The following is a 57,671-nucleotide window of genomic DNA, read 5'->3' as shown; positions in this document are numbered from 1 at the left end:
CCAATGGTTCGAGAGCGAGCCGGTCAAGGCCGCCTTTGGCTTCGATGCGGTGGTCGGCAACTACGCCAGCCCCGATACGCCGGGCAGCGCCTATGTCCTGCTCCACCACGTCTTCGGCGAGGCCAACGGGACCAAGGGCGGCTGGGGCCATGTCGTTGGCGGCATGGGGGCAATCACGCAGGCGATGGCACGCGCATGTGAAGACGCAGGCGTCGAGATCGTCACCGATGCGCCGGTCGCGCGCGTCCTGGTCGAAAACGGCCGCGCGGTCGGGGTGCGCCTGGCCGATGGCAGCGAACAGCGCGCGGCGCGGATCATCGCCAATGTCGGGCCGAAGCTGCTCTACGAACGATTGTTCGACCCTGCCGACCTGCCCGCCGATTTCCGTCGCCGCATCGCCGGTTTCGCGGTCGGATCGGGCACCTTCCGGATGAACGTCGCGCTCGATGCGCTGCCCAGCTTCAGCGCGCTGCCCGGTGATGGCGAGCATCTGCGCGCGGGCATCGTCATGGCGCCGAGTCTCGATTACATGGACCGCGCCTATTGCGATGCGAAGCTCAACGGCTGGTCTAAAGACCCGATCGTCGAAATGCTGATCCCGTCGATCATCGACGACAGCCTCGCCCCGGCTGGCCAACACGTCGCCAGCCTGTTCTGCCAGCATTTTGCACCAACCTTGCCCGACGGTCGGTCATGGGACGACGAGCGCGAGGCCGCTGCCGATGCGATTGTCGCGACGGTCGAGCGCCATGCCCCCGGCTTTACCGCCTCGATCATCGCGCGCCAGATCCACTCGCCGCTCGATCTCGAGCGCAAGTTCGGATTGATCGGCGGAGATATCTTCCATGGCCGGATGACGCTCGACCAATTGTGGTCGGCGCGCCCCGTGCTCGGCCATGCCGATTATCGCGGGCCAGTCGCCGGTCTCTACATGTGCGGTTCGGGATCCCATCCCGGCGGCGGTGTGACCGGTGCCCCGGGTCATAACGCCGCGCGGGTTATCGTCGCCGATGCGCGCTAAGCGGCCTGGAAATCAGCGCTAGATCGAAACCATATCGCTGAGGCTGCGGCGAAATTCGCGGCTGCTCGCCCAGTCGGCGAGACGCTCGACCGGAATCGGATGCTCGAGTTCGAGCCCGACGAGATCGCTCGCCTTCCACTTCACCACGGCGTTCGACCTGACCAGGCCTTCGATGTCGATCGTGACGTCCTCACCGCGGATCAGGGCGTCGCCGCCCAAGAGCTTGATACCCGATGTCGAAATGTCGAGGATCGTCATCGGCAGCTTCGCCCGGCCGAACGTCACCGTCGCCGTGGCATCGATTTCGAGCCGCGGTGCGCGATAGCTGTATTCGGGCTGTGCGGTATCGAAAATCTTCTGCAGATCGATCGGCGTTTCGAACGCCAGTCCGGCGAATCGGTCTTCGATCCATTTGACGCTCGCAAAAACCGTCCGGCCGCCCTTGAATTCGACGCAGACGCGATCATCGACCGCGACGGTACCGAACAACCGCACCTTCATGCCGGTTTCCGAAACGTCACGAACGATGCACAATGACTGGCTTTTTTCGCCGATCAGCCGGGCCGATTGCAAAAGAGTCCGGAAACGGGGCGCCGCACGATCTTCCCCGACGCCGTCATTACCCGGTGGGGGCTGGCCATAGGATTCATGCCGGATCGCAGACAAAAGCCGTCCTTTCGCTTGATAGATCGCATGATTGGTAGTCGCGAGGCGTTAACAAGGCATGATTTTTGTGCCTGCCGTGCCGACCGATTGACCTTTCGACGAACCGGGCGGAAGCGCCGCCGAAATGTCATATGTGATGTTGTAACATTCGTTATTTCCGCCTAGTGCGCGTTCGTCCAATATCTTTTCCGAAAGACATCCATGTACGCCAAGCCTCTGAGTTCGACTCTCGCCCTCGCCATTGCCCTGTCGCTTCCCACCGCTGTCTTGGCGCAAACTGAGGGTGCCGCTGCACAGGCACCCGGCGACGCACCTGCTGTCAAAGGCGACTTTCATGACAACGGTCCGGCCATCGTCGTCGTCGGCAAGGCCGGCGCGCGACCCGATTTTCTGTCGGGCGTCGATCAGCTCGACAAGGCCGAGTTGACGCAGGCGATCCGCCCGTCGCTTGGCGAGACGCTCGCCCATTCGCCCGGCGTCTCGGCAACCTCGTTCGGCCCCAGCGCCTCGCGCCCGATCCTGCGCGGCCTGCAGGGTGAGCGCGTCCGCGTCCTGACCGACGGAATCGGCGCGATCGACGTGTCGAATACTTCGGTCGACCATGCCGTCGTCGTCGACCCGCTGCTCGCCGAGCGAGTCGAGATCCTGCGCGGTCCGCAATCCTTGCTTTACGGTTCGGCCGCTATCGGCGGGATCGTCAACGTCGTGTCGAAACGCATTCCCCGGCGCGTCCCCGACGAGCCGATCCATGTCGATGCGCTGGCATCCTATGGCAGCGCGGCCGACGAGCGCTCGATCGCGGCTGCCGCGGACGTCCCCGTCAGCGACCGCATCGTCGTTCATGCCGATGGCAGCTATCTCAAGACCGGCGACATCCGCATTGGCGGCTATGCACTCTCGCCCGAAGCCCGGCGCGAGGCGCTCGCCACCGCTGCGCTGCTCGGCCCGCCCGATCCCGCCAATCCCGATGCGATCGATTTCGCCGCCAACGCCGCTATCAAGGGTCGCCTGCCCAATACCGCGAGCGAGACCTGGACCGCGGCAGTAAGCGCCGCCTATATCGGCGACGGCGGCAATTTCGGCCTCGCCTACAGCCATTACGACAGCCTTTATGGCGTCCCGGTGCGCTATGCGACGCGCCCGGGCCAGGACCAGGAGGCGCCGCGCCTCGCGCTCGCCCAGGACCGGATCGACGCGCGCGCCGAAATCGACGCGGGCGGCGCGCTGATCGACCGGATCGCGATGCGCTATGCCTATGCCGATTATCGCCACAGCGAGCTGGCCCGCGACGGTGCGGTCGGCACGACCTTCTACAACAAGGGCATGGAAGGGCGGATCGAACTCGTCCAGGCGCTGCGCGGCGGCTGGACCGGGACCAGCGGCGCGGCCTTCAACCTGCGCGATTTCAACGTCGTCGGCGACGAGGCCTTCCTGCCCGCCAATACCACCGCCAATGTCAGCCTGTTCAGCGTCCAGCAGCTCGACCTCGATCCGGTCAAGCTCGAAGCCGGCGCGCGCTTCGAACATGTCACCCTCGCTTCGCAGCCGACCGCGACGCAACTGCAGTTCTTCGACGGCACGAAGCGTTTCGAGACGCTGTCGGCCTCGCTCGGCGCGTCATACGCCGTCACACCCGACTGGCGGATCGGCCTCAACCTGTCGCGCGACGAACGCGCGCCGGCAGCCGAAGAGCTGTTCGCCAACGGCCCGCACGCCGGCACCCAGACATATGAAATCGGCAATCCCGGCCTGAAGGTCGAAAAAAGCTGGGGGATCGAGGCGCTGCTGCGCGGCGGCACCGACGATTACCATTTCGAACTGTCGGCCTATCACACCTGGTTTTCGAACTTCGTCTACGACGCGCAAACCGGCGCGGTGATCGACGGCCTGCCGGTCTTTAAGAACACGCAAGGCAACGCCCGGCTTTACGGCTTCGAGGCGCAGGCGTCGGCGGTCGTGGCGCGCTTCGGCGACAGCCGCGTATCGCTCGACGGGCTTGCCGACCTCGTTCGCAATCCGATCGACGGCGTCGGCACCGCGCCGCGCATCCCGCCGCTGCGTTTGCTCGGCGGCATTGCCTTCAACGCGCCCAGATTCGACCTGCGCGGCGAGGTCGAATGGGTCGACAAGCAGACCCGCATCGCCGATTTCGAGACCCCGACCGCAGGCTATACGCTGACCAATATAGAGGCCAACTGGCGTCCATGGGGAAGCGATCGGCCGGTCACGCTCGCACTGTCGGCGAACAACATCTTCGACGTCGATGCGCGCCGCCATTCGTCATACCTCAAGGACTTCGCCCCGCTGTCCGGCCGCGATATCCGCATCAGCGCGCGAATCAGCCTGTAGCGAATGCGCGGCACGGCGCTGGCCGAAAACCACGGCTGTCCTGGCGTGCGGGGATTGAGCCAAGCGGCGCTTCGGCGCGGCTGTGTGTCGGGACATGAGCCATGGCGGACGGAGCGCCTGGGAATTTCACCAGAACCGTCCGCCGGACGGTTCTGGTGAAATGGTGCGCGACGCAGTCCGGAGTGAACCGGTCTCACCGCGGTTTTCCCTGCTTAATAGGGAATCTACAGGGAAATCACCTTTTTCAGGACCCAATCGCGCTCCTAGCGACCGGCCAGATCCGCAGAAAATCGATGTTAACGGGTCTAATTTCCCTACGCGCGGAACAGGGAATTTTCATGTGCGCTGCAGTGAATTCATATTCTGGAACAGCGAACTCGCGCCGGGTGAAACAGGCAACCGTCGTCAAGGGTCAGGGCGATCAGTTATTGGTGATCGGGTCGCCAAAGCGTCTCTGGTTTAACTAGACGCACCTCCAAACCGTGGTGTCGCAATGCAGCGTTGTCATCGATCACTTTGCGATTGACCGTGCATTTTGTACGATGTATGTTCCGGATAAGGACTATATTTGTTCCTCTGGTTCAGCTATAAGCTGCTGGCGCACTTTGGTCTGTGCGCTCTATGCAGGGGGCAGGACACGTGGCAGCAACAGGCATTATCGAGCGAGCAATAACTTCGCTCCAGCCTTATCCGCGCAACGCGCGAACCCATTCAAAAAAACAGATCAAGCAGATCGCATCTTCCATTGAGCGGTTCGGGTTCACCAACCCGGTGCTGATCTCGGATGATGGCGAAATCATCGCAGGGCATGGTCGGGTCGAAGCAGCAAAGCTGCTAAAGTGGAAGTCTGTTCCAACGCTCGCGCTGTCGCATCTCTCCGCGACCGAACGGCGCGCTTATGTGCTCGCGGACAACAAGCTCGCGCTTAATGCAGGATGGGACACGGAGATCCTTGCCATCGAACTGCAGGCGTTGGTTGACCTGGAGTTCGATGTCGAGTTGACCGGCTTCAGTTTGGCCGAGGTCGACTTTGTGATCGAGGAGGCAGGTGATGCCGATCCTGATGCCACCGACGCGCCGGAAGATGCCGTTGAATTTGCTTCGGGCACACCTGTCACGCGCCGCGGCGACATCTGGCAACTTGGTCGTCACCGCTTGATCTGCGGTGATGCCAGAAGCGCGATAGACTTCGGGATGCTCATGGAAGGAGCCAAGGCCGATCTCGTTTTCACCGATCCGCCGTACAACGTGAAGATTGACGGCAATGTATGCGGCCTGGGCTCAGTACGTCACCGCGAGTTTGCCTTCGCCAGTGGAGAAATGAGTCGCGCGAAGTTTACAGAGTTTCTCGGCGAGACCCTAGGCAACGTAGCTGCCGTAATGCGCGACGGGGCGATCGCCTATGTTTGCATGGACTGGCGGCACATGGGCGAGTTGCTTAGCGCAGGCTACGAAGCGTTCACCGAACTCAAGAACCTGGTAGTTTGGAACAAGACCAACGGCGGGATGGGGGCGTTTTACCGCTCGAAGCATGAGCTCATCTTCGTGTTCAAGCAGGGAACTGCCGAACACACCAACAGCTTTGGACTGGGTCAGACAGGCCGGTACCGTACCAACGTTTGGGATTATGCCGGCATCAGCTCGATCGGCGCTGGACGATCTGATGAGCTCGCCATGCACCCCACGGTCAAGCCAGTCGCAATGATCGCCGATGCCTTGCGCGATTGCTCGCGACGCGGCGAAGTGGTACTCGATGCGTTCGGTGGTTCCGGCTCGACTCTGATTGCAGCCGAGAAGACCGGACGCTTGGCGCGCCTCATCGAATATGATCCGCTCTACTGCGATACGATCGTTCGGCGCTGGGAAAACTACACCGGCAAACGCGCCACGCTGTCTGGAACGAAAGATACTTTCGAAGGACTCACCGAGACGCGACTTGGCATCGATCTCGCCAGCGAGGCCGCCTGATGGCCCGGCATTCTCCGCGTGAGGACGGACAGTACGTGGTCGGCTACGGCAAGCCACCTACCCAGCACCGGTTCCAGAAGGGTCGCTCAGGCAATCCAAAGGGCCGGCCGAAGGGCTCAAAAAACATTGTTCCTCCGGGGCAAGGCCTCGACTTCGGCAGCCAGCCGGCCAACCGCATGCTCCTCGAGGAAGCCTACCGCACGATTACCGTGCGCGAGGGCGAAAAGACCATCGAGCTTCCCGTCATCAAGGCGGTGTTTAGGTCGCTCGGTGTCTCGGCAATGAAAGGCAATCGTCTCGCGCAATCGACGATGGCTGAGCTCGTTCGAGGAATTGAGGACGAGGATCGCAAGCTTCGCGTGGATCACTTCGCGACCGCTGTCGAATACAAGTGGAACTGGGAGCAAGCGATCGAGCGTGCGCGCGAACGAGGACTACCTGAACCTCAACCGCTCCCCCACCCAGACGATGTCATCATTAATACTCGCACCGCAGAAGTGCACTACGAGGGGCCGATCACGCCCGAAGAGAAGAAGCGCTGGGATCGCCTTCTGGAATTTCGCGATGAACAACAGGAAGAGGTCACGAACTTCGCCACTGGCTACCGTCAAGCAAGGCAGAGCCGGGGACCGGATACAAAGTCTCTGAGCTCGCTGGCGGGCGACTGGAAGCGGGCTGTCGAGCTCTACGACAAAATAAACGGCCCGCTACCCGAACGCTATCAGAAGCGTCTCACCGACAGGTTCCATCCAACCATTACGGATGATCATGGTGACAAACCATGACTCCTCGCCCCGTCAAATTATCTCAGGCAATTCGCCGCGAACTGGACCTGACGAAAGGAGACCAGATCGTGGTAGCCGCAGTCGTCCAAATCGGGCTGGAGGACGTCGACCGCTACGCCCACCTTGGCATCCGCATGGAGCAAGGCAGTATCATTGCTGGTAAGGCTGCGCCTCCTCCGCGAAGTTGCGGCGCGCAGGCGCGCCGGAATCTCGACGGGTGGGAGGACAAACGTAGAGATCTTCAAAAAGAATCCCGCGAGATATCCAACTGGGCGCCGAGCTGGAATGGAAGCGGTTATCACCTCGTCAGCCGAACGGTTGAAGCCTGGCCGGTCGAATATCATTCCGCCAAGCTGCTAACCCTATCAGCGGTCGTGTTGAGGTCGCCGATCGAAGAAAAATTCTCCGTTCGGTTCCGAGTTGATCAGCCCCTCGCTCGTGACAATGCCAACTTTGAGCGTGATCTTGCTTTCAACCTGCGCCTCCTTCGTGAAGCGGTAGGTGATGCGCACGTCTACAGCGCCGACTTCACCGAGGATGACTTTGCCAACATACAAGCGGTCGGTTGGGAATTTTTGCCGCGCGGTTCGTGTGAGGAGGTATTGAAGCGACTAGCCACCGGCAGGAGCTCCAACGATGCCAGGATGCAGGTCGCTGCAGACAGAATACGCGTGCTCGATCGCCTTGAACATGACGGCTACATTGTTGGTTCAGGAATGTTCGCGCAGTATTTCGGCGCAAAATTTGGTGCCCGCCTAGTGGCACTCGAGAACCTTGAATATGGAAATGCGCTTTATCTGTTCGAAGAGAACTGGGAGGCTTTGACTAAGCTCAGCCGCACCGAGCTCATCAAACGCCGCGACCCAAGCGTTCACCGCATTCCCCATGTCCGGGGATGGCAATCAATGCTCCGCAAGTTGTTGGAGAAAATGTGACCGCTTTGCGCCCTTATCCGGTCATTGCCGACGACGTTGCACGTCCCCGAAAGCGGATCGTCCGCCATTCTTGACGCTGGCTAGACCGTAATGTCGGGAATTCGGTGGGCAGCGGACATTCGTAAAAGTCGGCGAGCCCTATGTGTGGATTAGCCGAGGCTAAACGCGCCGATTAGCCTCCTCGCCGATCGCAATTGGTACTAATTCCTGAGAGGTCGATTGTGCTAGCGTATCATCGCGAGCGGCTATGGGAGGGCAGGAGTGTGTTAGCTGAAAAGTCAAAGCTATACCCCCCCTTCCCCTGCAAACCGAACCTTCAAATAATATGATTCTGGGCGCACCTGATGTAAGATGAGGCATGAAATTAGATCCGAACGTTTCGCTCTGGCAAAGCAGTTGTGTGGAGCGTCTGTCCTCACGCCCGCTGGCAAGCCATATCAGCACCGATTTGGTCATCATTGGGGGCGGGTTTACGGGGGTATCTGCCGCTCTTGAGGCGGCACAAGCAGGTACGTCTGTCTGCCTTCTCGATGCACGGGAGGTCGGATTTGGTGGCTCCGGGCGTAACGTTGGGCTTGTGAATGCCGGGCTGTGGTTGCCTCCCGAGCGCGTATGTGACCAATTGGGTAAGCGTGCAGGTGCGAAATTGGTCGATGTCTTAAGTCGCGCACCTGATGACGTGTTCGGCCTCATCGACCGTCACGCGATCGACTGCGAAGGCACTCGTGGCGGTACATTACATTGCGCCCACTCACCGTCAGGGCTCAAGGATCTTAGAGACCGGTTCAATCAAGGGCTAAGCCATGGCGCACCGTACCAACTTCTGAACGAAGAGGAGACGAGCGAGCGAACCGGTTCTTATCGTTTCTTCGGCGCAATGTTCGATCCGCGCGCTGGAACGATACAACCCTTGTCGTACTGCAGGGGACTTGCTCGGGCGGCGCAAACACACGGCGCGGGAATCTACGAACACTCGCCGGTAATATCGATCACACACAAAAATGGGACTTGGCACGTCGGGTGCGCGGACGGGTCCGTAGTTGGAAATTCATTGCTGATTGCGACCAATGCCTATCAGGTCGGAATGGAAGATATACTCCGTCCCAACTTCACCAAAGTCAGCTATTTCCAATGTGCAACGCCGCCCCTGCCCGCAGCCCAGTTAGCAAAAATACTGCCAGGTGGTGAAGGATGCTGGGATACTGCGTTGGTTATGTCGTCATTCCGAAAGGACGAAGCAGGGCGACTCATTATCGGTGGCGTCGGTCGTTTGGATAGCCCTGCCCACCAGATTCATCTGAATTGGGCTCGCAAAAAAATAACCGAGCTGTTTCCGGAATTAGTCATTGATCAGTTCGACTATCACTGGGCCGGCAATATCGCGATGACATCGGACCATATTCCGAAGATCTTCGAAGTAGGTCCAAATGCGCTAGCCTGTTTCGGTTACTCAGGTCGAGGCATCGGGCCCGGAACGGTCTTTGGGGCTGCAGCATCTCGCGCCTTACGGGAGAATGACTTTGCCCATCTCCCGATTGAACCCATTACAAAATATGCCGAGCGGTTTTCGTCGTTAAAGCGCCATTATTATGAAGCCGGCGCATTGGTTTCGCATGCGTCTGGCATCAATATTTAGCGAGGCAATCTGCAAACCATCGATAGCGTCTGAACCGGTAGCGGCTCGCTCACAACGATTGGTATGTCCGTATTCGTATCTTAGAACGGAGATCTATCCGATATACGCAAACGCGAGGATGAGGATGATGGTCACCGGCGCCACGAACCTGACCGCAAACAGCCAGAGCGATTGTACCAGCCGGGAGGACGACGAAAGTTCGTTCCGCCAGATATCCTTGTGCGTTATCCAGCCCATGAAGATCGCGGTGAGCAATGCGCCGACGGGCAGGATGAAGTTTACCGCGATCATATCCTGCACGATATAGATCGTGCTGTCGGCGAACATCCCGGTCCACGCCAATGGATATAAATCGTCCCAATGGTTGAAAGAAAACACGGTCGCGAAGCCGAGCACCCAGATCAGGCCGCCGAGGATTGCGGTGGCTATTGGCCGTGTCATGCCGAACTTCTCGATAGTGTACGACACTAGCGGTTCGAGCAAACCGATGCACGAGGTGATCGCAGCGAGGAACAGCAGCAGGAAAAAGGCGACGCCGACGAGGCTGCCGCCTGGCATCGCACCGAAGGCGACGGGGAGCGTTTCGAAGACGAGGCCGGGCCCAGAGGCGATTTCGAGCCCATACTGGAATACAAAAGGGAAGATTGTAAGGCCAGCGAGCAGCGCAACGCCGGTATCGGCCGCAACGATCGTGCCCGCGACACCGGCGATCGAGGTATCCTTGTCGAGATAGCCGCCGAAGCTGACCATCGTACCGAAGCCGACGCCGACCGAGAAGAATGCCTGGCCCACCGCCATGATGACGGTATTGCCGTCGATCTTGCTGAAGTCCGGAAAGAACAGGAAGCGCACCGCTTGGCCCATATCGCCGACGATCATTGCGTAGATCGAGAGCAGCACTAGCCCTGCGAAGAACACCGGCATCAAGATCGTCGTGACCTTTTCGATGCCGTTCTTGAGCCCCTTGCCGACGACGAGCGCCATCATCACGACGACGCACGCGCCCCAGAAGATCATCCGTCCCGGGCTCGCCATCAGCGCGTCGAAGGCGGCAATCGATTGCGCCGGGCGCATGTCGGCGAAGCTGCCCGCCCCCGAGCGGACGATATAGTCGAGCGTCCAGCCGGCGATGACGACATAATAGACGAGGATTGCGAAGGTCGCGGTGAGCGCGAAGATGCCGATCCAGCTCCAGCCCCTGCTCGCCTTGCTCTCGGCGGCGACGGCACGGATGCTGCCGACGATCCCCTTTTTGCCGCGGCGACCGAGCATCAGTTCGGCCATGATCAGCGGCACGCCGATGCCGAAGGCGCAGGCGAGATAGATGAGCAGGAAGGCGGCGCCGCCGTTTTCGCCCGTCATATAGGGAAAACGCCAGATATTGCCGAGACCGACGGCGAAACCGCTGGCGACGAGGACGAAGGACAGTCTCGATGACCAGCGGAATTCGGGTTGGTCGGCAGCCAGATCGGTCATCGCATTCGTCCTGTTTTTTAAATAGAGCGGAGCGGGCGAGCGCCAGGCCCGCCCGCTACCGGGATCAGTTCGAGACCATTCGGTCGGGCGCGAGCAGCTCGCTCTCGGCGGGCCAGTGGCCCTGCGCGCTATCGTCGACGATTTCGCGCAGCAGGCGTTTCGCCTCGGCTTCCTCGCCGTTGAAGCGCCGCTCCATCGCGACCGCGAACTTGATCGTGCTGTCGCTGCTGTCGGCGAGGTCGTCGGGCGAGATCCGCCCCTGCATCATCTGGACCGCGCGATAATATTCGGCGTTCTCGACGAGCTGAAGGTCGGCAGGGATATCGGCGACCGCGCGGCGCGCTTCGTCGACCATGCCGAGCTTGCGATAGGCGAGATAGGTCCAGTAGGCGGTCGGCGGCAGCATGTCGTCGCGCGAGAAGACCGGCACCAGCGTATAAGAGCGCGCCATGCCTTCGACCACACGGTGATAGTCGCCGACCGCAAAGCTGGTCTGGGCATGGTAATAGATGATGTTGCTCTTGTAGGTCCCGAGCGTCAGCCCGATCCGGTTGGGCAGGCCATCGGGTTCGAAATAATCGAGCTGGCCCGACATCAGGTCCATCGCCCGCTGGTAATCGGCGAGCGCCAGATCGAACTGGCGGACGCGCGCGAGATGGCGGCCGCGATAGCGCAGCAGCGCATAGCTGTCGGGAAAGACCGCGAGGCCGCGGGTGAAGACGTCGACCGCCTCGCAGAAGCGTCCGGCATAACCGAGCCGGCGTCCGAGCCAGAAATAGCTGTCCTCGCGATCGGGCGCGATCGCGAGCGCGGCGCGCGCGATGGCGATATCCTCGTCGATCTTTTTCTGCGTCGCGGGCGCGAAATCGGGCGCGCGCAGCGCGGTGCCGATGAGCGTGGCGTCGCAGAAACCGGCGGCGGCACTGTCGACCGGGACGCTGTCGCCAGTGGTGGTGGCAGCAGCAGGAGCGGCGGCGAGGAGCAGGCCGACGGCGAGTGCAGCGAGGCGGAGGGTAGTGCTCATCCCACGACCTCCTGGTACACGCGGCGCAGGTTCTCACCCATGATCTTGTCGACGTCGGCGGCGCTGTAGCCGAGCTTCCTGACGCCGTCCCAGACGACCTCCATCCGCGTCGGTCCGTTGAGCTCGTCGATATAGAGCGGCCATTCGTCGGGGTTGAAATTGGCGCCCTCTTCGCGTTTCAGCTCGGCGATATATGCATCGGTCATCTTGACCCGGCGGTGATCGCGGTCGCTGCCGATGGCGACATGATCGGCTCCGGCGACGCGCACCGCATGGTCGATATGGGCGAAATAATCGGCCAGCGCGCCGGCGTGCTTGTGCGTCAGGAAGGGCCGCATCTGGCAGATGCCGACGACACCGCCGGCCCCCGCGAGCAGCCGCAGGTTTTCGTCGGTCGTGTTGCGCGTGTTGGCGTGGACCGCCATGCACGCGGTGTGCGAGATGACCACCGGCTGTTTCGAATGCGAGATCGTATCGGCCATCGTGCGCATGTTCGAATGCGACAGGTCGATCAGCATGCCGAGCTGGTTCATCCGTTCGACCAGCGAGCGCCCGAACACGGTCAGGCCGTGATCGCCGAGTTCCTTGCAGCCCGCGCCCGCCCAGTTCTGGTAATTGTAGGTGATCTGCGACGAGCGCACGCCGAGATTGTAGAACAGGTCGACATTGTCGAGGTCGCGCCCGAACTGGGTGCTGTTCTGGAACAGATAGAAGATCGCGATCTGGCCGTTGGCGCGCGCGCGTTCGATGTCGGTGGCGCTGGTCGCCTTGAGGAACTGGGCGGGATGCGCCTTGATATGGCGATCGTGGGCGAGCACCGCCTCGACCGCGACGTCATAGGCCTCGCCCTCGAAATATTTGGGATCGCACAGCGTCACAGCGATGGCATCGAGCCCGCTGTCGCGCATCTCCCGGACCAGCTCCGGGGTATATTCGAAGCGGACTTCACCCATCGCATCGAAGGTCAGCCGGCGTTTTGCTTGGGCGGCGAACAGCGGCGAAGCCATTGCCAGCGCGCCGAGTGCGGCACTCGAATTGATAAATTGTCGACGGTCCATGTCCGATCCCCTTATTTCTTTATCAGAAATATCTTAGCTGATCGGAAAATCTCTCGCAAGCGCTTTCGGCGCGTCCGCGCGGCCGTGCCTAGCCGGTGTTGATCCAGATGACGACGGCGTCGGTCTCGCTCGTCGTATAGCAGGCATGGCGCATGCTGCTGTCGATATAGATGTTATCGCCCTTGCCGAGGATGACCGGCTCGTAATGCTCGGTATGGAAGCAAACCTCGCCTTCGAGCACGTAGAGGAATTCTTCACCGGCGTGGTTCGACCAATGGGTGAAATCGTCGAGGTTGCGCGCCTTAATCGTCGTGACGAAGGGCAGGATCTTCTTGTGCGTCAGTTCGGTCGCCAGCAGCTTATGCTTGTACGCCGGAGTTTCCATTTCGCGCCCGGCACCGGCGAGCGTGACGCTGCGCCTGCCGCTGGCATCCTGCCCCGGCTTAGGCGCGAACAGCTCGGTAATGTCGATATCGAAACCTTGCGCCAGTTTCTGCACGACGTCGAAAGTCGGCGACATCTGGTCGTTTTCGATCTTCGATAGCGTCGAGGCGGCGAGCGCGGTGAGCTTTCCCGCATCTTCGAGCGTCAGCCCCTTTTCCTTGCGCAGCTGGCGAACGCGCTCGCCGAGATGGAGCAGTTCGCTGCGCCGTTTCCGCGGATTGCGCACATCGTGCAGAAAATCGGGAGCTTCCTTGTAGTCGCGCGTCACGGCCTTCTCCGAATATGGACAACTCAGGCGAAGCGGGGCACCGCGCTGACGTTTATCAGTGCGATGCCCCTACCACGTCCCGGCTGAACGGGGAAGAATTTCCGATCAGCCATATTATGGCCTGGACGATCCTGCCTCAGGGGAAAGACAGACTCGTCCGGCCGCTCCCCCGCTCAGAACTTCAGCTTGGCATTGAGGTAATAGAAGCCGCCGCTGACGCCGAAGACGCTGTGGTTGTCGTAGATCAGGCCGACCGCTTTCAACCCCGGACCGCGATCGGGCGGGAACTTGTTGAACAGGTTGCGCGCGCCGACGCTGAGGTCGATGTTGTCGATCCCCGAGTAGGTGATCTCGGCATCGAAGAGGACCGCCGGATCGCGCTGGAGGAAGTCGTTGCCGTTGCGGCGTTTCCAACTGCCGTAATAGTTGGCGCGAGTCATAAGGCTGAAGTCGCCGAAGGTATTAGTCGCGGTGAGATTACCCCTCCAGCGAGGCAGGCCGCGTTCGAACTCGATGATAGTGCCTGCGCCGAAAAAGGCGGTCGGATCGGTTCGCAGCTTCTGCTCGTTATAATTGACCGCCAAGCTGAGGTTGGTTGAGTTGCGATTGCCCCAGTCGAAGCGGTAGGTCGAGACGATGTCGAAGCCGCGAACGCGCGTATTGAGCTTGTTCTGGAAGTAACGGACCTGCTGGACCGACGCGCCGTTCGGAAAGCCGATCGCGGCAAGCTGCGCCCGCTGGGCCGCGGTCGTGTTGATCGACGGCGTCAGCAACAGGCGGTCGTCGACGTCGATCTGGTAGAAATCGATCGTCGTGAGAAAATTCTTCGTCCCCGTGATGACGATACCCGCCGACATGTTGAACGAGGTTTCGGGCTTGAGCGGATCAGACCCGAAGATCTTTGCCGCGGGCGAACCCGGGATCAGCACCGCATCGAGGATAAACTCGTTCTGCGCATTGATCTGCGAGGTCTGACTGCTGCCGAACAGCTGGCCGGCGGCCGGGGCGCGGAAGCCCGTGCTGATCGATCCGCGGATCGCCAGCAGGTCGGACAGCTCGAACCGCGAAGCGGCCTTGTAGCTGAAATTGCTGCCGAACTGCTCGTAATCCTCGTAGCGACCAGCGACCGAAAGGCTGAGCGAATCAGTGAGATCGACGTCAGTTTCGGCGAACAGCGCGTAGCTGGACGAGGTGAAGCTTCCGGCGATATCGGGGCTGAAGCCCTGGAAGCCGTTCGATCCGACCGGCAGGTCGCGTAGCGGCCCGACGCTATACGAAGCGGCATCGCCGGCACCGATCTTGTAGGTTTCCTTGCGGTAGCTGGCGCCACCGAAAACGAGGATCTCGCCGGCGAAGACGTCGTTGGCGATCGCGTACGATGCCTCGGCGTCGAGCTGGACCTCGCGCTGGGTCAGCGAACCCGGCTTGAAGCTGGTCGGCGAGGCCGCGCCGAGCGACGGGTTGATCGTGTTGTAGATCGAATAGTCGACCTTGTTGTTGCCGAGCCGCGCCGAGAGATCCCAGTTGAACGCGCCCTCGGTATCGCGGATGCCGACGACGGTGCTGAAATCGTCGGTCCGGCCGGCGAATTCGGGCGTGAAGCCACCGGGGTAGATCGACCTCAGGTCGAAGGTACCCGGATAGGCGGCGCTATTGTCGAATGCCGAATCGGCGTAGGTCGAATGCGCCGGGAGGCCGCCTGCCGCCATCGACTGGCGGTAGAAGAAAGTGACCGAGCTGTCGGCGCGCATATAGTTGCCGAACATATAGGCCTCGAGATCGCCGCCAAGCGAGACGCCGGCGTTCCAGACCGTCTTGACCGCTTCGTAGTACGGCTCGCCGTTGCCCGCGTTGTTGATCGGTACGTCGGCGACGCCCTGGTCGCGCAACGCCTCTGCGCCGTTGTTGAGGCCACCGAGCCAAGTCTTCGCCTGGTGAGTGTATTGCGCGCTGAGGTTGAGGTAGCCGGTCGCGCCAAGTCCGAGGGCATAATGACCCTGGATGTCGTAGGTGCGGCCGCCAACATCGTAATACTGGCCGACCTGGGTAAGCATCGAGCCCCCGCTGACGTCATCCTTGAGCGTCAGGTTGACGACACCGGCGATGGCGTCCGAACCATATTGCGCCGATGCGCCGTCGCGCAGCACCTGGATACTGGAAAATGCGATCGGGGGAATGACGTTGAAGTCCTGTCCCTGCGAACCCGAAGTGGTCGCGTGGCCGGTGCCGATTTGGACGATCGCCGAACGGTGGCGGCGTTTGCCGTTGAGCAGCAAAAGGACGTGATCGGGTGGCGAGCCGCGCAGAGTGACCGGGCGCACAAACGACGAGCCGTCGTTGCCCTGCAGGCGCTTGACGTTAATCGCGGGGACCAGCGAGCGCAGCGCGTCGTTGAGATCGGTATAGCCGGTGGTAACGATTGCCTCAGGCTGGATGACGTCGATCGCGACTGCACTATCGGTGATCGAACGATCCTTGCGACGCGAGCCGATCACGACGATCGACGATGCCTCGCGGGCTTGCTGGTCGGTCGCCTCCCCTTCGCCTGCGACGTCTTCCTTAGCAATAGTCTGCGCGTGAGCCTGGGGGGTTATCGCGACGGCGGCGATAACCGATGGCAGAACCAAGCGTGATAGAAACTTCGACATAATTCCCTCCCAAAAATCCCGTTAGGTCGATCTGCGCTCGCGACTTCCCGCCGTGAACGCCACCGTTGGTATATTTCCTATCATAAAATAATTATCCGTCTAGCAGAATCTTGCATACGTTCGGCAGGCGCACGCTCCTCCGGGAGCTTATCGTCCTTAAATAGCCTATTTTTATGCGCTATCCCCTATCGCGAAGACGTGAGATCCATCGCTTGGACGTTTAGGAAGTCGGCGGTTTACGGGACTATTTATATCGGGCGGCGAATGAGGAAGCGAAAAAAATATGCCGATCGGCTAATATTTCCTATATGAAAATTTCCTCAACGGTGTAGTGCTGGGGCACGCCGACGAGCGCTCTCGGCTTCCGATCGGGAGCAGCAGCGCCGGCCCATGGACGTTTGCAGATTTGGAGAAACATGATGATCCGCCGATTGATTCCTTCCGCCGCACTGGGCGCGGCCCTGCTGATCGCCGTTCCCGCCAGCGCGGCGTACGACGACCACGGAAGCTTCCAGGGCATGTCGCTGCTCAACGAGCGCATGGTGACCGCGCCTGACGGCAACAAGAACGTCGCCGACCCCGCGCTGCTGGCGCGCGCCGCGGCCGATGCCAAGGCGGCTTTCGAGCGCAACATGACGGTCGACACCGCAACCTGGTACGGGCGCGTCCTGTTCTACCAGGGCTATGCCAAGGAATCGGCCGAGGTATATACGACCGCGCTGCGCCGCTTCCCCAATTCGGGCAAGCTGCTGCGCCACCTCGCGCATCGCCAGTTCTCGCTGCGCCAGTTCGACAAGTCGATCGAGACCGGGCTCAAGGCCGAGGCGATCTACAAGAACCAGCCGCTCGAACGCGAGAAGCTGGGCCCCGACTATTTCACCAGCACACCCGACGTCGTGCAATATTATCTCTATTACCACCTCGGCCAGGCCTATTTCGCCAAGCACGATTTCGCCAATGCGGCGAAATATTTCGACCTGTCGTCGCAGGTCGCGGCGTTCGAATTCGACACCGAGGCCAAGACCGCCAACACCTATTGGCAGTTCCTGTCGCTGGCGCGCGGCGGCCGGATCGAGGACGCCCGCAAGCTGCTCGACGGCTATGACCTGACACTGTTCATGGTCCATCCCGAGGGCGGGTCGGACAATTATTTCGACGGCATCCAGCTCTACAAGGGCCATCGCGCCGCCAATTCGTTCTTCAGCAAGGAAGACAGCGGCCGGCCGTTCGCCGATGCCGACGGCGTCGCCGCATCGACCGCCTACAGCCTGGCCAATTATTACATCCTCAACGGCGAGCGCGACAAGGCCAAGGAGTGGCTGATCAAGTCGATCAACGTCAACAGCTGGAGCTACTTCGCTCGAATTCAGGCAGAGGCCGACTGGTTGCTGCTATTCCCTAACGAAAGCCCGCTCATCGCTGACAATTAAGGCACTTGCCGGGCTGTGGAATTCTTTCACCCAGCATTCAGCGTGCCGCTGCCGACCAGGCGCGGCGGCACGCCGATTGCGAAGCGGCACTTATATACCGCTCTTGTTGGCTCGACCCGCTCTTCACTGCCCGGCATTCGCAAACTATTACATGTGTCGTACCCTTGGTCGGCACTGAAGGGACATAAATTGTCATATCAAACTGCATTCGCTGCCGCTGGCCTGTCTGAAGCCGACTTGAAGGGCGGTGACCTCGTCGTAACCTCGCCTATCGACGGATCGACGGTCGCCGAGATTCCTACGGCAACATCTGCGGATACTCAGGCGATTATCGACCGTGCGCAAGAGGCGTTTATCGCTTGGCGCAACGTCCCGGCGCCGCGACGCGGCGAATGGGTGCGCCTGCTGGGCCAGGAACTGCGCCGCGAGAAAGAGGCGCTAGCGAACATCGTGACGATTGACTGCGGCAAGATCACGCAGGAGGGCCTCGGCGAGGTCCAGGAGATGATCGACATTTGCGACTTTGCCGTCGGCCTGTCGCGCCAGCTTTACGGTCTCGTCATCGCGTCGGAGCGTCCCGGACACAAGATGCTAGAAAGCTGGCACCCGGTCGGTCCTGTCGGCATCATCTCAGCATTCAATTTCCCCGTCGCGGTGTGGAGCTGGAACGCCGCGCTGGCGATCGTTTGCGGCAATCCGGTGATCTGGAAACCGTCGGAAAAGACGCCGCTGACCGCGCTCGCTGTGCAGAAGATCTGCGAGCGGGTGAACGCCCAGTTCGGCCCTGACGCCCCCGACGGACTGTGCCAGTTGTTGATCGGCGGCCGCGAGGCGGGTGAAGCGCTTGCCGCGAGCCCGATGGTGCCGGTTGTATCGGCAACTGGCTCGACGCGAATGGGCAAAGCGGTGGCGCAAGTCGTATCGGAGCGGCTCGGCCGTTCGATCCTCGAGCTCGGCGGCAATAACGCCATGATCGTGACGCCGTCGGCCGACCTTGAACTGGCACAACGTGCGATCGTATTTTCGGCGGTCGGAACTGCCGGTCAGCGCTGCACCAGCCTGCGCCGGCTGATCGTCCACGAGAGCATCTACAAGCCACTGATGGCGAGCATCAAATCGGCCTATGACAGCCTACCTGTAGCGAATCCGCTCGACGAAGGTGCGCTGGTCGGACCGCTGATTGACCATCCGGCACGCGCGGCAATGCAAAATGCGCTAAACGAAGCCCGCGACGACGGTGGGCGGGTGTTCGGGGGCGAGCCGGTGTTGACCAACGAATATCCCGACGCCGCCTATGTCCGCCCCGCAATCGTCGAAATGGACAGCCAAACTGCGATCGTCCAAAATGAAACATTCGCACCTGTATTATATGTCATGAAATATAGGGATCTCGATCAAGCCATCACGGCACAGAACGAAGTCCGGCAAGGCTTGTCTTCATGCATATTTACGACTGACATGCGCGAGGCTGAGATTTTTTTATCGTCCAGCGGATCAGACTGCGGCATTGCGAATGTGAATATTGGCCCATCAGGAGCAGAAATCGGTGGTGCCTTCGGGGGCGAAAAAGATACTGGAGGAGGTCGCGAAAGCGGCTCAGATGCTTGGAAAAGCTATATGCGGCGCCAAACAGCGACTATCAACTATTCAGGTGAACTACCGCTTGCACAAGGAATCAAGTTCTCGAACTCTTGAGACAATCCTCGCTGGGATTACGCTCAATTAACAACTCGTCACTCCAGTTGCGATCGTGGTTGTTATGTTCGTCCAGATCGCCAATTACATGCTAGAGCTCCATCACGATCCAATGTGGGGAAACCTAAGGTGTACTCTACGAGTAACAATTTGATTCCATGTATAAATTCATTGGCTTAGTTGATCGGTTCGAATCCCACCTGTTCCGCCAGTTACGTTTGATTTGATTGCATACTCTATTAAGAGACGGCTTAATTCCCCAATACCAATGCCCGCAATTGGGCCGTTAGGCGAACGGCAGCGAACGTGGCCCTAACTAAGAACACCGGAACGGCAGCTGTCGGCCCAGCACTCGCCCCACATCCATTCGTTTAATTCGTCGGCCAATCCCGGCCACGGAGAACGAAAATGGGTTACTCACAATTTGATCCCGCGATGGACGGCCGCGCTGCATGGAATGCTGGCAAGACGGTCGGCACCAAGCGGCCTCTCACCCAAAAGCAGATTTGGGCGATCCGCTTTTTCCTGGATCGAGAGGGGCGCATGCGAGACCGCGCGCTTTTCGACTTGGCAATCGACAGCAAGTTGCGAGGCTGCGATCTGGTGAAGATCAAGATCGGCGACGTTGTTGCTGGGGAGGACATCCGCACCCGAGCCATTGTAATCCAGCAGAAAACTCGCCGACCGGTTCAGTTCGAACTCACGAGCGACGTGCGTGCGAGCCTTTTATCCTGGCTAGAAAGGCGCGGTGGTTCGACTGTCGACCATCTTTTTCCAAGCCGGATCGACCATTCTAATCATATGAGCACGCGCCAGTATGCGCGCCTCGTTGACGAGTGGGTGACAGCAATTGGTTTGCGCAACGCCGAATACGGCACGCATTCACTGCGCCGCACGAAGGCTGCGATGATCTATCGGGCGACCGGGAATATCCGCGCGATCCAGATTCTGCTTGGCCACTCCAAGATCGAAAACACTGTCCGCTATTTGGGGGTCGACGTCGAAGACGCCTTATTGCTCGCTGAGAGGACTGAAATTTGAAACAGAGGCGGTCGTTCGAGAGCCACGGGTGACCGCCTTTGATTGGCGCAATCGAACCTGAGAAGATCAGCAATTGGGCCGAGAGTGGACTGGTCGCTCTTGGCTTCAATAGCTGGAAGAACTGCCATTAGGTGACGGACGAGTCGGATGCGCTACCGACAATTTCTGCAACTCCGGCGAGCGATCCGCGATTATCGCAATGAGCTGAATATCTGGCCAATCCGCCCCGGACCAGTCGTCCGAGAACGCGCGCCCGGGTCGACGAACCAGAAACTGAACATGGCCAGGGTCCCAAGCAAGGCCAGGACCACACCGCCGGACGTCAACGTCAATCGCCAGACCAGCCCGCCCACCTTACCCGCGTGAATGGGGTAATATTTCTCGGTCACCTTGGCCGCGGTGTCGCTTCTGGCAGGATCGATCGTTTCCAGGACGGCTCGGCTGGCGGGATCGAGATAGACATAGGACCGCCCGTTCGGCGTCCACTCGAAATCCTGCTTCAAACGGATCGCAATCGCGTCTCCGGGCTTGCTTGGCATCATCAGGCGGCGCGGGGCCGCACCCGGGAACGCCTGTTGGGACTGGGCCACCAGCGCAGGCCAGTCGGTATCCTTGTCGGGCGAAGGCGCGCTGTACGTCGCCTTCTCGACCTGGTTGCCGTCAGACAGGGGGGACAGGATCGCGGTCGACACGTTGGAAAAGACCATCATGGTGCCAGTGAACCCGGCCAGCAGCAGCAAGGGCGACGCGACGACGCCGATATCGCGATGCTGCCGGACGATGGCACTTTTCGTCATGCGCGCTGGCCATAGCCGGAGCCTGAACGTGCGGCGCGTACGCCACCACAGGATCAGGCCGGTGATAGTGAAAGCCAGCAGGAGTACGCCCAGCGCGCCCGTCACATATTCACCGATCTCGCCGAAGAAGAGATAGTGGTGCAGATCGAACAGCCACAATTCGGGGCGACCCCAGATCGACTGCCAGCGGTCCACCATCTCGCCCGCCTGGTTGAAATACGCGCCGCCGCCATCTCGATAGATCGCCTGGTGCAAACCGATTTCATCGCCGGCAAAGGTCATGCGGCTGAGCGTCGCGTCTTCCTTCAGCGCCGCCGCGACGGCTTGCCCGATCGCTACCGGGTCGCGGCTCGGCTTATCGTGTGCGCCGGGCAGGCCAATCCAGGATCCTTTCCACAGCAAGGCCGTACCGGACATCGCGATGACCGCCAGAAACAGGCCGACGCTCGCGCCTGTCCAGCGGTGGAGGAGCGAGAGCAGTCGCATCAGAACGTTCCGCGCCAGCCCAGCGTGAAGGAGCGGCCCCGGCCGGCAAAGAAGCGGCTGTTATCGGTCACCCGGACGGTATCGCTGTCATAGGTGACGTAAAAGGCATCGGTGATATTCTGTACGCCCATCGAAAATTCCCCCACCGCAGTGCGATAGGATACGAACGCATCGAGCAGCGTATAGCCCTCGAAATCGGTCGCAGTGAACACGTCGTTGAATTCGCGGGCCAAATACATTCGTGCCTGCACGCGTGCGCTGAGCGGGCCAGTCGCATAGTCGGCCGCCAGATTGATGCGATCAGGGGAGATATTCGCGCCGTCGAGATCCTCGTCGACCCGGCCATCGTTGTCTCCGTCGGTCCGTCCCTGCAGCGCGGCATAACCGCCGCTAAGCGAGAGGCCCGGCAGCGGCGTGCGCCAGGCGAGGCTAGCCTCGAACCCTTCGATCTCGATCGGCTGGCGTTCCACTTCGAAGACATCGTTGCGCAGCACCAGCAACGACCCGAAATCGCTCGTCGACCAGAAATAGCTGGCCGAAGCTGTCAGCCGACCTTGGTCATATTCCACGCCCAGCTCGCGGTTGTTCGACACGACCGGTTCGAGTGACAGGAACGTATCGATGTCGACGTCGGGCTGCGTTATGCCGCGCAGGATGCGGCCGACGTCGGCGATCGTGAAGCCCTCGGCATAGTTGGCATAAGCGCGCAATCCATCGATCGGTTCGACGACGATGCCGGCATTCAACAGCAGGTCTGTGAACGACGGGCTGCCACCTGAAACCTGCACCGGGCCGTAGCTGTAGAGCGTTTCGTAATCGCCGACCGACAGTTCGACATTCTCGTAGCGCATCCCGCCGGCCAGTCGCACGACGCCATCGAGGACGGTAAGGTTGCCCTGTACGAACGGCGCGAGGCTGCGAAAGTCGCTTTGCGGCACCCAGACGCGGCCGGTTTGCGCCAGCGTCTGTTTGGTGCGGTCGAATAGGGCGTCGAAACCGGCGGTAACCACAAGGTTCTCGAGGCCAGGCACTTCGCGTTCATAACTGACTTTGCCGCCCAGCTTGCGCGACTGATTGGCCGACTGGTCGAACAGGGTCCCGCTGGGGTCGATGCGCGGGTCCTGGAACGTGCCGAACACCCCGCCGCCGAACACGTCATCGGTCCGGCTGTAGAAACCCTGCAGAATCAACGTGCCGCCGCCCAGGTCGCTATCGATCAGCGACGCAGAGAGTAACTCGGCGGTGTTCGAGGGTGCCGCGCCGGGGGTCGTCCCCCGGACACTAGTCGATGGGGTTCCGGTCGCGCGGTCACCTGGTACGATCACGTAATGGGCGTTGCCTTTCAGTTCGAACCGGTTGGCGATCAATTCCAGGCGCGCGGTTGGCGTGACATCGTATCCAAGCCGCGCGAAGACCGACCAGCTGTCACTATCCTGCACCTCGCCCTGCGTGCCATCGACGCCGATGCGGTTTGCGTTGCCGTCGAAGAACGCACCACGCCGCTCCGTCGTAGCGCCGATGCTGACGTCGAAATCGCCGCGTCGATAGCTGACCAGCGAACCGGCCTTCGCACCGATCCCCTCACTTTCGAAATTGTCCGACGCGGTGATCTGGGCCAGCGCACGGACCTCGATCCCGTCACTGGCAGGCGCGCCGACAGTAACTTGGTTCACGACCCCGCCGGTGGCGCCGATTCCCTGGAGCGCGTTAGATCCATAGATGACCTCGACCCGGTCGATGAAAAACGGATCGATCGTATAGCCGTCGCGCGAACCGTCGCGCACCGGGGTCGATTGCGGGATTCCATTGATCGCATAAAGCGGCGCGCGGCCGCGCAAGCTTTCGCCGGCACCGCTCAACTTCTCGCGGGTCGGGGAGAAGGACGGCAGGAGCGCGGAGACCGCATCCACCGTCGAGCCCGAGATTTGCACCTGTCGCGCGAGCATCTCGCGGTCGATCACGTCGACCGTGAGTGGCAACGCGCTGGCGGGCAACTGCGTTCTGGTCGCAGTGACGACGATCTCGTTTGTCTCGACCGGGCTCGCGTCTTCGGCGGCTGTTGTCTGGGCGTCGACCGACGAAGAAATGGCCAAGGCGCTGGTGGCGACCAGCAAGGCGAATGCACGAATCATTGAAAGCTCCCGAATTTCTGATCTGCCGCCGCTACAGCTAATGATAATCGTTCGCAAGAGAAGCTTTCGCTATCCTTGAATTTCCCTCCCCGTTCGCAATGAGCTACGCGGCCGCGGGTGGCGGGAGATCCCCGATCGATCGGAAAAGTCTGGCAGGGGCGCGCGACCCACCTGACGAAGCTGTGGAGAGCCAGACAATAGCCGGGTTTGGGCGCGTTGCTATCTGGCGGCAAAATAGAGAGCCGACGAGCGGCTCATGAGGCGCGACTGGCAGTTGTTAGAACTCAATTTCAGTAACGAAGGTCTGATCTCGAAAGAAATATCGCTCTGTTCGGCATGCGAAGGCGATTGATGGGCCGATAACTGCTTCTGGGCCGTTAGTGGACTGGCAAGAAATGTTGTGCCAGCGGCGCAAAGCGGAAGCGCATATCCGCTGACATGGCGCACGCGCGCGCGGGGGCTAGCCTCGCCGATAACAATACATCCCGGGATTACTGATCTGGAGTTTTCGGAAGCCTTAAGGCGCGCACCCGTCTGCGCCCGCACGCGAGGGGCTAGGCCTCTCTCTGCACTCCGCCGCTCCGTACCATAAGAAAACGGCGCGACCAGCGATGGTCGCGCCGTTCTCGTTTGTCTTGGGCTAAAGCCTAGAAGCGAAAGCGCAGGCCAACACGTCCGCCGTACGATTCGATGTCCTTGCCCTTGGCACCGAAGCCTTCGAAAAAGCCTCTGATGCCATCGGCCGAACCGATGTTCAGGCCAACGACGCCCTCGCCATAATCGCGCGCCGCAGTGTTGGCGAGGATCAGCGTGGTGCCGTTGTTGGTGAACGCGACATTGTCGTTGCCGCGGAAGTCATGGACATAGTTGCCGCCGAGATAGGCCGACGCCACGCTACCGAAGACATTCATCTTCGATCCGATGCGCGCACCCAGTTTGCCACGGAAACCGTCATCTTCGTTGAACGCGAAGGTCGAATTGGCGATCGAAAGATCGTCGAAATTCGATTTGACGTACGATATGCTGCCGACCGGCTCGAAGAAGAAACGGTCCGAACCCAGACGGAAGCCCGCTTCGACCAACGCGCCATAGGCATCTGCCTTCAGGTTGTCACCGGCCAGGCCGTTGAGCGTCGAATCGATCGTGTAGTGATCGTATTTTCCCAATGCATTGACGAACAGTCCGCCAGCCTTGAAGCCCGCATAGACGCCCGCGTTAAACGCGTCGTACTTCATCGCATCGGCGCTGTTGTCGAACCCGACGCGCGAATTGATATAGCCGCCGGTCACGCCGAAGCCAAAGCTGCTCGCGCCGCCGGCCGATCCGCCGAAGTCGACACCCGCCTGGGCACCGAAATAGTCCTGGTCGTAGTTGGTGTTAACGGTGCGGGTGACGCCGAAATTGCTCACCGTCCGGCTGTTGTCGCGCTTGTCGGTCGACCCGAAGAACTGGCCCCAGACGCGGGCGCCCGGCTCTCCTGCACCGTAAGCCGCATTGGCATCGCGCTGCGAACGCATGTGCGCGGTCCAGGCATCGGCCGACTTGTACCAGATGTTGCGACCGGCTTCGACCAGGCCGACGGTGCGGTAGGCCGCATCGCCGGGCGTGCCGACCAGGTTGTAGGTCATCGCAGTCGGGTCGTAGACGACATTGAGCTGGACCAGCCCGGCGCGGTTGCCGGCGACGAACGCGTTGGCGCTCGATCCGGCACCGCTCTGGACAATGATCGTCCCGCTGTTGAGGCCGACGCCGCTATCGGCGATCACGACCGAGGTCGATCCCGTTGCTGCGCCGCCGATGACGAGGCGGTCCGACGCACCGGTCGTCAGATTGGTGTCGAGGCCAAGCGTCGCATTGCCCGATCCGACATAGTTGCCGGGCACCGTCAGGCGATCGCCGACCGCGCCGTTGCGCAGGTCGACCAGACCTGAATTGGCGAACCGCTCGAGGCCGGTGAACGTATAGCTGCCTGGGCTCACCAGCACCGTTCCGGTGTTGGTGAAAAGGTCCGTACCCGCGCCGAAGTCGATGTTGGTGGTGACGAGGAAACGACCATTGTTGGTCAGAGTGTCGTTGCCAGCAGTCAGCTGGAGGTCGCTAGTCAGCGTGCCATTATTGACGATCGTCGCGGCGCCGCCCGCTACCTTGATGGCAAAGCCGTTGGGGGCTGCGGCGATCGTGCCGTTGTTGGTAATCGTCGTGCCGTCGACTGAGGTGATGTTAACCCCGTTCGCCGTTGCCGAAACCGAGCCGCTCTGGCCGACGGTCAATGTGGCGCGCTTGCCCGCATTGATAACGACGCCGTCGAGATTGGCGCCCGAAGTCGTCACCGGACCGTTCAGCGTGACGGCTGCGTTGCCGCCCTGGCTGGTGGCGAGGATCGCATTCGACCCCGTGCCGCGCGTCGTGACTTGCCCGACGGTCACCGCCAGGTTGCCCGTGCTGACGGTCGCGTTGATGCCCGCCGCATTCGCGCCGGTCGTCGAAATCGTGCCGCCGTTGATGTTCGCCGAAGGCGTCGAGACGGTGCCGAAGAAGCCACCGCCGGTACCCACGGGGATCAACACGCCGGTCGACCCGTCGCCAGTCGTGACGATGCTGTTGAAGGTGACGTTGGCGGTATCGCCCGCGGCCGCATTGATGCCAACCGCATTAGCGCCCGTCGTGGCCACGCGGTCGCCCGTGATGTTAACGATATTGCTGGCGCGCGGGCCGAACAAGCCGCCGCCGGCGGGAACGAGGATGCCCGTCGAACCGACGCCCGCTGTCTGGACGGTGCCGAAGTTGACGTTCGCATTGGCGCCGCCGGTGACGACGATTCCACGCGCGTTGGCGCCGCGCGTAATGACGTTGTTCGACGTCGCGGTTGCGGTCGAGGTCCGCGATTCCAGACTGATACCGTCGGCGCCTGCGCCGTTGGTGATTACGTTGGTGACGTTGGCGCTGACGACGCCGGTCGAACCGTTCGCCGCTGCGCCGGTGGCGCGTACGCCGATCGCGTTGGCGCCCGACGTCGTGATGCTGCCGCCGGTGACGGTGGCACTGCCGTTGCCGCCCGTAGTCGCGACGACGCCGCTGCCGCCATTGGTGGTGATCGTATTGAAGCGCGCGGTGACGTTGGCGACGTCCGACGTCGCGTTGATGCCGATCGATCCGGTGCCGTTGGTCGAGATCGTGCCGACATCGACCAGGACCGCGCCGCTGTTGGTGTTGGCGCTGACGCCGTTGCGGCCGTTTCCGGTGGTGGTGATGCTGTTGGCCCGGACGGTGGTTGCGCCGGTGGCGGAGCTGGCGAGGACGCCGGTTGCGCCGTTGCCGGTCACCTTGTCGAGGTTGAGCGTCAACGCCCCGTCATTGGTCGCGGCGAGGACGGTGAAGCCGCTGTTCGGCCCCGATGTCAGCGACGTGTTGGTGCCGCCGTTGATCGTCAGCGCGTCGGCGCCGGTGGTCAGCGCCAGGATCGCTGGGTTGAAGTCGTCTCGCGGCGTAACGACGACGCCGGGCTGCAGGTTGATCGTAAGGTTTCCGCCGGGTGCGACATACTGGATGCCATTGTCATAGGGATTGTTGGTCGGGGTGCAGGTCACCGTGCCGTTGGCTGGCGCGCCGCATGCTTGCTGCGCGGCCGCGGGGGACGCGAAGCCGAGGCCGATAACGACCAGCGCGCCGATCGCGCAGCTGCGGCCGAGAAGGCGTTTGGACTGGCTTGAAAAGGCAGCAGGCAAGGTGGCGGAAACGGGCATAGATACACTCCATGAATTTGGAAAAACGTCATTCTGAATTTTGGCACCCAAAGCACACGCACTTGACGGATCGCACGGGCTAGCTTGCAGAGAGGCCAGCACGAGATACGAAGCTAGGTGCGATCGGATGCATCGATTTGGAAATAAAATAAATGCGTTAGCGTAACGATCTCGTCGCGAGATCACGCTGAGCCACCGACAAATCCCGTGCCGGGCAAATTAAAACGCAAGTGTAATGATAACCGCTCAGGTTATCGTGCAATTCCTCAGCGCCGCATCGGCCCCGGTCTGGGCACGCGCGTTCTCGGGGCACTGAACGACGCAACGACCGCGAGCTACGGCGCAAATGCACTCCTTCACGCCATGCTCGCCGCGCTGGGTTCTACCTCATCGCTGCGCTCCTCATGGCCCTAGGCGCTACAGCGCTGCGCAAAGACTGGGTTGAGGGTTATCTGCCGCCGCACGATTCTGCGCGCCGTGTCCACGCACACCCGCGCGAGGGGCTGGCGGGTTCGACGGCGATCTGCATGGGCCGATTAATGACGCTCCGAATGACAACGGTCAATGACTGCAACTTGGGCCGACAGCTGTCGTTCCGGTGTTTGGAGCTAGAGCCAGTTTGCTGCCGTTCGCCTAACGACCCAAACTTCCGATTTACGGTCAGCTATGGCAGATCGTGCTTGCACTGGCAGGTCAGTGTCCCGGCACTGATTGTTCAGATGGCTGATTGGATAGGCATACGTGACGGTGCACCTTGCCGACCTGACGCACGACCTGCTCGCCCCATCGATAGCACGCGCCAAGGAGGTCATTCTTCTGGCTCGCACGATGAGCGCGATGAAGCAGGCGATCCGCATCACCGCGACGCGCTCTGATCCGCGCGGGAGCGAACTACCGCCCGTGGTCTCGAGCTATCCACGCAACGTCCGCACCCCGCCGAAAAGCCGCGATTTCTACCGAAAGAGCGGATCGAAATTCCAGCGTCGTCAAACAACTCCGCTAACCTTGTGATTACAACACCCGCGTAAGCCGTCTGACGATTATATCCATCGAAATAAGTCATCAGCGCCAAGGACCCAAACCGCTCGAGGATGGTTGGCAGTTCGTATGCGTGGTGAACGTCCGCGCAGCCCACCGCCCGAAAGGATCGTCCCGATGGCCAAGAAATCAGCTCCCCATAAAACGTCCAACAAGCGCGCCTCGGGCGAGCCCGCCGCTGCTCACGCGCCCGAAGCACAGCCGGTCTATGGCAGCGCCGAATTCTCCACGCGGCGCGGCGAAGGGGGTGAATTGCACCAGGACGTCGATCAGAGCGGTAGCAATGATAGCGGCGCCAGCCACCTGACGACCAATCACGGCATGCGCATATCGGACAATCAGAACAGCCTGAAATCGGGCGATCGCGGGCCGACGCTGCTCGAGGATTTTGTCCTGCGCGAGAAGATCTTTCATTTCGATCACGAGCGGGTCCCCGAGCGGATCGTCCATGCGCGCGGGAGCGCGGCGCACGGCGTGTTTGAATGCACCAAGCCGATTCCCGGGCTGACGCGCGCCAGCCTGCTCTCCGAAAAGGGCAAGAAGACGCCGGTGTTTACGCGATTCTCGACCGTCGCGGGCGGCGCCGGCAGCGTCGACACGCCCCGTGACGTTCGCGGCTTTTCAGTGAAATTCTACACCGACGAAGGAAATTGGGACCTCGTTGGCAACAATATCCCGGTGTTCTTCATCCAGGACGCAATCAAGTTCCCCGACCTTATCCACAGCGTCAAGATGGAGGCCGACCGCGGCTATCCGCAGGCGGCAAGCGCGCACGATACCTTCTGGGATTTCATGTCGCTGATGCCCGAGGCGACGCACATGGTGCTGTGGGCAATGAGTGATCGCGCCATTCCGCGCAGCCTTCGCATGATGGAAGGCTTCGGTATCCACACTTTCCGCTTCGTCAACGCGCAGGGCAAGGGGACGTTCGTCAAATTCCACTGGAAGCCCGTGCTCGGAATGCAGTCGACGGTCTGGGACGAGGCGGTCAAGCTCGCCGGGGCCGATCCGGATTACCATCGCCGCGACCTATTCGAAGCAATCGACGGCGGCGATTTTCCCGCTTGGGATCTGGGCGTGCAGACGTTCGACGAGGATTTCGCCGCGAGCCTGCCTTACGATATCCTCGATTCGACCAAGCTGATCCCCGAGGAAGTGCTGCCGATCGAGATCGTCGGCCGGATGACACTGGACCGCAATCCCGACAATTTCTTTGCCGAGACTGAACAGGTGGCGTTCTGCCCGCAGAACGTCGTGCCGGGGGTCGACTTTTCGAACGACCCGCTGCTTCAGGGCCGGTTGTTCTCGTATCTCGATACGCAAAAGTCGCGGCTCGGCACTGCCAATTTCCACCAGATTCCCATCAATGCGCCCAAATGCCCCTATGCCAATTTCCAGCGCGACGGGCTGATGCAGACCAAGGTGCCCAAAGGGCGCGCGAACTACGAACCGAATTCACTGGGCGAAGCGGGCGAAATCAACGGTCCGCGCGCCAGCATGGATACGGGCTTCGTGACGTTCGAGGAAAATGGCGAGCGCAACGATCCGACCGCCAAGGTCCGCGCACGGCCCGAGCTGTTTGCCGACCATTATAGCCAGGCGCGCATGTTCTACCGTTCGCAGACTGAAATCGAGCAGGCGCATATTGCATCGGCGATTGTCTTCGAACTGTCGAAGGTGACGCTGGCGCATGTCCGCGCGGCCATGGTGGCCAACCTGTGCAACGTCGATGGCGACCTTGCCAGGCGGGTTGCGGCGGGTCTGGCGATCGATCTGCCGGCCAAGGCCAAAGCAGCTCGCAAGATCGTCGAGATGGAGGCATCGCCGGCTCTGTCGATCGTCAAGAACAAGAAGGACACGCTCGAAGGGCGCAAGGTCGGGATACTGTTCGCCGAAGGGTCTCGCGCGAGCGATATCAAGGCAGTCAAAGCCGCCGTTGAAAAGGCGGGCGGCAAAGCGATGACAATCGCGCCCAAGGTCGGCGGGATCAAGCTGGACAATGGCAGCATGGCCGCCGACGGCCAGCTCGCCGGAACGCCAAGTTGCACGGTTGATGCGATCGCGCTGGTCCTCACCGAAGCTGCGGCAAAGCAGCTGTGCATGGACGGTGCCGCAGTCCAGTTCGTCATGGACGCGTTCGGGCATTTGAAAGCGATCGGCCATGATGCGGGTGCCAAGCCGCTGCTCGACAAGGCCGGGGTGGCGCTCGACGAGGGCGTAACCGACCTGAGCGGAAAATTCGTCAAGGCGGCGGCGAAGCGCTTTTATGACCGCGAGCCCACGGTTCGGATGCTCGCCTGAATGATCGACCGGTGCCAGGCAGTCTAAGCTAAAGCAAATTTCGCAAACTATCTCGGGGTATGGGCGTGGGCATTTTCGACCTCACCTATATTCCGATCGATTTTTTTACGTGGTTAGATACAAAGTTCTAATCACACTCCGCCATTTACGTTTGATTTAATTGCATTCTCTATTAAACGACGTCTTAATTCCCCAATGCCAATGTCCGCGATTGGGCCGATTGCTGCCGTTCCGGTTTTCGCAGCTGAGACTACGTTCCTGCCGTTGGTCGCCCGGTCCAGATTGCGGAACCAGCACGTCTCATCCAAATTAAAACCTTTCATGTCCGGAAGCTGCTGGCTTTCAAGCCATGCTTTGCCAGCTTGTCGTAAAGCGTCTTGCGCGGGATCCCGAGCGAGCGTTCGGCGGCTGCAATCCTTCCACGACACTCTCGCATCGTATTTTCGATGAGCGCCCGTTCGAAACCAGCCACGCGATCCTTCAGAGACTGCGGCGAGCCCATGCCCGGCAGGCCCAGCGATTCGTCCGTCGATAAGTCTAAGACGAAAATGCGTGCATAGCCGCGCAGCTCATGCATGTTGCCTGGCCAATCGTGGCTGGCAAGGTGATGCCATTCGGCGCTGGTCAGCGGCCGTGCCGCGGTATCGAATTCCCGTTCAAACTCGGCAACGAAATGGCGAAAGATTTCCGCGATATCGCGTCGGCGCGATGCCAGCGGAGGGAGCGCTATGGTGACGCCGTTGAGGCGATGGAAAAGCGACAAAGACACCCGACGCGATGTCGCGTCGCCGTCCGACACGTTGCGCGCAGCAGAGATGATGCGCACATTCGTCGCTTGCGGACGCGACGCCCCGATCGGCAGGTAACTGCGTTGCTCGACTACGCTGAGCATGCGTGCCTGGATTTGCTCGGGCATCGTTTCGATATCGTCGAGGAATAGCGTCCCTCCCCGCGCCCGCTCGATCAGGCCCGCGCGCGACAGTCCGCTGCCCGGCTCGCGTCCGAAGATGATGAGTTCGGCATCCTGGTGCGCCCAGCTACCAGCCTCGATCGTAACGAAGGGGCGATCATGGCGGGGGCTGAGATCGTGGATCCGGCGGGCGACGAAGCTCTTGCCTGCACCACTCGGTCCGGTGATCATCAGATCGATGTCGGCGCGGCCAACCTCGGCGATCAAGCGGTTGAGCCGCTCGATTTCGATCGAGCTGCCGAGCAAGCCTGTCGTCGCGTGGCTGCGCAGCGCCTCGCGCAGCTTGCGGTTCTCGATGACGAGACTGCGCTTTTCAGCGGCGCGACGAATCGACTTGGCAAGCGCGCTCGCCGCATAAGGTTTCGACAGGAAGTCCGCAGCGCCCTGCTTCATCGCCGAGACCGCCATCGCGACATCGCCATGACCGGTGGTAAAGATCACCGGCAAGCTATCGTCAATTCCGCGGATCGCATCGAAGAATTCGAGCCCGTCCATCGCAGGCAGGCGAACGTCGCTCACAACGACGCCTTCGAAATCGCGCGACAAGCGGCGCAGCGCCGGCTCCGCCGCCGGAAATGCATCGACCGTGAACCCCTCCAGTTGGAGCGCTTGGACAATCGCCTCGCGCAGCGCCGGGTCATCCTCGACAAAAACCACCTCGATGGCAGCAGGATCGCTCATGCGCGCGGTATCTTCATCGTCATACGCGTGCCGCGGTTTGACTCCCCGACAACAAGATCACCGCCGAGATCGCGCATGATGTCGCGCGAAATCACCAGGCCGAGACCGAGACCATCACTCTTGGTGGTCGCGAAGGGATGAAACATGCGATCGCGCATGTCCTCTGCAATGCCGGGACCGTTGTCGATCACCGATACGAAACAAGATCGTGCCTCGGTTGTCACCGCGATTGCTATCACCCCGCCCTCCCCCGCCGCATCGAGCGCATTCTGGAGGAGGTTGATGATGACCTGTTCAAGCCGGACGGGTTCGGCGCGCACCCGCTCGGTCAGCGTCTCTTCGTCCGGCAAGGTCAGCGTCACGGCCATTCCGGCGATCCGGTCGTGAAGCAGCAGGAGCGCGCCTTCGATTGGCTTGGCCACCGGCATTTCCTGCGGATCGGGCGCATCGCGGCGGCTAAACAGCCGCAATTCGGCGGTGATCCGGCCTATTCGATCGGCGAGGTCAACGATTCGCGCGAAGTTGGTCTGGGCATCGTCGAGCCGCCCGGTCGCGATAAGTGCAGCCCCATTTTCGGCAAACAGGCGCGCGGCCGCGACGGGCTGATTAATCTCGTGTCCGACACCTGCCGCAATCTGCCCCAGCGTCGCAAGCCGGTTGGCCTGATTGAGCTGTTCGCGCAGCGTCCGCGTCCTTTGCGCGATCGCCACCTCCTCCTGCAGCGAGCGCCGTCGCCTGAAGACGAACGCTAGGGCCAGCAGACCCGCGGCGATAGTCGCGACGAGCAGCAGATAATATCGACCGCGGGCTACCGCGGCATCGATTTGAGACGAAGGATTGGCGAGCAGGTGCAGGACCCAACCATCGAGTGCGATTGGTTGCTCGGTATCGAGCAACGGAGATTTTACGAGACCGACCTTCAGCCCGATCGGGTCCGGCAGCAAAGGCGGCACGATATCAACTCCAAACTGCCGGCGATCGACCGATCGGTTGCGCGCCGCGCCGCGCTGGGGTCCGGTCGCATGAAATCGCCAGCCATCGTTGCTCGTCAGCAGGACGACGCCTTCGGCATCGGTGACGAACACGCCATCGCTGGCGGCTCGCCAGCCGGCCTCTAGATCGTCGAATTCGACCTTCACCGCAACGATGCCCGTCGGGCGTCCGCCGCTGACAACTCGCTGAGCGATATAAAGTCCGGGTTCGCGGCTGACCGTGCCAAGGGCAAACTGGGTGGCCGAACCGCGCGCCAAGGCGTTGCGGAAATAAGGCCGAAAGTTGTAGTTCGATCCGACGAAGCTCGTCGGGCGGTCCCAGTTGCTCGCAGCGATCGTAAGGCCGTCGGCGTTCATCAGGTAGATGGCGGCTGCGTTGGTCTGCCTTGCAAGCGTCGCAAGTCGGCGGTCGAGCAAGTCGGCTTCACTCGATGCACCCAACAGCAACGCGCCAACCTGCGGATCTTCGGCGAGGACGAGCGGCACGAGGCTGAATTTGTCGAGTTCGCTCTTGAGGCTCGCCGCCATGATCGCGGCCTCGTCCTGTGCCTCGCTCGCTGCCGCCGCCGCGCCGCCGGCTCGCGACCTCCGGTCGATGATCCAGGTCGCCAGCAAGGCCGTCGCAAGACACAGGAGGCCGAGGACGGCTGCACGCCGCGGGAAGCTCCTGAACAGTGTGGCGGCTGTCATGATTGGAATTGTCCGGTTTTTCGCACAATAGTCAAAACATATGTGCGGTTTTCCGCGTAATTTGTCAGGTCGCTAACTTGGGAATGGCTAAAAACCGTGGTTTTCGGCTTTTGCCCGACTTCGATGCGCTGGCTCTTGAACGGCGCTATAGTCATCAACAGACCGCCGATAATAGGCGGCTGGAGGATGCTTAATGGTCGAAATCGACGCTGGCCGCAGGCCGGCCGAAGGACGCGTGAAGCGGCCGTTCTATCGCCAACTTTATTTCCAGGTGCTTGGCGCGATCGCGCTCGGCGCTCTGATTGGCCATCTCTACCCCGACTTCGGTGTCTCGCTCAAACCGCTCGGCGACGGCTTTATCAAACTGGTCAAGATGATCATTGCGCCGGTAATCTTCCTGACCGTCGCAACGGGGATCGCCGGCATGCGTGACATGAGCGCGGTCGGCAGTGTCGCTGGCAAGGCGATGATCTATTTCCTGTTCTTTTCAACGCTGGCGCTCATTCTGGGGCTGATCGTAGCCAATGTCGTCCAGCCCGGTGCGGGCCTCAACATCGATCCCGCCACGCTCGACGCCTCCGCGGTGGAAACCTATGCGCAGACCGCGCACGACCAGACGATCTGGGGTTTCATCCTCGACATCATCCCGACGACGCTGTTCAGCGCGATGACCGAGGGCAGCATCCTCCAGGTGCTGCTCGTCGCGATCCTGTCGGGCATCGCGCTCGCCGCGACACGCCCGCACAGCGACCTTGTGCTCGACGTGCTGTCGTCGCTCAGCGCGGCGATCTTCAAGCTCGTCCACATGCTGATGAAGCTCGCCCCGATCGGCGCATTCGGCGCGATCGCCTTTACCATCGGCGAGTTCGGCATCGGTTCGCTCGCCAGCCTCGCCGCGTTGATCGGGACCTTTTACCTGACCTCGCTGCTTTTCGTCCTCGTCGTGCTCGGCGTCGTCGCGCGCCTAGCCGGGTTCTCGATCCTGCGGCTGATCCGCTATCTGCGCGAAGAGCTACTTCTCGTCCTCGGCACGTCATCGTCCGAGGCGGCACTGCCCAGCCTGATGGAAAAGATGGAGATTGCCGGCTGCCGCAAGGCGGTGGTCGGTCTGGTCATCCCGACCGGTTATTCTTTCAACCTTGACGGTACCAACATCTACATGACGCTCGCCGCATTGTTCATCGCGCAGGCGGTCGGGATCGAGCTGTCGATCGGGGAGCAGCTGGCGCTCGTGCTCGTCGCGATGATCAGCTCGAAGGGCGCGGCAGGCGTGACCGGCGCGGGCTTCGTTATCCTTGCCGCGACACTTTCGGTGGTTCCGTCGGTGCCTGTCGCGGGCATGGCGCTGATCCTCGGCATCGACCGCTTCATGAGCGAATGTCGCGCGCTGACCAACTTCATCGGCAATGCGGTCGCTACCGTCGTCGTCGCCAAATGGGAGGGCGCGCTCGACACCGAACGCCTCGCCGCCGCGATGGCCGGCCGCCCGATGGCACTGGTCGATGAGGACATCGAACGGCACGAGCGAAGCGGCCCGATTAGCGAGGCGGTCCACGCACAGTTGGAGACGGCAGCATGATCAACCGGCGTTCGATCCTCGGCGGCGGCGGCGCGCTGATTGCGACGGGCGCGCTTGCCTCGATTGCAACCCCGGCCCGTGCGCATACCGGCGAGGAAATCCTGCTCTGGCAGGGCAAGGCGCCCGGCAAAGGCGGTGTGACCGGACCTGAAAAAATCGGCGAAGCGGGCGCAGGCTATGGCGCGGTGTCGAACATCGCGACGCCGCGAATGCGCGTCTATCGCCCCAATCTGCCCAACGGCAAGGCGGTCATCGTGTGCGGCGGCGGCGGATATTTCCGCATCCAGCTGTGGAAAGAAAGCACGCCCGCCGCGCAATGGCTTCAGCTCAACGGCTATACCGTTTTCGAACTGATCTATCGCCTGCCCAATGATGGCTGGGAGGCGACCGCCCCCTTTGCCGATGCGCAGCGCGCGATGAAGATCGTCCGTAGCCGCGCGAGCGAGTTTGGCATCGAACGCGACAAGATCGGGATCATGGGCATGTCGGCGGGTGGCCATCTGGCCGGCTTCACCGCCCTCCAGGCCGCGCGCGCGCTGTACGCGGGTAAGGATCAATTTGAGGCGGTCAGCGCGCGGCCCGATTTTGCCGCGCTGCTGTTCCCCGTCGTCAGCCTGCGCAAACCGTTCGACACAACGCGCACGCGCAAGGAAATCATCGGGTCAACGCCCAACGCGGCGGCGGAAAATGTCTGGTCGCTCGACACCTATGCGGCACAGGACGCCCCGCCGATGATCCTGTTTTCCGCGGCCGACGATCTAACGACGCCGCCGGGGCATAATCTTACCCTGTTCACCGCCTTGTCCGCGGCCAAGGCGAGCGTCGAAATGCACATTTTCGCCGATGGCGGTCATGGCTGGGGCCTCGGCACGCCCGAACAGACGCTCAACCAGTGGCCCGAACTATTCAATGCCTGGAGCAACCGGGTGGCAATCAAGAATTAGCGACGTAAAGGGGAGCAAATCATGCGTAACATCAATATTGCACGGCTGGCATTACTGGGCGGGGCGAGTCTCGCCGTGCTCGGCGGAACGGTAGCCCATGCCCAAGATACAACGCCTGGCTCGGCCGACCCGAGTGCGGCCCAGACGACCGTTTCAGAAGATCCCGGCATCATCGTCATCGGTAGCCAGATCAAGGGCGCGAAGATCAACGATATTCTTCCGGTAACGGTGGTCGATGAACAGCAGATCGAAAACAGCGGCGCGAGTTCGGGCGACGAGATCTTTCGGTCCATCCCGCAGGCAGGAACGGTCGCCTTCAACGAACAGAACAACTCGAGCCAGAACAGCGCGCGCGGCGATGTCGGGTCGATCAACCTTCGCGATCTCGGCACCGGCAATACGCTGCTGTTGATCAACGGCCGACGCATGACGCTTCACCCGGGGTACCAGACCGAACTGCTCGTTCCCGTCGTCTCTTCGGACACCAACGAGATCGCACCGGGCAGCGTTCGGCGAATTGAAGTCCTGCGCGACGGTGCATCGGCGATCTACGGTGCCGACGCGGTCGCGGGCGTTGTCAACACGGTGCTCAAGGGCGGGATGACGGGCGGCTTCATCGAGGGCGACCTGCGACTGTCGGACGGAACCGGCCTGTTCAATTATACGATCAGCGGTGGGCTGGGCTTCGACTTCGGCGGCGGCCGCGGCAACCTGACCGTATATGGCGGCTATTTCCGCGAGAACGGCCTGCTTGCCTCAAAGCGCGATTATGCCGGTGAGGAGGATCGCCGACCGCTGGTCGCGGGCACCGATTTCGATGGCGATGCCTCGTTCAACAACCGCAACACCTTCGGGCCGTTCGGCCAGTTCGATATCCAGGCACCGACCAACCGGACGCCGATCGGCGACGACGACTTCTATCTCCAGCCGAGCACGTTTCCGGGGTGCAGAATGGACTTCGGCGGCGGCATCTGTGCGCGAAACGGCACGACGCCAACGAGCGACGTGCGCTACAACACCAACTTCGGCAACCATCTGATCAGCAGCAAGCACCGCTATAACGCGATGGCTCTGCTGAGCTACGAACTCACCGACAACGTCGAAGCGTATTTCGAAGGCAGCTACTACCGGTCGGAAAACCGTCGCAACATCGAGGCATCGGCAATCCTCAGCGCAGTGCCCGTAGGTATTTCGCGCACCGCCTACTGGAACCCGTTCGGCCCCGTCGGCAGTCCCAACCGCCTGCCCGGCACGACGATTCCTGCCAGTGGCGCAGACGTCATTATGGAGCGTTATCGCTTCGTCGATGTCGGCAATCGCGACGTTTCGGTAGACAAGGACACCTACCGCCTTGTCGGCGGCCTGCGTGGAAATTTCGGCGCCTGGGACTATGATACCGGGTTCCTCTACTCGGAAGCGAACTCGCTCGATCTTGCCCGCAACCGCGTCTCGCTCACGCTGATGCAGCAGCAGATCAACCTGACGACCTCCGACGCTTACAACCCGTTCAACGGCGGCTGCCTCGATGATCCGGGTCAGGGCGATTGCACGCCCAATCCGGCCTCCTCGATCGACCCCTTCCGGATCGACGTGTTCCGCAAGGGCGGCACCAGCCTGGCGCTGGCCGACTTCAAGATCAGCCGCAACGACCTGTTTGTCCTGCCCGGAGGTAATGTCGGCATTGCCTCTGGTGTCGAATGGCGGCGCGAGACGTTTTACGACGATCGCGACCCGCGCCTCGACGGCACGATCACCTTCACCGACAGCGTAACCGGCGAGTTCAACGGCAGCGACGTTGCGGGAACCAGTCCCTCACCCGATACCAGCGGCAGCCGCAACGTTTATTCGGCATTCGCTGAACTGTTCGTGCCCTTGGTTAGTCCCGACATGAATATTCCGCTGGTGCGACAGCTCAACCTTCAGTTGGCCGGCCGGGTCGAACGTTTCGACGACATCAAGGCAACTGCGGTGGTCCCGCGTATCGCCGCGTCGTGGATGGCCATTCCCGGCGTCACATTTCGTGGCGCATGGTCGCAAGGGTTTCGTGCGCCGAACCTGGTGCAGGTGAACGACGATGGCACGACCCGATCGAACACCCGCGACGATTTCGTAGTCTGCACGGCCCAGGTCGCAAAGGGCCAGATAGCCAGCCTCGGCGTCTGCCCGGGTGCCGGCGTCATCAGCTTCCGGTCGGGCGCTCGCAGCCTGCGACCGGAAGACAGCACCAGCATCAACCTCGGCGTCGTGCTCGAGCCAGCCTTCATTCCCGGCCTGACGCTCACCGCCGACTATTGGCGTGTAAAGCAGACCGGCCTGGTCGGCACCTTCGGCGACGATAACGCGATTGCGCTCGACCTGCTGCGTCGCCTCGCCGGCAGCACCAACCCGAACGTGGTGCGTCTTGCCCCCACAGTCGATGATATCGCGCTGTTTGCCGGAACCGGACTCGATCCGGCAGGCAAGATCGACTTCGTTCTCGACCCTTATCTCAACCTCGACAGCCGCACGTCGCGAGGTTTCGATTTCGGTCTGTTCTACCGCGTACCGGATTTCGGTGCGGGCAAGTTCCGCATCCGGCTGAACGCCGCGCGGCTGCTCGGCTTCGTCCAGGATGCCGGCTCCGACGGCCAGGAAATCCTCGATGGCGTCGCCGCCGGGACGCTTCCGCTCGACGTGACCGTCGGCGGGCTGGGCGAATTGCTCGAGGTCGATGGGCGGCCGAAATGGCGGGCAAGCGGATCGATCAATTGGTCGAAGGGACCGGTCGATGTCGGACTGTTCGGCCAGTATGTCGGCATGGTGTACGACACGAGCGTGGTCCGCGACAATCTGATCGTGTCCGACGATCCGAACGCCAATTTCTATCCCGTCGACGACCAGTTCACGATAAACCTGTCGATCGCATACGAAATCAACAACCAAACTCCGCTCAACGGAACCCGGTTGCGCTTCGCGATCAACAACCTGTTCGACAAGGATCCACCGCTGGCCGACGAATCCTATGGCTACTTCAGCGAGCTGCATTCGCCCCGTGGCCGCCAGTTCGCGATCGAGCTGAGAAAAAAGTTCTGATCGCGTGACCATCCAGTCCAAAAGCGCCGCGATCTTGATGATTTCGCTGATCGCGGCGCTTGCGGGCTGCGCATCCCAGGATGACACCCACCTGCCTGCTGGCGTTGCGCAAACGTCTCAGGCCCGATGCGCCACATCGGATGTCGTGCTCACATTTGATTTCCCGGGTGCGTCGCCGGCCCGCTGCGTGATCGAAGGCGAACGCAGTTTCTCGCTGGTGATCGCGCCCGAACACGCCCCGCCGATCAATCCCAGTCCCTGGTACGCGTTTCGATACTCGGCCCAGCCTGGGGGCGATGTCACCGTGCGTCTTTCATACCTAGAGGCGAAACATCGCTATGCGCCGAAGCTGACCCGCAACGGCGTTGTCAGCGAACTTCCGGTAAGCATCGCCAATGACGAACGCAGCGCGCTGGTCACGCTCCCCGAAGGGTCGGGAACCGTGAGTGCGCAACCAATGCTGTCCAGTGCCGACTACGCTGCCTTCGCGCGCGACCTGGTCCGCGATTACGGCGGCGAGCGCCTCGATCTGGGTCGCTCGCTCGATGGCAGGCCGATCGAGGCGATCCGCTTCGGCGATGTTTCGGCAGATGCAACGATCGTCATCCTCGGTCGCCAGCATCCGCCCGAAGTGACCGGATTCTATGCCTTGGAACCGTTCGTCCGTGCGCTCGCGCGCAGCATGCAGCAGGATAAGCTGCTCGGGACCCGCTATCAGATTTTGGCCGTCCCCCTGCTTAATCCCGACGGCGTCGACCGCGGCCACTGGCGCGCCAATCGCGGCGGCGTCGACCTCAACCGCGACTGGGGCGCGTTCACCCAGCCCGAAACGCGCGCCGTCCGCGACTGGCTCGCCAGCCATGCCAAACTCACTAGGCCGGTCGTCATGATCGATTTCCATTCGACCGCGCGCAACCTGTTCTACGTTCAGGGTGACGAGGCGGGAGCGACGAACGCGCGCTTTCTTGAGACTTGGTTAGCAGGCAAGGAAGCGCAATTCACCGGCTACCCCTTCACGATCGAAAAACGCAACGCCAACCCCGGCTCGGGCACCGCTAAGAACTGGTTCTTCGAATGCTTTGCGATACCCGCCTACACCTATGAGGTCGACGACGATGCCAATCCCGCGGAGACCGCGACGGCGGCCAGACTGCTGGCAGCCGACTTTGTCCTCGCGCTCCCTGCACTCGCTCGGAGTGATGTTAGCCCCCGAAGGGACACTGGAGGTCGGTGCCTTCCGGATGCTATCCCCTGACGGTCAATAAAAATGGCCGGAAGGAAACGGAGTTCCGGAGCACAAGTGCCCCTGTCCTAGCCCACCATCGATGCGAAGATAGCAGAGATCAAGCGCTGCTTTCAAAGTCCGCAGGAAGCACTTTGGGTCCTGATCTGGACGCAAGGTCGTCTGTGCCTTCCAATGTCAAGGAATGGCGGCTTTCGGCCTGCGAGATTATCGGCTGTTATGACCGACAATGGGCGCAAAGCAGTCATTCGACTGGACTTCACTTTCAAACAGAGCGTTGGTGTCCACACGGCAGTGATCGTTGCCGCTAAAGCCTCAGCGCGAAATCGCCCGAGGCTTTGCGTGGTGGGACGACAATCAAGTTGTCCGTGAGGATAACCATCATGCGAAATTCTTCAATTTCGGCGCAAAAAATAGCCCCGCCCCGCCCTCGCCAAACCAAGGCGCTCAAGGTTGAGCGACTTCTCAAACGAAATCAGGGAGCCACGCTCGGCGAGATCGCGACGTCAACGAACTGGCAGCCGCACAGCTGTCGCTCTTTTTTAACTGGCCTGCGAAAGAGGGGCCTGACGATCCTCAAAGAGAGCCGGAACGACGGCGCCACAAATTACCGTATCGAGAGCTGAGATGATCGATGAGCACCTGGCGAAGCTCTCGGCGGGCCAATTGCGAGCTGAATGGCGAAGGCTTCACAAGGGCACTGTCACGCCCAAGGGGCTCGGTCGAGACTTGATCGCTCGAGCTATCGTCTGGCGAAAACAGGCGAGAATGGAAGGAGGTCTAACGCCTGCGATCCAAAGAACGCTAGATCGGTTTGCGATCGAGTTAGTCGAAACCGGCGACATAAAACTAAGTGCGGGGTTGAGCCTGAAACCCGGCACTCGGCTGGTGCGTCAATGGCACGGTGACATCTATCAGGTGCAGGTTCTCGATCAGGGTTTTAAGTTCGAAGAGCGACATTTTCGCAGTCTGACCCAAATCGCCCGCAAGATCACCGGCACCGCCTGGTCGGGGCCCCGTTTCTTCGGACTCAAGGCAAGCCCCGATGCCAGGAACTGATCCAACGAGGCGTCGATGTGCTATTTATACGCGCAAATCGACCGAGGACGGGCTCGAGCAGGAGTTCAACAGCCTGGATGCGCAGCGCGCGGCGTGTGCCGCCTATATCGAAAGCCAGCGACACGAAGGATGGACCTTAGTTCCCGAACACTATGATGACGGAGGCTATTCGGGCGGTAACATGGAGCGGCCCGGGCTTTCACATATCATGGTGGATATCCGGGCCGGCAAAATCGATGTGATCGTGGTCTATAAGGTCGATCGCCTCACTCGCAGCCTTGCCGACTTCGCGCGGATAATCGAAATTCTGGACGATAACGATGCCTCGTTCGTCAGCGTCACTCAGGCATTTAACACTACGTCCAGCATGGGCAGACTTACGCTCAATGTGTTGCTCTCGTTCGCTCAGTTCGAACGCGAAATTACCAGCGAACGAATTCGAGACAAGATTGCAGCATCAAAGGCACGCGGGATGTGGATGGGCGGCGTGGTACCGCTTGGTTATGTAGTCGAGGACCGACACCTCGTCGTCGATCAACGTCAAGCCGTGACAGTTCGTAATATCTTCACGCGGTATCTCACACTCGGGTCCGTGTCCGCTCTGGCGATGCAACTTGAAGAGCGCGGCGTAAAATCTCCCCAACGGCGAAGCAGGGGCGGTCGCATTTCCGGCGACGTCCCGTTCAGTCGCGGCGCGCTGTATACGATCCTTAAAAACCGAACTTATCTTGGCGAGGTAGCCCACAAGGGAAAATCATACTGCGGCGAGCACGACGCGATCATGGATAGACAAGCATTTGAAGCCGCAGCTGAGCTCCTGTCACAAAATCGCGCAAACACGATTAATGGACTTAATGCAGACCATCCAAGCCCTTTGGCCGGTATGATCTATGACGCCAGCGGGTCCAGAATGTTGGCGGATCATGCATGCAAGCGGGGTAAGCGTTACCGATATTACGCCTCAGCCAACGGTAACAAAAGGCAGAAGCTAAGGGTGCCGGCGGGCGACCTTGAGGGCATAGTTCTGGCGCAATTGCGTAAGCGCTATCCTGATGCCAAAGGTGAGAACGCAAACTTGCCGCTCACCCGCCGAGCCGTTCTCGATCGCGTCGAGAAGGTTATCGTGTCCAAAGTCGGGCTCGAGATACAGTTCCTCGATGAAGATGCGTTTGGAAACAGATCCCAAAAGGTCGAGGTTCAACTGGCTCGTCGCGGCAAGGAAGTTAAACTTGTCGAGCCTCCACAGAACGCCTCCATCGTGCATCGCGACCGATCGCTTATAAAGCTCGTCGTTAAAGCGTACATGGCTCGTCATGCCCTGGAGAATAACGAGGGCGCATCGCTTGCTGAACTAGCTCAGGCCAAAGGACTGTCCAGCAACTATTTCAGGGTGCTTTTGCGGATCAGCTACCTAGCGCCCGACATAATGACGGCGATCGTAGAAGGGCGACAGCCAGTCCATCTAAACCGACAAAAGCTTGCTCGTGCCACGGGCTTGCCGACAGAGTGGCAGGACCAGCGCAAGGCGCTCGGTTTCTAACATTTTTGCTGGTAGCTGCGCATCGCATCGGCCGACCGCCGATTCGGATATCCGAGAACGGCGCCCGATTATCCGATTTTGGCCTTAGCCAATTCGTCTCTTCAAAATTCCAAAGCGAAATCAGATGGCCTGGAAGTAGCGCAACTGCGCCATTCTGTGGTCGGGATCGCGCGCACTCACCGTGCCACTAGAAATTCTTTGGAAAATGGTGCCCGGGGGCGGATTCGAACCACCGACACCACGATTTTCAGTCGTGTGCTCTACCAACTGAGCTACCCGGGCATGGGCATTGGAACGCGGCCTATAGAGGCGCGCGGGGCGCGCTGTCCAGTCCCTTAGAAGTCGTCTTTTTCTTCCGGCTCGTCGTCAAGCTCGGCGGGATGCGCGCCGGGCAGGGCATAGCCCTCTCCGAACCATTGCATCAGGTCGCGGTCGCGGCAGCCGCGCGAACAGAATGGGCGGAATTCAGCCTGGGCCGGTTGCTTGCAGATCGGGCATTTCCCCAGTGCCGCGCGCGTTTCATTCGACATAACCGCCATCCAATCCTTCGCCTTGACCACTTGCTATAACGACGCTGCGCCCGAGACGTTGCGCCAGCTGATCGACCAACATCGCGCGGCCTTCGAGCCAGGCAGCGACCGGCGGCGCGGCGACGAGGCGCGCCGGGCCACTGCCACGCGACCGTTCGGCGCGGCGCAGCAGCGCCAGCGCGGCGCTCTCTACCGGACGATATTGCATCAGCTCGGCAAGCGACGGTCGCACCCGTCGCCGCACCAGCTGGAGAAAGCCGAAGCCGTTGACCGCGGTCCGCTCGAACGGCTGCGGGACGATGGCGTCGAGCGCGTCGGCGAGCGCAAGGCGCTGCGTGCGGTCGGCCACAGTCGGCAGGTCGATGCCGATCGAACCCGTGATGTCCATGCGGACGATCGCGCGCGCCGCGGCCTCGATTCCCGCAGTTGCGAGGGCGTAGGCGTCCCCCGCCGCACCATCGATATCGATCAGCGTCATTGCGGGCGTGAGCGAGATACGCAGCGCGCCGCGGGTAAAAGCGATCTCGCCGGTCGCCGCCTCGTCGAGCAGCTCGCTCCAGCCGGCGTCCTCGAAACGGTCGGCGGCTTCGTGCGCGCTGCTCCGGATGACCGGCGCATCGCTCGCGACGATCCGCTCGTACAGGCTCGGCGCGGTGCGTGGTGCCTCGTCCGATGCCCGGGCGACCGCGCGCTTGATCTTGCCCGGTTCGGGCATCGCTTCGCGCGTCACCTCGACCGCCAGGCTCGCGCCGATCGAGATGCCGGCAGGAACGCGCGCGACGACCGCTTCATGATCGTCGGCGAAGCGCACGACTCCGCCACTGCGCGGATCGGCGTCGATCAGGCGCGCCTCTGCGATCGTACCGACGCGCAGGCCGCTGTCGCGCTCGACCTCGGCCGCAACGATGTCGCCGTCTTCGATCAGGATCGCGCGATTCTCGCCGATCCCGTCTTCATACAGCCATTCAGCCACAGGCGATCCCGGCACTGCGCAGCAGGGTGCGCGTCTCGTAGAGCGGCAGGCCGACGATCGCCGAATGGCTGCCCTCGATCCACGCGATCAGGCCCGCGGCGCGGCCCTGGATGGCATAGCCGCCCGCCTTGCCGACACCTTCGCCCGACGCTGCATAGGCCGCGATCTCGTCGCTCGCGAGGCGTTTGAAGCGGACCGTGCTTTCGCAGATGCGCGTGCGCACGCGCCCTGCCCCGTCGATCACCGCGATTGCGCTCAGCACGCTGTGGCGGCGACCCGACAGCAGGCCGAGAAATCTGGCGACATCGTCGGCGTCGTGCGCCTTGTCGAGGATGCGGCGACCCAGCGCGACGACGGTATCGCCCGCAAGCACGACCTCGTCATCGGATCGCGCAACCGCGCGCGCCTTTTCGGCGGCAAGGCGCAGCGCATAGTGGCGCGGCACCTCTGCCTTGCGGGGAGTTTCGTCGATATCGGGGCTGGCGACCGAATCGGGCACGATGCCGATACTGGCGAGCAGATCGAGCCGGCGCGGCGATGACGAGGCGAGAATGAGGCGCATGGATCCTTCGTGGCGATGACGCAGCCCGCGCGCCGTCGGATCAGGCGTTGGGCGAATCAGGCGTTGGGTGTCGGGCCGCCGCGGCCGGGCATGAAGCGATAGGTGATCCGGCCCTTGGTCAGGTCGTACGGCGTCAGCTCGCACAGGACTTCGTCGCCGACCAGCACGCGGATGCGGTTCTTGCGCATCTTGCCCGCGGTGTGGCCGAGGATTTCATGGTCGTTCTCGAGGCGAACACGGAACATCGCGTTGGGAAGCAATTCCACAACGGTTCCACGCATTTCGAGCAGTTCTTCCTTGGCCATCGATCCTCATGGGTTTGCAGTCGCGCGGGGATTGCCGCGATGGCGCGCATAGCGGCATCGGCCGGAAAAGGAAAGCGCCGTCGCGCGTGCCTAATCCGCGACGAGGCGCAATCGGCGGGCGGCGCGCCAGAGATTGGCCTTGATCGCCGAATGGTGCGGCCAGCGCGGCGGCGGTGCGGGGTTGAGGCCGATCCGCCGCAACATCGCATTGGTGCAGCGCGCGTCGGCCTCCTGATAGCTCCATTCCGAACGCCAGGTGATCGACAGCGAGACCGAGGCAGCATCGCCGTTGCGGACGAAATGCGGCGCCATGACGGGAACGTAGACCGCCTCGCCGGGCGCGAGATCGACGCGAGTGCCCCCGTTCGCCATCGCCTCGGCCCAGGCGAGATTGCGCGGGCCACCACGGTGGTAGGTTTCGTGTGCGGTCGGATCGGCAAAGCGTTCGTCGCCCGGCGGGAACACCGTCATCGTCTTGTGGCCCCGCAGCTGCAGCAGGATGTTGTGCTCGGGATCGAAATGGAACGGCGTCATCGACCCCGGCGACGACAGGAAGATGAACCCCTGCGGCGTCAGCATTTCGCCGGTCGTCGCGCTGACGCTCGGCTCGATCTCGCCGAGCAGGTCGAGCAGCAGCGCGCGATATTCGGGCAGCTTCTCGATGAACTTGATCACCATCCACGACCCGTTGGTATCGATCGTGCGGATCGTGTCGCCGATCGACAGGCCGTTGGCGGGGACATCCTCGGCGGCGATCCCGGTCGGCAGGTCGCCGCGATTATATTCGATGTCGCCCGGCGCCACGCGGGCCGCCATGTCGGCAAGCGCGTCGAGCGCCAGCAGGCGATGCTCGCGCAGGCCGTGGGTGAGCTTGATCGAGGTCTCGGGATAGGCGGCGGCGAACGCCGATCGCGCGGCGGAATCGAACACAGCTGTCGGCATTGGCGCGTTCATACAAATTCCTCCGTCGTCCTGTCGTGCAACGCAGGGAGGCCACGCAGGCGCCGCTTCAGCGCCTTGAGCGCGTGGACCGCGTCGAACGCCCAGCGACGCACCCCGCCCGATAGCGATACCGCATACCAGGCAAGCGCGCGGCGCTCGCTCCACAGCGCATCGATCATCGGATGGTCGGGCCGCGCGCAGCTGTCGATCCAGTCGAGGCCCGCGCGGCTGCGCAGATCGAGATTGTAATGCTGGAGCAGCACGCCGGGCGAATAGGCGGCGAGCGTCTCGTCATAGGCGGTCTTGAACGAAAAGCCCGCGCCGTCGGCCATCAACGTCACCAGCATCGCGATCGGCCGTCCGTCGAGCGTCAGGCGGCACATTGCGAGCGATTTTGCTACCTGCGCGCCGCTCAACACCTCGCGAAACAGACGCTCGGTAGCGGCATCCGATGCCATCGCCGAACCTTCGCGGCCCTTCCACCCGGCATTCTCAAGGCCCAGAAAGTCGTCGCACCAGTGCGCCAGGTCGGCATCGTCTTCGAGCCAGTCGAAGCCAAGCACGCCAAGCTCGCCCAGCCGGCGTTCCTGCCGACGCAATTCCTTGCGCTTCTTGCCCGGCAGCGCGGCCTGCCAATAGGCATCGCTCGGCAAGGCGCTGTGCAGCAGGGCGCGGTTTTCCTGCCGCACCAACCGGCAGCGATAGCCCGCTTCATCTGCCGCTGCGACCAGTCCGCGCGCCACCGGACCGTCGCGATCGAACGGACCGAACAGCGCATAATGCTCGCCGCGTCCGGCCAGCATATCGAGCAGCGCGGTCCATCCCGCGCGCTCTTCTCCGCGCGCGATCAGCGCGCCGCTGAGGAACATGTTGGGGTGCGTCCAGTCGGCGACATGCGCCACCGGGATCGGGCCGTAATGCGTTTCGCGCGCCAGCGGGACCAGGCCGATGGCCTCATCGCCGCGCATCAGCGCGACGAGCTCGCCCGCGTTCGACGCCGCGCAATGGGCCAGCGAGGGCGCGAGAAACCAGCGCCGGGCAAAGACATTGGGCTCTGCCGCATGCGCCGACAGGGCATCCCATGTCGCGCCCAATCCCTCGCCAAGCTCGCCGACAGCGACGACGCGAATGCCGCCATCGGTCCGACGCAGCGGCGCAGCCCTGCCCTCGACATAGGCGGGCAATACCGGAATCGCCGAAACAAGCTGGGGAACGAAGCCTTTCATCTCGTCTCGCCATAGCAGCAGGAGCTTAAAAAATCGTGGCAGTCCGCCGAACTGGCAGACACGTCATCCCGTACGAAAAAACCCCGCCCGGCACCGCCGGACGGGATAGATTAACCGGACAGGTGGATAGCTCACATCCACCATTCTCAACGCATGGCGTCATCAATCTTGGCACCAAGTTTATAGTCCGCGTCGGACGGAATGAAGGCAGGGTTGTGCTTATCGAGGAAAGCCTTGCTCGCTTTCAAGAACTCCGTCTGCTGTTCGTCGAGCGGGAAATGGTGCGTGTTGCGAGCCTGTTCGAGGTATTCGAAGTCGATCCCCTCACGCTTGCCCGATTTCTTGAGGTGATTGACCAATTCGCGCGCCTGCTCGACCGGGACTCGCTCGTCACGCTTGCCGTGGACAATCAGAATCGGTGCCCATTTACCATCGGTGTGCAGCGCCGGCGATATTGCGTCTAGCAGACCCGCTTCACCAATGTAGGTTGATCCGTATCTACCCAGATAATCCTTATCGTGCTTGACCATTTCGCGCAGGTCGTACGGCCCGGCGCCCGCTATTGCGCAACGATATTTGTCGGCGTCACGCTGTGCTGCGCGGGCCGACGCATAGCCGCCATAGGACCAACCCAGCATACATACCCGTTTGGGATCAACAATTCCCTGAGCGGCCAGATAGGTGATGGCATCATCAAGGTCATCCTGCATCCGAAGACCCCAATTGCCGTCTGCTGCCGCTTCCCAATCATGGCCATAGCCCGATGAACCGCGGTAATTCGGCTGAATAACGACATAGCCCATCTCTGCGAGCGGCTGCGCCCAGGCTGGATTGTATGCTAAATAATCTCGTGCCCAGGGCCCCCCATGCGGATTAATGATCAGCGGCAACGGCTTGGTTCCGCTACGATGGCGGGGCATGGTCAGGATAGCCTCAATCATCTTTCCGTCACTCGCCTGGTATCGGATTACGCGAGCGGGATTCATCGCCACATTGCCAATTAATGCATTGTTGTAGCCGATCAAATTCACTTTGCCTGTGTCGGTATCAAACAGGTAAAACGCCCCGGGGTTTGCGGCCGAGGAAACCGAATAGAGAATGCGCGTCCGGTCTGAATTGGTCGAAGAAATCGTAACCGATTTTCCGCCATGCAGCTCATTGAGTAGCTTCTGAATCTCGGCCAAATCGGGTTCGAAATATTTGACTTCGCCGCTGGCGTCCTTGGCATAATAAACGGCCGCCAATTCGTCGCCATTCTTGCCGCCCGATACGCCGGTCACATCATAGCCGTCGACGCCGAACACCTTGTCGCCCAGCTCCATCGTTTCGAGATCAAGTTTGTAGACGGCTTCATAGCCTTCATGATTGCTCAGTGCGATCGCCGTCTTGCCGTCCTTCAGAAAGATCTCGGGCGTCGGGATGGTCTTATATTTCTCGCTCTTTTGCTTGATGATCGTCTTATAATTGCTTTCGCCGGGGGCGCGATAAAGCACGCGCAGCTGACCCGAGTCCGAATTGCTGGATACACCCATGCGGACCTGGCCGTGACCATCTGCAGACCATCCCGAAATCACCGGATTGGGCCGTTCGACAGTCTCGAATTTACCGGTTCGCACATTCATGCGGATGACTTCCGGCTTGGTCAGGCGCTCCGTTCCGTAGCGATTTGACCAGCGCGACACGAGAATTTCTTCCGATCCTTTCGGGTCAGTCCACAGGATATTGCCACCGAATACGAAATTGGTATCCCACCCCAATGGCGTAATCTTACGGTCAGGAACGTAGAATCCGGCGAGCGCGCTCGCATCCACCGGTTGGCCAGCATAATCGACCCGCTCGGTAATGGTGAGTACGAGATTGTCGCTGTCGGCCCAGGTCCAGGACGCAATGCGCTTGTCACCGGTCTTGTCGAACGCTCCATCGTTCGCCACCGGAATTGGCTTGGCGCCCTTGCCGGACACGTCAAGGATCGTGAGCCATTCCTCGCCGTCGACATTCATCTTTGCGGCGATACGTTGGCCATCTGGAGAAATGCGCGGAGAATCGAAATCGGGATGAAATTTAAAAGCTTCAAGCGGAGCGATGCCATCAGCCATGACTTTGGGCGTATTGGCCGCTTGCACCGTAAGCGGCGCGAATAATCCAACTGCGAACAATACTCCAACTGCGCAGTCACGCAGTTGATACCGAAAGGTCATGCTTTTTCCCCCAACACTCGATTTAATGGCCAACCTATTGTCAAATGACCATTATATCAAACGAAAACCCCGCCCGATTTGCACCGGACGGGGTTTTTGTATCTGCTTATTGCGCGAGATGCGCGTCGGTTTAGCCGACCGCGTTCTGCGCCAGCGCGGCGAGCAGGAGCAAGGCCACCAGGTTGGTGATCTTGATCATCGGGTTGACCGCCGGGCCCGCCGTATCCTTGTACGGATCGCCGACGGTATCGCCGGTCACCGCGGCCTTGTGGGCTTCGCTGCCCTTGCCGCCGTGATGGCCGTCCTCGATGTACTTCTTGGCGTTATCCCATGCGCCGCCGCCCGAGGTCATCGAGATCGCGACGAACAGGCCCGAGACGATCACGCCGAGCAACAACGCACCGAGCGCCTGGAAGGCATTGGCTTGCCCGGCCACCGCTTCGACGACGAAATAGACGACGATCGGCGCAAGCACCGGCAGCAGCGACGGGATCACCATCTCCTTGATCGCCGCCTTGGTGACGAGATCGACGGTGCGGGCATAATCGGGTTTCGACGTGCCTGCCATGATCCCGGGATTGTCGCGGAACTGGCCACGCACTTCCTCGACCACCGCACCGGCCGCACGGCCGACCGCGGTCATCCCCATTGCACCGAACAGATACGGCATCAGCGCGCCGAGCAGCAGCCCGACGATGACATAGGGATTGCTGAGCGAGAAGGTCAGCGTTTCGGTGATGCCGAGGTCGGGCGAGAAGTATTTCAGATCCTCGGTATAGGCCCCGAACAGCACCAGCGCGGCAAGCCCCGCCGAACCGATCGCATAGCCCTTGGTCACCGCCTTGGTCGTGTTGCCGACCGCGTCGAGCGCATCGGTCTTGGTCCGCACGCTTTCGTCGAGGCCCGCCATTTCGGCGATGCCACCGGCGTTGTCGGTGACCGGACCATAAGCGTCGAGCGCGACGACCATGCCGGCAAGCGCAAGCATCGCGGTCGCGGCAAAGGCGATCCCGATCAACCCGGCGAGCTGGTAGGCGACGACGATGCCGACGCAGATCACCAGTGTCGGCAGCGCGGTCGCTTCAAGCGAGATTGCGAGGCCCTGGATGACGTTGGTGCCGTGGCCCGTCTCGGACGCCTTGGCGATCGAGCGAACCGGGCGGTAGTTGGTGCCGGTGTAATATTCGGTGATCCAGACGATCAGTCCGGTCACGCCGAGGCCGACCATCATCGACCAGAATAGGTCCATGCCGGTAAAGGCGCCTTCGCCGGTCAGGCCGCCGCCGATCGCGGTGTTCATGTCGCCGATGGCATAGCCCGTTGCCCACCAGATCGCCGGGATCGACAGGATCGCGGTGGTCAGGAAGCCCTTGTAGAGCGCGCCCATGATCGACTGCGAACTGCCCAGGCGGACCATGTAGGTGCCGATGATCGAGGTGATGATGCACACGCCGCCGATCAGCAATGGCAGCGCCATCAGCCTGTCGAGCGCGGCGGCATCGAGGCCGGTAACGAGCAGAGCGATCGAGACCATCGTCGCACCGACGGTAACGACATAGGTTTCGAACAGATCGGCCGCCATGCCGGCGCAATCGCCGACATTGTCGCCGACGTTATCGGCAATGACCGCGGGGTTGCGTGGATCATCCTCGGGAATACCCGCCTCGACCTTGCCGACGAGGTCGGCGCCGACGTCGGCGGCCTTGGTGAAGATACCGCCGCCGAGACGCGCGAAGATCGAGATCAGCGAGGCGCCGAAGGCGAGTGCGAGCAGGCCGTCGATGACTTCGCGGCTGTTGCTGGCATCACCCTTGATGCTGGTGAGATACCCGAAGAACAGCGCGATCGCGAGCAGCGCGAGACCCGCGACGAGCATGCCGGTGACGGCGCCCGCGCGAAACGCGACGGTGAGGCCCGATTGCAGCGAGTTGCGCGCCGCCTCGGCGGTGCGCACGTTGGCCTTGACCGAGATGTTCATGCCGAGGAAGCCCGCGGCGCCCGAAAGGACCGAGCCGAGGACGAAGCCTGCGGCCGAAAGCGGTCCGAGGAAGATGCCGACGAGGATCGCGACGACGATGCCGACCATCGCAATGGTGCGGTACTGCCGGCCGAGATAGGCGCGTGCGCCTTCCTGGATCGCGGCGGAAATTTCCTGCATCTTTTCGCTGCCGGCGGAGCTTGCGAGCACCTGTCGGCTGGTAATGAGGCCGTAGAGCACGGCGATGATGCCGCACACTATGGCGATGGTAACGATGGTCATTGGTGTCTTCCTTCCCCTGGGCACAAGGGACGGCACCGGTGATCAGCTCCCCGTCTTGGAACGCGGGTTTCGCTGTCGGCAGCCCCCTGGCCAATAGCTTGATCATCCCCGAACGGGGACGTGGGCTAACTTATGTCGGCAATTGGGAGGGAGGGCAAGCCACTCGGCACGGCACCCCGCGAGTCGCTGGCGATCAGTGCGCGAAGCCGAGCGAATCGGGCAGCGTCAGCGGCGCACCCTGCCAGCTCAGCGTGATCCCCTCGCCCTCGGCCAATGCGCCGATACGCGTGGCAGCGACAATGGGAGTCTGACCGGTGGGCAGCGCGAACAGCAGTTGGTAATCGTCGCCCGCAGTCGCGGCCGCCAGCCTGGCATCACAGTCATTCCCGGCGTGCGCAAGCAGCGCGTCCGACAGCGGCAGCGCGTCGATCGCGATGCGCACGGCCAGCCCCGAAGCGGCCGCCATGCGCGCCGCATCGATCAACACGCCGTCGGAAACATCCATCATCGCGGTAACCTGGGGGGCGAGCGCCTGCCCTTCGGCAAGCATCGGATGCGGACGAAGATAGGCTCTGACCAGTTCGGCGGGTTCGCTAGCGCCGGTGCGACACAGCGCGAGCCCTGCGCCTGCGTCGCCGACCGTCCCGGTAACCCAGAGCGCGTCGCCCGCTTTTGCGCCGCTGCGTGCAGGCGCTCCGCCAGCGGGCGCTGCGCCCACCAGCGTCAGGCCCAGCACGCGCGGAGATCCGGCCACCAGCCGCACCGTATCGCCGCCGATCAGCGGCAGGTCATGGCGCGCGAGGGCTTCGCCCAGGGCTGCGGCAAATGCCATGTCCCACGCGCTCTCGCCCAGCGTGTAGCCGAGCAGCGCGGCAAGCGGTCGCGCGCCCTTGGCGGCAAGATCGGACAGGTTGACCGCAACCAGCTTCGCCGCGACGTCGTCGGGCGCGGTGTCGGGGAGGTAATGGACAGCCTCGGCGAGGATATCGTGCGTCACGACGATCTCGCCCGCGGGCAGCGACAGCACCGCGGCATCGTCGGCCAGCCCGCGCGCGGCAGGATGCGTCGCGAATGTCCTGAGCCGGTCGATAAAGCTGAATTCGCCGGTCATTTCGCCTCCATAGAGCGGTACGGCAAGACAGCCTTAGCCACGCACATCCTTGGCAATCGCGTCGAGCAGGCCGTTGACGAAGCCGCTTTCGCGCTTGTCGTAGAATGCCTTGGCGACCTCGACATATTCGCTGATCACCGTCGCGCGCGGAACGTCGGGTCGCGCAATCAGCTCGTACGCGCCGGCGCGCAGGATCGCCTTCATCGGCTTGTCGAGGCGCGCCAGGCTCCAGCCCTTGGCGAGCTTGGCGGTGATCGCCGCGTCGATGTCATCGGCGCGCGCGACCGCGCCGGCGACGACATCGTCGAAGAAATCGGGATCGGCCTCGGCATATTGGTCGTCCTCGATCAACGCGCCGAGGCGATGGGCGTGGAACTCGTGGAGCAGCGGGGCAAGCTCGCCGCCCTCCATTTCACGCTGGTAGAGCGCCTGGGCGGCGGCGAGACGCGCGGCACTGCGCGGATTGGGTTTGGATGCGGACATGCGCCGCTCTCTAGATTGCGTTGCGTCCGAAAGCAAAGCTGCACTTTACGCCATGTGCCCGGCTTGGCATGAGCGCGGCCATGACCAGCCCCGACGATGTCCGCGCCGCCTTCGCCAACCAGGTCGCTTATTGCGAGGCGAACGGCGCCCCGATCACCGGTGCGATCGTCGCCGGCATCGCCGCCGCGATCGACGACGACAGCGTGTTCGGCCAGCGCGTTCTCGGCTGGCAGGGCGCTCCGCTCGCCGACGCGCTGCCGCTACGCTGTGCTGCGGGCTTTCATGCGCTCCACCTCGCCGGCAAGGCGCCCGAGCTCGATCAGGCCTATGCCGGCGTCGCGCGCGATCTTGCCGTCCGCAAGGCCATCGCGACGATCATCGCCGAACGCGGCTATGCGCTGCTGCCATGGCTCGACAGCCCGCCGCAGACCAACGAGGCGGGGCGATCGGCGGGGTTCATCGCCGCACTGCTTTGGCTCGCCGAACAAGGCCTGCCAGCGCGGTTCGCGCTGCACGAGATCGGGTCGAGCGCGGGCATCAACCTGATGCTCGATCGCTATCGCTACGATCTTGGCGGCGTGATCGTCGGGCCCGCCGACGCCGCCATGCAGTTTGCGCCCGACTGGCGCGGATCGCCGCCGCCCGATCAGCACATCGCAATTCTCGGCGCAAAGGGCTGCGATGCCGCTCCGGTCGATCTGACCGATCCGGCGCAGGCCGATCGGTTGCGCGCCTATATCTGGCCCGAGCACAAGGAGCGCTTTGCCCGGTTCGAGGCCGCGATCGTCGAGGCGCAGCGCGCCGCGCTCGATCTCGTGCGCGCCGACGCCGCCGATTTCGTCGAAGCCATGCTCGCCGCGCCGCAGCAGGCGGGTACGACGCGCGTCCTGATGCACTCGATCGTCTGGCAATATGTTCCCGAGGCGAGCCGCGAGCGGGTCAAGGTGGCGATGGCGGCGGCGGGCGCACGCGCGACACCCGACGCCCCGCTGGCGTGGATCATGCTCGAGGCCAATCGCACCAACTTTCGCCACGAGTTGCGCGTCCAACACTGGCCCGCCGTGCCCGACTGGACCCAGCTCGCCACCGCGCATGCGCACGGCGCGTGGATCGAATGGGATGCAGGCTAGGCGGTTTTCGCCAACCAGTCGGACATCGCCGCATTGACTGCCCCGGGCGCCTCCCACGGGACGAAATGCCCGCAATCGGGGACCTTCACCAGCGTCAGGTCCGCGACATAGTCGTCGAGGCCCTCGATCAGGCAGGGGCGCAGCGCAAGATCGCCGGTTGCCCAGATGACGAGCGTGGGCACCGCGATCGTGGGAAACGGCGCGTCGAGCAGCGCCGGTCGCTCAGCCTCTTCGCCCATTGCCGGAACGACAAGCTGCGTCGCGCGGTACCAGTTGAGCATGCCCATCGCCGCGCCGGGCTCCTGCCAGTTGCGCAACATCAGCGCGCTCTCTTCCCCGGTCAGCGCGGTGCTGCGCTCCCACCGCACCGCCTTCATCAGCATCCCGATAATGCCTTGCTCGGCGATCAGTGCGTCGTTGGCAGGATCGCGGAAATCGCGGATATATTGCGAGGCGGCGCGCTGGCCCTCGTCGTCGAACACCGCCTGCTGGAATTTATAGGGATGCGGCGCATTCAGGATGACGAGCCGCTCGACGCGGCCATTGCCGCCCGCCTCTTTCGGCCCGCCCATCAGCGCGACCAGCCAGGCGATCGCCCCGCCCCAGTCATGTCCGATGACGGTGAAGCGATCGACGCCGAGCGCATCGGCGATCGCGAAAACGTCGGCGGCGATCTTGTCGGGCGTGTAATTCTCGACGCCTTCGGGCTTGGACGACTGGCAATAGCCGCGCTGGTCGGGCGCGATGACGCGATAGTCTTTCGCGTACACGCCGATCTGCTCACGCCACGTCCGGTGCGATTCGGGAAAGCCGTGGAGGAAGATCAGCGCGGGCGCATCCTTGGGGCCCGTATCGACGATATCGAGCTCGACCCCGGTGGCGAGGGCAACGCGTTGAAGCGCGAATTCGGCAATGTCGGTCATGGATAGCTCACCGTCTTTGGGGCGCCCTCGGGGAGCGGAATATATTCTTCCGAATCGCCCGGAACGATCGCAAAGCGGCCCGCGCGCCAGTCGTCCTTCGCCTGTTCGATCCGCTCGCGCGACGACGAGACGAAATTCCACCAGACATGGCGCGGGGTTTTGAAATCCTCGCCGCCGAGCAGCATCACGCGCGCATCGCTCGACGCCTTGAGCGTCATCGCCTGACCCGGCGCGAGGACGTAGAGCGCGTGGCGTTCGAGCGCCGCGCCGTCGAGACTGGCATCGCCCAGCGCGACGACGATCGCACGTTCGTCTGCGTCCGGTTCGATCGCAACCGACGCTCCGGCATCGAGCAGGATGTCGGCATAGATCGTCGCGCCGTGCTGCGTCGTGGGTGCGGTCTTTCCCCACAGGCTGCCCATGATGACGCGGGCGCGGACACCCTCGCCTTCGACGATCGGCAGGTCTTCGGCCGAGACGTTCTGGAAGGCGGGCGCGATCTCCTCGCGGCCGTCGGGCAAGGCGAGCCAGGTCTGCATGCCCGAGATCCGGCCCATCGCGCTGCCGTCCTCGCGGCGGCGTTCGGCGGCTGGGGAGCGTTCGGAATGGACGATTCCGCTGCCCGCGGTCATCAGGTTCACCGCGCCGGGACGGATCGTCGCGACGGTGCCCAGGCTGTCGCGATGGTCGATCGCGCCTTCGAACAGATAGGTCACCGTCGACAGGTTGATATGCGGATGCGGACGGACGTCCATACCGCCGCCGAGGTCGAACTGCGCCGGGCCGAACTGGTCGACGAAGATAAACGGCCCGACCATCGTCCGCGGCCGGCTCGGCAAGGTCCGCCGGACCTTGAAATCGCCCAGGTCATGGGTCGTCGGTGTAATCGTCTGGATGATCGAATCGCTCATAGCCGCTGCAACTCCTTCCGCGTCCTGTCGGTAATCGTATCGCCCGTGTTGAGCGTCGCGGCGGGCTCGATCAGCATCACCGCGCATTCGCCGTCGAGCGCTTCGGGACAGTGCTGGGTGCCGTGGGGGATCGTGATGAACTCGCCCGGCCCGACATCGACCGCGCCGCTGCGCAGGTGCATCCGCATGGTCCCGGAAATGACGAGGAACAGCTCGTCTTCTTCGGCATGGCTGTGCCAGTCGAAGCGGCCAGCGAACTTGACCAATTTGACCTGCGTGCCGTTGACTTCGGCGGCGATGCGCGGGTTCCAGTGGTCGTCGATGCCGGCCAGCGCCGCGGCGATATTCACCTTGGCCGGTGCGGCGCTCACTCGCCCGGCGCCCGCGCCTTGATCGCCATCGCGTG

44 protein-coding genes and 1 tRNA gene (2 of these 45 running past the window's edge) are annotated in these 57,671 nt (G+C 62.0%); 19 read left to right on the top strand and 26 right to left on the bottom strand.

Annotation, left to right across the window (positions count from 1 at the left end; genetic code table 11):
- Positions 1–1,021: the 3' portion of a phytoene desaturase family protein gene (locus FSZ31_RS03350; protein WP_147121615.1), read on the top strand. Its footprint begins 563 nt before the window's first position; 1,021 of the gene's 1,584 nt are visible here — the last part of the coding sequence; its start codon lies off the left edge, out of view; it ends in the stop codon at positions 1,019–1,021.
- Between the two features lie 18 nt (positions 1,022–1,039).
- Here FSZ31_RS03350 and FSZ31_RS03345 read toward each other — a convergent pair whose 3' ends face one another.
- Entirely contained in the window at positions 1,040–1,687 is a 648-nt protein-coding gene (locus tag FSZ31_RS03345) for a PilZ domain-containing protein (protein ID WP_328592387.1), read from the bottom strand.
- 201 nt (positions 1,688–1,888) lie between these two features.
- Here FSZ31_RS03345 and FSZ31_RS03340 point away from each other — a divergent pair, with 201 nt between their 5' ends.
- The 5 genes from FSZ31_RS03340 (at position 1,889) to FSZ31_RS03320 (ending at position 9,360) form a co-directional block, all read left to right on the top strand.
- Entirely contained in the window at positions 1,889–4,036 is a 2,148-nt protein-coding gene (locus FSZ31_RS03340; RefSeq protein WP_147121613.1) for a TonB-dependent receptor, read from the top strand.
- A 639-nt stretch (positions 4,037–4,675) separates the two neighbouring features.
- Positions 4,676–6,004: a site-specific DNA-methyltransferase gene (locus FSZ31_RS03335; RefSeq protein WP_236643637.1), complete on the top strand. Its 1,329-nt coding sequence runs from the start codon at positions 4,676–4,678 to the stop codon at positions 6,002–6,004.
- Positions 6,004–6,789, top strand: coding sequence for a DUF5681 domain-containing protein (locus FSZ31_RS03330; RefSeq protein ID WP_147121611.1), 786 nt, complete (start codon positions 6,004–6,006; stop codon positions 6,787–6,789). The genes FSZ31_RS03335 and FSZ31_RS03330 overlap by 1 nt, the downstream gene beginning before the upstream one ends.
- Entirely contained in the window at positions 6,786–7,724 is a 939-nt protein-coding gene (locus FSZ31_RS03325; protein ID WP_147121610.1) for a hypothetical protein, read from the top strand. The genes FSZ31_RS03330 and FSZ31_RS03325 overlap by 4 nt, the downstream gene beginning before the upstream one ends.
- Positions 7,725–8,082: 358 nt before the next feature.
- Positions 8,083–9,360: an NAD(P)/FAD-dependent oxidoreductase gene (locus tag FSZ31_RS03320; RefSeq protein ID WP_147121609.1), complete on the top strand. Its 1,278-nt coding sequence runs from the start codon at positions 8,083–8,085 to the stop codon at positions 9,358–9,360.
- A 93-nt stretch (positions 9,361–9,453) separates the two neighbouring features.
- On the opposite strand, the gene FSZ31_RS03315 is transcribed toward FSZ31_RS03320, so the two are convergent.
- The 5 genes from FSZ31_RS03315 to FSZ31_RS03295 form a co-directional block, all read right to left on the bottom strand.
- Positions 9,454–10,836, bottom strand: coding sequence for a sodium-dependent transporter (locus tag FSZ31_RS03315; protein WP_147121608.1), 1,383 nt, complete (start codon positions 10,834–10,836; stop codon positions 9,454–9,456).
- Positions 10,837–10,900: 64 nt separating this feature from the next.
- A complete protein-coding gene (locus tag FSZ31_RS03310; RefSeq protein ID WP_147121607.1) occupies positions 10,901–11,860 on the bottom strand; it encodes a tetratricopeptide repeat protein in 960 nt (319 codons plus the stop codon).
- Positions 11,857–12,918, bottom strand: coding sequence for a dipeptidase (locus tag FSZ31_RS03305; protein ID WP_147121606.1), 1,062 nt, complete (start codon positions 12,916–12,918; stop codon positions 11,857–11,859). Before FSZ31_RS03305 ends, FSZ31_RS03310 begins: the two co-directional genes overlap by 4 nt.
- A gap of 88 nt (positions 12,919–13,006) precedes the next feature.
- Positions 13,007–13,630 carry a helix-turn-helix domain-containing protein gene (locus FSZ31_RS03300; protein ID WP_147121605.1) on the bottom strand — a complete coding sequence of 208 codons (624 nt, stop codon included), beginning with the start codon at positions 13,628–13,630 and terminating at the stop codon, positions 13,007–13,009.
- 173 nt (positions 13,631–13,803) lie between these two features.
- Complete coding sequence (locus tag FSZ31_RS03295; RefSeq protein WP_147121604.1) at positions 13,804–16,278, bottom strand: TonB-dependent receptor plug domain-containing protein; 2,475 nt, start codon at positions 16,276–16,278, stop codon at positions 13,804–13,806.
- Between the two features lie 416 nt (positions 16,279–16,694).
- On the opposite strand from FSZ31_RS03295, the gene FSZ31_RS03290 reads away from it, so the two are divergent.
- The 3 genes from FSZ31_RS03290 to FSZ31_RS03280 all read left to right on the top strand — a co-directional run bounded on the left by FSZ31_RS03290 (position 16,695) and on the right by FSZ31_RS03280 (position 20,444).
- Positions 16,695–17,708, top strand: a complete 1,014-nt coding sequence (locus tag FSZ31_RS03290; protein ID WP_147121603.1) for a tetratricopeptide repeat protein — start codon at positions 16,695–16,697, stop codon at positions 17,706–17,708.
- A 42-nt stretch (positions 17,709–17,750) separates the two neighbouring features.
- Positions 17,751–19,403, top strand: a complete 1,653-nt coding sequence (amaB, locus tag FSZ31_RS03285; RefSeq protein WP_236643636.1) for an L-piperidine-6-carboxylate dehydrogenase — start codon at positions 17,751–17,753, stop codon at positions 19,401–19,403.
- Positions 19,404–19,811: 408 nt separating this feature from the next.
- Complete coding sequence (locus tag FSZ31_RS03280) at positions 19,812–20,444, top strand: tyrosine-type recombinase/integrase (RefSeq protein ID WP_147121602.1); 633 nt, start codon at positions 19,812–19,814, stop codon at positions 20,442–20,444.
- Positions 20,445–20,635: 191 nt separating this feature from the next.
- Here the strand turns inward: FSZ31_RS03280 and FSZ31_RS03275 are convergent, their stop codons facing one another.
- The 3 genes from FSZ31_RS03275 to FSZ31_RS03265 all read right to left on the bottom strand — a co-directional run bounded on the left by FSZ31_RS03275 (position 20,636) and on the right by FSZ31_RS03265 (position 27,602).
- Complete coding sequence (locus FSZ31_RS03275; RefSeq protein ID WP_147121601.1) at positions 20,636–21,727, bottom strand: PepSY-associated TM helix domain-containing protein; 1,092 nt, start codon at positions 21,725–21,727, stop codon at positions 20,636–20,638.
- A complete protein-coding gene (locus FSZ31_RS03270) occupies positions 21,727–23,859 on the bottom strand; it encodes a TonB-dependent receptor (protein WP_147121600.1) in 2,133 nt (710 codons plus the stop codon). Before FSZ31_RS03270 ends, FSZ31_RS03275 begins: the two co-directional genes overlap by 1 nt.
- A gap of 647 nt (positions 23,860–24,506) precedes the next feature.
- Positions 24,507–27,602, bottom strand: a complete 3,096-nt coding sequence (locus FSZ31_RS03265; RefSeq protein WP_147121599.1) for an autotransporter outer membrane beta-barrel domain-containing protein — start codon at positions 27,600–27,602, stop codon at positions 24,507–24,509.
- Between the two features lie 741 nt (positions 27,603–28,343).
- On the opposite strand from FSZ31_RS03265, the gene FSZ31_RS03260 reads away from it, so the two are divergent.
- Positions 28,344–28,613 carry a hypothetical protein gene (locus FSZ31_RS03260; RefSeq protein WP_147121598.1) on the top strand — a complete coding sequence of 90 codons (270 nt, stop codon included), beginning with the start codon at positions 28,344–28,346 and terminating at the stop codon, positions 28,611–28,613.
- Positions 28,614–28,757: 144 nt separating this feature from the next.
- Positions 28,758–30,941 (top strand): catalase, encoded by a 2,184-nt coding sequence (locus tag FSZ31_RS03255; RefSeq protein WP_147121597.1) that lies wholly within the window; start codon positions 28,758–28,760, stop codon positions 30,939–30,941.
- A gap of 319 nt (positions 30,942–31,260) precedes the next feature.
- Here FSZ31_RS03255 and FSZ31_RS03250 read toward each other — a convergent pair whose 3' ends face one another.
- Together FSZ31_RS03250 and FSZ31_RS03245 are read right to left on the bottom strand one after the other, a co-directional pair.
- Positions 31,261–32,592, bottom strand: coding sequence for a sigma-54-dependent transcriptional regulator (locus FSZ31_RS03250; RefSeq protein WP_147121596.1), 1,332 nt, complete (start codon positions 32,590–32,592; stop codon positions 31,261–31,263).
- Positions 32,589–34,274, bottom strand: coding sequence for a sensor histidine kinase (locus FSZ31_RS03245; protein WP_147121595.1), 1,686 nt, complete (start codon positions 34,272–34,274; stop codon positions 32,589–32,591). Before FSZ31_RS03245 ends, FSZ31_RS03250 begins: the two co-directional genes overlap by 4 nt.
- Before the next feature lie 193 nt (positions 34,275–34,467).
- On the opposite strand from FSZ31_RS03245, the gene FSZ31_RS03240 reads away from it, so the two are divergent.
- The 7 genes from FSZ31_RS03240 to FSZ31_RS03210 all read left to right on the top strand — a co-directional run bounded on the left by FSZ31_RS03240 (position 34,468) and on the right by FSZ31_RS03210 (position 43,711).
- On the top strand, positions 34,468–35,853 hold the full coding sequence (locus FSZ31_RS03240; RefSeq protein ID WP_147121594.1) for a dicarboxylate/amino acid:cation symporter: 1,386 nt from the start codon (positions 34,468–34,470) through the stop codon (positions 35,851–35,853).
- The gene (locus FSZ31_RS03235) at positions 35,850–36,797 is read left to right on the top strand and encodes an alpha/beta hydrolase (protein ID WP_147121593.1); all 948 of its coding nucleotides are present in this window, start codon (positions 35,850–35,852) and stop codon (positions 36,795–36,797) included. Before FSZ31_RS03240 ends, FSZ31_RS03235 begins: the two co-directional genes overlap by 4 nt.
- 21 nt (positions 36,798–36,818) lie before the next feature.
- The gene (locus tag FSZ31_RS03230) at positions 36,819–39,869 is read left to right on the top strand and encodes a TonB-dependent receptor domain-containing protein (RefSeq protein WP_147121592.1); all 3,051 of its coding nucleotides are present in this window, start codon (positions 36,819–36,821) and stop codon (positions 39,867–39,869) included.
- A gap of 187 nt (positions 39,870–40,056) precedes the next feature.
- On the top strand, positions 40,057–41,124 hold the full coding sequence (locus tag FSZ31_RS03225; RefSeq protein WP_161595928.1) for a M14 family metallopeptidase: 1,068 nt from the start codon (positions 40,057–40,059) through the stop codon (positions 41,122–41,124).
- 371 nt (positions 41,125–41,495) lie between these two features.
- On the top strand, positions 41,496–41,738 hold the full coding sequence (locus FSZ31_RS13095) for a DUF3489 domain-containing protein (protein WP_147121590.1): 243 nt from the start codon (positions 41,496–41,498) through the stop codon (positions 41,736–41,738).
- Between the two features lies 1 nt (position 41,739).
- The gene (locus tag FSZ31_RS03215) at positions 41,740–42,171 is read left to right on the top strand and encodes a DUF2924 domain-containing protein (protein WP_147121589.1); all 432 of its coding nucleotides are present in this window, start codon (positions 41,740–41,742) and stop codon (positions 42,169–42,171) included.
- Positions 42,158–43,711, top strand: coding sequence for a recombinase family protein (locus tag FSZ31_RS03210; RefSeq protein WP_147121588.1), 1,554 nt, complete (start codon positions 42,158–42,160; stop codon positions 43,709–43,711). Before FSZ31_RS03215 ends, FSZ31_RS03210 begins: the two co-directional genes overlap by 14 nt.
- A 206-nt stretch (positions 43,712–43,917) precedes the next feature.
- Here FSZ31_RS03210 and FSZ31_RS03205 read toward each other — a convergent pair.
- From FSZ31_RS03205 to nusB, 11 genes are all read right to left on the bottom strand, one after another.
- Positions 43,918–43,993: transfer RNA gene (locus FSZ31_RS03205), tRNA-Phe, on the bottom strand.
- 53 nt (positions 43,994–44,046) lie between these two features.
- On the bottom strand, positions 44,047–44,241 hold the full coding sequence (locus FSZ31_RS03200) for a DNA gyrase inhibitor YacG (RefSeq protein ID WP_147122525.1): 195 nt from the start codon (positions 44,239–44,241) through the stop codon (positions 44,047–44,049).
- Positions 44,231–45,214 carry a ribonuclease E/G family protein gene (locus FSZ31_RS03195; RefSeq protein ID WP_147121587.1) on the bottom strand — a complete coding sequence of 328 codons (984 nt, stop codon included), beginning with the start codon at positions 45,212–45,214 and terminating at the stop codon, positions 44,231–44,233. Before FSZ31_RS03195 ends, FSZ31_RS03200 begins: the two co-directional genes overlap by 11 nt.
- On the bottom strand, positions 45,207–45,776 hold the full coding sequence (locus tag FSZ31_RS03190; RefSeq protein ID WP_147121586.1) for a Maf family protein: 570 nt from the start codon (positions 45,774–45,776) through the stop codon (positions 45,207–45,209). Before FSZ31_RS03190 ends, FSZ31_RS03195 begins: the two co-directional genes overlap by 8 nt.
- 56 nt (positions 45,777–45,832) lie before the next feature.
- Positions 45,833–46,081, bottom strand: a complete 249-nt coding sequence (gene infA / locus FSZ31_RS03185) for a translation initiation factor IF-1 (RefSeq protein WP_147121585.1) — start codon at positions 46,079–46,081, stop codon at positions 45,833–45,835.
- A 90-nt stretch (positions 46,082–46,171) separates the two neighbouring features.
- Positions 46,172–47,035 (bottom strand): cupin-like domain-containing protein, encoded by an 864-nt coding sequence (locus tag FSZ31_RS03180; protein ID WP_147121584.1) that lies wholly within the window; start codon positions 47,033–47,035, stop codon positions 46,172–46,174.
- On the bottom strand, positions 47,032–48,249 hold the full coding sequence (locus FSZ31_RS03175) for a GNAT family N-acetyltransferase (protein ID WP_147121583.1): 1,218 nt from the start codon (positions 48,247–48,249) through the stop codon (positions 47,032–47,034). The genes FSZ31_RS03180 and FSZ31_RS03175 overlap by 4 nt, the downstream gene beginning before the upstream one ends.
- Positions 48,250–48,395: 146 nt before the next feature.
- Entirely contained in the window at positions 48,396–50,447 is a 2,052-nt protein-coding gene (locus FSZ31_RS03170) for an alpha/beta hydrolase family protein (RefSeq protein WP_147121582.1), read from the bottom strand.
- A 130-nt stretch (positions 50,448–50,577) separates the two neighbouring features.
- Positions 50,578–52,707, bottom strand: a complete 2,130-nt coding sequence (locus FSZ31_RS03165; protein ID WP_147121581.1) for a sodium-translocating pyrophosphatase — start codon at positions 52,705–52,707, stop codon at positions 50,578–50,580.
- Positions 52,708–52,900: 193 nt separating this feature from the next.
- Complete coding sequence (gene thiL / locus FSZ31_RS03160) at positions 52,901–53,818, bottom strand: thiamine-phosphate kinase (RefSeq protein ID WP_147121580.1); 918 nt, start codon at positions 53,816–53,818, stop codon at positions 52,901–52,903.
- Positions 53,819–53,851: 33 nt separating this feature from the next.
- Positions 53,852–54,301, bottom strand: a complete 450-nt coding sequence (gene nusB, locus FSZ31_RS03155; protein WP_147121579.1) for a transcription antitermination factor NusB — start codon at positions 54,299–54,301, stop codon at positions 53,852–53,854.
- Between the two features lie 80 nt (positions 54,302–54,381).
- On the opposite strand from nusB, the gene FSZ31_RS03150 reads away from it, so the two are divergent.
- Entirely contained in the window at positions 54,382–55,431 is a 1,050-nt protein-coding gene (locus FSZ31_RS03150; RefSeq protein ID WP_147121578.1) for a DUF2332 domain-containing protein, read from the top strand.
- Here FSZ31_RS03150 and FSZ31_RS03145 read toward each other — a convergent pair.
- The 4 genes in view from FSZ31_RS03145 to FSZ31_RS03130 are tightly spaced (each overlapping or abutting the next) and all read right to left on the bottom strand, a layout consistent with a single transcriptional unit that may run on beyond the window.
- A complete protein-coding gene (locus tag FSZ31_RS03145) occupies positions 55,428–56,354 on the bottom strand; it encodes an alpha/beta fold hydrolase (RefSeq protein ID WP_147121577.1) in 927 nt (308 codons plus the stop codon). The genes FSZ31_RS03150 and FSZ31_RS03145 overlap by 4 nt on opposite strands.
- Complete coding sequence (locus FSZ31_RS03140; protein WP_147121576.1) at positions 56,351–57,265, bottom strand: pirin family protein; 915 nt, start codon at positions 57,263–57,265, stop codon at positions 56,351–56,353. The genes FSZ31_RS03145 and FSZ31_RS03140 overlap by 4 nt, the downstream gene beginning before the upstream one ends.
- Entirely contained in the window at positions 57,262–57,636 is a 375-nt protein-coding gene (locus tag FSZ31_RS03135) for a cupin domain-containing protein (protein ID WP_147121575.1), read from the bottom strand. Before FSZ31_RS03135 ends, FSZ31_RS03140 begins: the two co-directional genes overlap by 4 nt.
- Positions 57,633–57,671, bottom strand: the end of a protein-coding gene (locus FSZ31_RS03130) for a BolA family protein (RefSeq protein ID WP_147121574.1). 252 nt of this gene lie beyond the right edge of the window; the window shows 39 of its 291 coding nt (coding positions 253–291); its start codon lies off the right edge, out of view — the gene reads right to left on this strand; its stop codon occupies positions 57,633–57,635. The genes FSZ31_RS03135 and FSZ31_RS03130 overlap by 4 nt, the downstream gene beginning before the upstream one ends.

Source organism: Flavisphingopyxis soli (assembly GCF_007995095.1).
Classification (GTDB): domain Bacteria; phylum Pseudomonadota; class Alphaproteobacteria; order Sphingomonadales; family Sphingomonadaceae; genus Flavisphingopyxis; species Flavisphingopyxis soli.
Note: the sequence above shows the minus strand (reverse complement) of the source record. Positions and strands in the feature narration are given on the sequence as shown.

Bases quoted from the DNA above. Each gene is read 5' to 3' on its own strand.
- FSZ31_RS03340 (WP_147121613.1), top strand. From the start codon at position 1,889: ATGTACGCCAAGCCTCTGAGTTCGACTCTCGCCCTCGCCATTGCCCTG.
- FSZ31_RS03330 (WP_147121611.1), top strand. From the start codon at position 6,004: ATGGCCCGGCATTCTCCGCGTGAGGACGGACAGTACGTGGTCGGCTAC.
- FSZ31_RS03325 (WP_147121610.1), top strand. From the start codon at position 6,786: ATGACTCCTCGCCCCGTCAAATTATCTCAGGCAATTCGCCGCGAACTG.
- FSZ31_RS03320 (WP_147121609.1), top strand. From the start codon at position 8,083: ATGAAATTAGATCCGAACGTTTCGCTCTGGCAAAGCAGTTGTGTGGAG.
- FSZ31_RS03315 (WP_147121608.1), bottom strand. From the start codon at position 10,836: ATGACCGATCTGGCTGCCGACCAACCCGAATTCCGCTGGTCATCGAGA.
- FSZ31_RS03310 (WP_147121607.1), bottom strand. From the start codon at position 11,860: ATGAGCACTACCCTCCGCCTCGCTGCACTCGCCGTCGGCCTGCTCCTC.
- FSZ31_RS03305 (WP_147121606.1), bottom strand. From the start codon at position 12,918: ATGGACCGTCGACAATTTATCAATTCGAGTGCCGCACTCGGCGCGCTG.
- FSZ31_RS03295 (WP_147121604.1), bottom strand. From the start codon at position 16,278: ATGTCGAAGTTTCTATCACGCTTGGTTCTGCCATCGGTTATCGCCGCC.
- FSZ31_RS03290 (WP_147121603.1), top strand. From the start codon at position 16,695: ATGATGATCCGCCGATTGATTCCTTCCGCCGCACTGGGCGCGGCCCTG.
- FSZ31_RS03280 (WP_147121602.1), top strand. From the start codon at position 19,812: ATGGGTTACTCACAATTTGATCCCGCGATGGACGGCCGCGCTGCATGG.
- FSZ31_RS03275 (WP_147121601.1), bottom strand. From the start codon at position 21,727: ATGCGACTGCTCTCGCTCCTCCACCGCTGGACAGGCGCGAGCGTCGGC.
- FSZ31_RS03270 (WP_147121600.1), bottom strand. From the start codon at position 23,859: ATGATTCGTGCATTCGCCTTGCTGGTCGCCACCAGCGCCTTGGCCATT.
- FSZ31_RS03265 (WP_147121599.1), bottom strand. From the start codon at position 27,602: ATGCCCGTTTCCGCCACCTTGCCTGCTGCCTTTTCAAGCCAGTCCAAA.
- FSZ31_RS03255 (WP_147121597.1), top strand. From the start codon at position 28,758: ATGGCCAAGAAATCAGCTCCCCATAAAACGTCCAACAAGCGCGCCTCG.
- FSZ31_RS03250 (WP_147121596.1), bottom strand. From the start codon at position 32,592: ATGAGCGATCCTGCTGCCATCGAGGTGGTTTTTGTCGAGGATGACCCG.
- FSZ31_RS03245 (WP_147121595.1), bottom strand. From the start codon at position 34,274: ATGACAGCCGCCACACTGTTCAGGAGCTTCCCGCGGCGTGCAGCCGTC.
- FSZ31_RS03240 (WP_147121594.1), top strand. From the start codon at position 34,468: ATGGTCGAAATCGACGCTGGCCGCAGGCCGGCCGAAGGACGCGTGAAG.
- FSZ31_RS03235 (WP_147121593.1), top strand. From the start codon at position 35,850: ATGATCAACCGGCGTTCGATCCTCGGCGGCGGCGGCGCGCTGATTGCG.
- FSZ31_RS03230 (WP_147121592.1), top strand. From the start codon at position 36,819: ATGCGTAACATCAATATTGCACGGCTGGCATTACTGGGCGGGGCGAGT.
- FSZ31_RS13095 (WP_147121590.1), top strand. From the start codon at position 41,496: ATGCGAAATTCTTCAATTTCGGCGCAAAAAATAGCCCCGCCCCGCCCT.
- FSZ31_RS03215 (WP_147121589.1), top strand. From the start codon at position 41,740: ATGATCGATGAGCACCTGGCGAAGCTCTCGGCGGGCCAATTGCGAGCT.
- FSZ31_RS03210 (WP_147121588.1), top strand. From the start codon at position 42,158: ATGCCAGGAACTGATCCAACGAGGCGTCGATGTGCTATTTATACGCGC.
- FSZ31_RS03200 (WP_147122525.1), bottom strand. From the start codon at position 44,241: ATGTCGAATGAAACGCGCGCGGCACTGGGGAAATGCCCGATCTGCAAG.
- FSZ31_RS03190 (WP_147121586.1), bottom strand. From the start codon at position 45,776: ATGCGCCTCATTCTCGCCTCGTCATCGCCGCGCCGGCTCGATCTGCTC.
- infA (WP_147121585.1), bottom strand. From the start codon at position 46,081: ATGGCCAAGGAAGAACTGCTCGAAATGCGTGGAACCGTTGTGGAATTG.
- FSZ31_RS03180 (WP_147121584.1), bottom strand. From the start codon at position 47,035: ATGAACGCGCCAATGCCGACAGCTGTGTTCGATTCCGCCGCGCGATCG.
- FSZ31_RS03175 (WP_147121583.1), bottom strand. From the start codon at position 48,249: ATGAAAGGCTTCGTTCCCCAGCTTGTTTCGGCGATTCCGGTATTGCCC.
- FSZ31_RS03170 (WP_147121582.1), bottom strand. From the start codon at position 50,447: ATGACCTTTCGGTATCAACTGCGTGACTGCGCAGTTGGAGTATTGTTC.
- FSZ31_RS03165 (WP_147121581.1), bottom strand. From the start codon at position 52,707: ATGACCATCGTTACCATCGCCATAGTGTGCGGCATCATCGCCGTGCTC.
- thiL (WP_147121580.1), bottom strand. From the start codon at position 53,818: ATGACCGGCGAATTCAGCTTTATCGACCGGCTCAGGACATTCGCGACG.
- nusB (WP_147121579.1), bottom strand. From the start codon at position 54,301: ATGTCCGCATCCAAACCCAATCCGCGCAGTGCCGCGCGTCTCGCCGCC.
- FSZ31_RS03150 (WP_147121578.1), top strand. From the start codon at position 54,382: ATGACCAGCCCCGACGATGTCCGCGCCGCCTTCGCCAACCAGGTCGCT.
- FSZ31_RS03145 (WP_147121577.1), bottom strand. From the start codon at position 56,354: ATGACCGACATTGCCGAATTCGCGCTTCAACGCGTTGCCCTCGCCACC.
- FSZ31_RS03140 (WP_147121576.1), bottom strand. From the start codon at position 57,265: ATGAGCGATTCGATCATCCAGACGATTACACCGACGACCCATGACCTG.